Origin of the sequence: Amycolatopsis solani (assembly GCF_033441515.1) — a bacterium.
In the GTDB taxonomy this organism is placed as follows: domain Bacteria; phylum Actinomycetota; class Actinomycetes; order Mycobacteriales; family Pseudonocardiaceae; genus Amycolatopsis; species Amycolatopsis solani.
Window position 1 is genome coordinate 801,495 of the sequence record NZ_JAWQJT010000003.1, and the last position, 56,755, is coordinate 858,249.

A 56,755-nucleotide genomic window follows, 5' to 3' on the forward strand; every position below is an offset into this window, starting at 1 on the left:
TCGCGGATGGCCTCGGCGGTGGTGGTCAGCGTGGGCGGGTGGATCAGCGCGACCTTCGAGGCGCCGGCCAGCTGCGCGGTCAGGTCGCCGAGCAGGCCGCGGCCGACCACGACGTCGTAGGGGCGGGCGGTGGCGACGGGGATGCGCACCGGATCGGACACGGGCTGATTCACTCCTTGGCTTCGGCGGGGGCGAGGCGCGCGGCGAGCTCCGCGACGATCTCGGCCGGGGTCCGCTCGTCGGTGACGACCTCGACGGTGGCGACCTCGCGGTACACGGGGACGCGCTCGTCGAGCAGTTTCTTGAAGGTGGCGCGGGGGTTCACCCCGGCCAGCAGCGGCCGCGCGCTCGACAGGCCGGTGCGCTGCACGCCCGCGGCCAGCCCGACGTTGAGGAACACGACGGTGTGCTCGGCGAGTCGGGCCCGGGTGCCGGGCGTGAGCGGCGCGCCGCCGCCCAGGGAGAGCACGCCGTCGTGCTCCGCCAGCGCCGCGGCGACCGCTTCTTCTTCCAGCGCGCGGAAAGCGGGTTCGCCGTCGTCGGCGAAGATGTCGGAGATGCTGCGCCCGGCCCGCGCGACGATGTCGTCGTCACTGTCCCGGAACGCGACGCCGAGCGCGGCCGCCAGCAGCGGGCCGACCGTGCTCTTGCCCGAGCCGGGCGGGCCGACGACCACCGCGCGAGGGCTCACCACCGCTCCTCGAGGGCCTTCAGGTACCCCTCGGCGTTGCGCTTGCCCTCGGCGAGGGAGTCGCCGCCGAACTTCTCGAGCGCGGCGTCGGCGAGGATGAGCGCCACCACGGACTCCAGCACGACACCCGCGCGCGGCACGGCGCAGACGTCGGACCGCTGGTGGATCGCGACGGCGGGCTCACCTGTCTTGACGTCCACTGTGGACAGTGCTTTGGGGACGGTCGAGATCGGCTTCATCGCGACGCGCACCCGCAGCGGCTCGCCGTTGGTGATGCCGCCTTCGAGGCCGCCCGCGCGGTTGGACCGGCGGGTGACGCCGACCGGGCCGGTGCCGCGGTCGATCTCGTCGTGCGCCTGGCTGCCCCAGCGGCGTGCGGTGGTGAAGCCGTCGCCGACCTCGACGCCCTTCATCGCCTGGACGCCCATGAGCGCGCCGGCCAGCCGCGCGTCGAGCCGGCGGTCCCAGTGGACGTGGGAGCCGAGGCCCGGCGGGAGGCCGTAGGCGATGACCTCGATGACGCCGCCGACGGTGTCGCCCGCCTTCCGCACGGCGTCGACCTCGGCGACCATCGCGTCGGTGCCCTCCTGGCTGAAGGAGCGCACCGGGCTCTCGTCGATGGCGGCGAGGTCTTCCGGCTTGGGCAGCGGCCCCTCGGGGGCGTCCGCGCCGCCGATCGAGACGACGTGACTGAGGATCTCGACGCCCAGCAGCTGCTTGAGGTAGTTGCGCGCGACGGTGCCGAGCGCGGTCCGCGACGCCGTCTCGCGGGCGCTGGCGCGTTCGAGGACGGGGCGGGCCTCCTCGAAGCCGTACTTCTGCATGCCGGGCAGGTCGGCGTGGCCGGGGCGGGGCCGGGTGAGCGGTTCGTTGCGCGCGAGCCCTTCGAGCACCTGCGGGTCGACCGGGTCGGCCGCCATGACCTGCTCCCACTTGGGCCACTCGGCGTTGTCGATCTGCACGGCGACCGGGCCGCCCTGGGTGAGGCCGTGGCGCACGCCGCCGAGGAACTCGATGTGGTCGGTCTCGAACCCCATCCGCGGGCTGCGGCCGAAGCCGAGGCGCCGCCGGGCCAGCTGCTCGGTGACGTCGGCGGTGGTGACGGCCACCCCGGCGGGCATCCCTTCGAGCACGGCGGCCAGCGCGGGTCCGTGCGATTCACCTGCGGTGATCCAGCGCAACATGGGCTCAATCCTGTCACGGGCGCGAGGCAGCCCGGGACGTGCCTCCGCTCACGGCACGGCTTGCGCCCGGGTGGCGCGTGAGCAGGGCGGGCGGCGCAGGGGCGGCGGTGGGTCGCGGGGTCGCGAATGACTCATTCGGGACCTCCCACATCCCCAATGAGTCATTCGCGCCCCCCCGGCACCAGCGCGCCAGAACAAGGTGGCGGGCGTTTCTTCCGCACGGCTGCCGGGGGCGGCGGAAGCCTCGGGGCGCTGAAGAGCGGCTCGCGGGCCGGAGTGGGGCCCCGGCCGAGTCAGAACCCGAAGCCCGTGCCGCCGCCCGCCGGACCTCAGCGTCGCGAATGACTCATTCGGGACCTCCGACGTCCCCAATGAGTCATTCGCGACCCCCCGGCACCAGCGCGCGAGAGCAAGGTGGCTCATCCGGGACCCCCTGCGGCCCGGATGAGCCACCACCCCTCACAACGTCAGCCGCAGCAGCGCTCTTCCGCTTCCCCCGCGGACCTCCAGCGCCGCCAGGTCCGCGCGCTGCAGCGCCGTCCCGATCACGATGCGGGCCGTGTTGTCCGGGACCGCCTTCCACGTCGCCAGCTGCGTCTCCGCGCCCGTGCGGGAGATCGCCACCAGGACGTAGTCGCCGCCGCTGCGGCCGCCCGTGTAGCTGCACGACATGTCGACCTGGGTGCCCCAGTCGAACGCGTCGAGGCGGGCGTCCGCGCGGACCGGGAACTGGCCCAGTGCCGTCATCGCGATCGGCGGGGGCGGTGACGGCGCGGGCCACGACGCCACCACCGCCAGTGCCACGCACGCCGACACCGCCAGTGCCGCCGACACCGACGTCACCGCGACGCGGATGCGGCGGCCGCGGCGGACCCGGGTGAGCACCGTGGGCAGCAGGTCCGGCGGGGGTGGCCCGGAATCGGGCAGGGCCGCCGGGGTGTCGACGCGGGCCAGCAGGCCCGGCAGGCCGGCCAGTTCGCGGACCGACGCCGCGCAGTGGTCGCACGTGCGCAGGTGCTCCTCGAAGCGCTGGCGGTCCTCCGGGGACAGCGCCCCCAGCACGTAAGCGGCGTCGAACGTCGCGAACGGGTCTTCGCTCACTGGGTCACCCCCCTCTCCTCCAGCACCAGCCGCAACGCGCGCAGCGCGTAGTGCGTGCGGGACTTCACCGTTCCTTCGGCCACGCCCAGGCGCCGGGCCGCGTCCGCCACGGAATAGCCCTGGAAGTAGCACAGCACCAGGACCTCGCGGTGCCGCTCGGACAGCTCCGCGAGCGCCTCCGCGACCAGCCAGCCCTGGACCGCCCGGTCCGTCCCGTCGGCGACCGGGCGTTCCGGTGGCGCGTCCGTCACCACCTCCGACCGGGCCGACGCCGAGCGCCAGCCGTCGATCGCGATGCGCCGCGCCACCGTGAACAGCCACGCGCGGGCCGAGCCCTGCGACTGGTCCAGCACCGCCGACGAGCGCCAGGCACGCAGCAGCGTCTCCTGGACGACGTCTTCGGCGCGGATCCGGTCGCCGGAGGTCAGGTGGAGCGCGTACGACCACAACGCGGCCGCGTGCTCGTCGTGCAGGGCGCGCATCAGCGCCTCTTCGGCGACTTCGCCCACGGAATTCAGGCCGTGACCCGGCGCCGGTCCTTCAGGAACAGCAGCGCCAGGCCGCCCACGATGCAGACCGCCTCGGTGATGACGCCCCAGTACTCGGGCTGGCTGTTGAACTGGTCGTGGTTGCCGGCGAAGCCGACGGTCGCGGCCAGCACGTACGCGCCGAGCGTCAGCACGCCGAACCCGAGCGCGCCCAGCGCCGGCAGCCAGTGCCGCCAGGCCAGCACCGCGATCGCGATGACCAGGCCGCCGATCGCGTCCAGCAGGAACAGCGGGCCGACGATGCCCGGGTAGTCCTCGGTCCACAGGAAGTAGTGCACGCCCGCCGAGCCGAGCAGCGCGGCCGCCACGACGATGCGTAGAACCCAGTTCACCATGATCGTTCCTCCACTCCACACCCACTCGGCTACATACACGGAAGAGGACGCGATCCGGTTCACCGCGGATTGAACCGATGCGGTGTCGATCTCGTTCATAAGGGCATGACTGCCGAACTGCACTCCCGCCGCACCGTCCTGACCACGGGTGCCGCCGTCGCCGGTGCCGCCGTCGGCGCCGTCGCGCTCACCGCCTGCTCGTCGGACGACGCCAAGTCCGGCACCGCGCAGGCGCCGATCGCCGCCGGGACGCCGCTGGTCGCGCTCGCCGACGTCCCCGTCGGGGAGGCGAAGGCGGCCAAGGCCCCGGACGGCTCCGACGTCATCGTGGCCCGGCCGTCCGAGTCGGCCTGCGCCGCGTTCAGCGCGATCTGCACGCACCAGGGCTGCACCGTCACCCCCAAGGGCGCGGACCTGGTCTGCCCCTGCCACGGCTCGGTCTTCAACGCGCTGACCGGCGAGGTCAAGCAGGGACCGGCGAACAAGCCGCTGCCGAGTGTGGCGGTCAAGGTCGAGAACGGGAAGGTCGTGACCGGCTGACGGGCCGGGCGCACGCGAAGGGCCCTTGTGGACGGTCGTCCGCAAGGGCCCTTCGTGTGACAGGAAGAACTCAGGCGTCCCAGGCGAACAGCTTTTCGCCCGCCGCGACGTCGCGCTCGGCGTCCAAAGCGGACAGCACCTCCGCGGCGGCGTCCAGCGCGACGACCGGGACGATCGCCGAGTAGCCCGCGGCGGTCACCGCCTCCGGGTCCCAGCTGACCACCGGCTGGCCGGCCCGCACCTGCTCGCCCTTGACGACGTGCAGCGTGAAGCCCTCGCCCTTCTCCTTGACCGTGTCGATGCCGAGGTGGACCAGCACGGCCTTGCCGTCCTCGGTGGCGATGACGTAGGCGTGCGGGTGCAGCGTGGCGACCGTGCCGTCCACCGGCGCGACCGCGTCCGAGCGCCCGCCCGAGGGCCGCACGGCGATGCCCGGGCCCACCATGGCCTGCGCGAACACCGGGTCGGGGACCTCGGTGATCGGCACCACGCGCCCGGCGACCGGGCTGAGGACCTCGAGGCTCACAGCAGGTCCTCGATGTCGCTCGCGATCGTGTCCGCCTCCGGCCCGACGATCACCTGCAGGGCCGACGATCCCATCTTCACCACGCCCATCGCGCCGGCCTTCTTCAGCGCCGCTTCGTCGACGAGGCTCATGTCCTCGACCTCGCAGCGCAGCCGCGTGATGCACCCCTCGACCTCGGTGAGATTGCCCGCGCCGCCGAGTGCCGCGAGGATCTTTTCGGGCCTGTCATCCGCCATCGCGGTCTCCTTGATCACTGTTTGTTCCCAACCTGACGCGAACCGCGTGTCCACCACTACTACGCCGTTCGTCGGCATGCACCCCGTCGCGGGCCACGAACGGATAACGGTGGTTGACACCCGTCCGCACGGCGGAGCATCCTGCCCCATCAGATCATTGGTCTAGACCGGAACGTACCAATGTTCCGGGCCGGACGCGAGCACCGGTCCCCCGGTGACACGAGAACGAGGAGGGTGACGCCGATGAGCGCGGCCGCGCACGTCCCGCCACCCGACCGGGTCGTCAACGGGCCCACGCCCAAGCACGCCCAGCTGCGGGAAATCCTCCGCCGCACGGTGGAGCGGGAGCTCCCGCCGGGTGCGCCGATCCCGTCGGAACGCGAGCTGGCCCAACGCTACGGCGTGTCGCGGCTCACGGTCAGATCGGCGATCGGCAAGCTGGTCGAGGAGGGTCTGCTCGCCCGGGTCCGCGGCAAGGGCACCTTCACCGCGGCCCGGCGGATGGAACTGCAGCTCTACCTCATGTCGTTCACCGACGACATGCGGCGGCGGGGGCTGACCCCGACGACCGAGGTGGTGTCGGCGGCCACCGAGGTCCCGCCCACCGCCTCGGCGCACGCCCTCGGCCTGGCCGAGGGCACTCCCGCGCACCACCTGGTGCGGCTGCGCCACGCCGACGGCGTGCCCCTGGCCGTCGAGCGGGGCTGGTACCACGCGGGCCGGGCTCCCGGCCTGCTCGAGCTCGACCTGACCCAGTCGCTCTACGCGCAGCTGGCCGAGACGTACGACGTGCGTCCCGACCAGGCGTGGCAGACGGTCTGGGCCGAAGGAGCGGACCGCGAAACGGCCCGGCTGCTCGGCATGCGCGCCGGCAGCCCGCTGCTCGTGTTCCGCCGGGTTTCCAGCGCCAACGGCGACCCGATCGAAGACATCACTTCCTGGTACCGGGGAGATCACTACCAGGTGACCATGCAGTTGGACCGGAACACCCCGGAACCCGGTCAACCACCCCACTATGGAGGATCCAGATGAGCTCCACCACCGCGGAGGGGGCGAAGAAGAGCGGCAGCGGTCTCGCCGGTCTTCAGCGCTTCGGCCGTAGCCTCATGCTCCCCATCGCCGTGCTCCCGGCGGCGGGCATCCTGCTGCGGTTCGGGCAGGACGACATGCTCGGCAAGGACGGCCTCGGCTGGAACAAGGTCGCTTCGGTGCTGGGCGCCGCGGGCGGCACGCTGTTCAACTGGCTGCCGCTGCTGTTCGCGGTCGGCATCGCGGTCGGCTTCGCCAAGAAGGGCGACGGCTCGACGGCCGTCGCGGCGGTCGTCGGCTTCTTCGTCTTCAGCTCCGTCGTCCAGGTCTTCGCCCCGCTGAGCGACCTGCCCGGCTACAAGGCGGGCGCGACCGAACTGGCGCCGATCAAGTGGCCGTACTCGGTGCTCGCGGGTGTCGTGGTCGGCATCGTGGCGGCGTTGCTGTGGCAGAAGTACCACCGCATCAAGCTGCCCGCCTACCTGGCGTTCTTCGGTGGCCGCCGGTTCGTCCCGATCATCACCGCGGTCGTCATGGTCGTCCTCGGCGTGCTCTTCGGCCTGGTCTTCCACTGGGTCGACCAGGGCATCCAGGCCGCCGGTGACGCGGTCACCGCCTCCCCGGTGGTCGGTGGCGGCATCTACGGCGCGCTGAACCGCCTGCTCATCCCGGTCGGTCTGCACCAGCTGCTGAACGTCCCCGTCTGGTTCATCTTCGACGGCGGTGACATCAACAACTTCGTCGCGGGCAAGATGTCGGCCGGTGCCTTCACCACGGGCTTCTTCCCGATCTTCATGTTCGCCCTGCCCGCCGCCGCGCTGGCGATCTGGCAGACGGCCCGCCCGGCGCAGAAGAAGGTCGTCGGCGGTGTGATGATCGCCGGCGCGTTGACCTCGTTCCTCACCGGTGTCACCGAGCCGATCGAGTTCTCCTTCATGTTCGTCGCGTGGCCGCTGTACCTGTTCCACGCGATCATGACCGGCACCTCGCTGGCGATCTGCAACGCGCTGGGCATCCACCAGAGCTTCAACTTCTCGGCCGGCGCGATCGACTACCTGCTGAACTTCGGCGCCCCGGCGGCGCAGAAGCCGTGGCTGCTCATCCCGATCGGCCTCGTCTACGCGGTGATCTACTACTTCGTGTTCCGGTTCGCGATCGTCAAGTTCAACCTGCGCACCCCGGGCCGCGAAGACGACTCGATCGAGGCCGACCTCGACCGCACCGCCGCCGCGTAACATCCACAACGACGTAACACCCCTTAGGGAGAGGACGAACATGCCGGAGAAACGCGTCGCCGTGGCGAGCAAGGTGGGTCTGCACGCCAGGCCGGCCGCGCTGGTGGCGAAGGCGGCCGCGGCGCAACCCGTCGCGGTGCAGATCGCCAAGGCCGGCGGGAGCCCGGTGGCCGCCGGCAGCGTGCTCAACCTCATGACCCTCGCCGCCGGGTACGGCGACGAGGTCGTCATCAGCGCCGAGGGCGAGGGTGCCGAGGAGGCCGTGGAAGCGGTCGCCCAGCTTGTCGCCACCGACCTCGACGCCTGAGGCAGCGAAACCCGCGAAGGCCCCCGCACCGGTCCCCGACACCGGTGCGGGGGCCTTCGTTTCGTAGGGTGGGCGCATGGAGAGCGTGCGCCTGATCGACGAGTGGCCGGTGGACAACGCCGCGACGGCCGTGGTGTCCGCGAACGGCGACGTCGTGGGCCGCCACGGCGACACCGCGCGGGAGTTCCGGCTGGCCTCGGTCAGCAAGCCGCTGACCGCCTACGCCGCGCTCATCGCGATCGAGGAAGGCGTCGTCGAGCTCGACACGCCGGCCGGGCCCGAGGGCTCGACCGTGCGGCACCTGCTCGCCCACACCTCCGGGCTCGCGTTCGACGCGCACAAGGCGATGGCCGAGCCCGGCACGCGGCGGCTCTACTCCAACGCCGGGTTCGAGCAGCTGGCCGACGCGCTGGCCGAGCACTCCGGCATCCCCTTCGCGCAGTACCAGGCCGAAGCGCTGTTCGCCCCGCTCGGGATGACGTCGACCGCGTTGACGGGTTCGCCCGCCTCCGGCGCGGTGTCCACTGTGGACGACCTGGTGGCGTTCGCCGCCGAGCTGCAGGCCCCGAAGCTGCTCGACCCCGCGACGGTCGCCGAAGCCACGAACGTCGTCTTCCCCGGCCTGTCCGGGGTGCTGCCCGGGTTCGGGCACCAGAAACCCAACGACTGGGGCCTCGGCTTCGAGATCCGCGACCACAAGAGCCCGCACTGGACCGGCGCGAACAGCTCACCCCGGACGTTCGGGCACTTCGGCCAGTCGGGCACGTTCCTCTGGGTCGACCCGGCCGCGGGTGCGGCCTGCGTCGCGCTGACCGACCGCGCGTTCGGCCCGTGGGCCGCCGAGGTCTGGCCGCGCTACACCGACGCCGTGCTGGCGGAATTGAGCGCGTGAAGCGGCTCCTCCTCGCGGCCGTCCTGCTGGCCGCCGCCTGCAGTGCGCCAGCCGCCGTGTCCGCACCCGCTGCGCCGTTGTCGAAAGCCGCCGAGCCCCCGCCGGCGCTGGGCACGAACGGCGCCGCCGTGCCCGCGCTGCACTGGACGCCGTGCCACGGGCCGTTCCAGTGCTCGGGCGCGGCCGTGCCGCTGAGCTACCGCGAGCCGAAGGGCGCCTCGATCACGCTCTCGGTGATCCGGCTCCCGGCGAGCGACCCCGGACGGCGGCTCGGCTCGCTGTTCTTCAACTTCGGCGGCCCGGGCGCCGACGGCGTCGGCGAGCTGACGCGGTTCGCCGCCCGCTACCCCGAAGAACTGCGGGCCCGGTTCGACCTGGTGAGCTTCGACCCGCGCGGGATCGGCGGGTCCGCGCCGATCAGCTGCCCCGGCGCCGACCACCTGCCGGCCGCCGGATCGCCGCTGCGGCAGCCGGACGCGTTCTTCACCGCGAGCGCGGCGACCGGCCGGGCCTGCGCCGCGTCGGGCGCCCTGCTGAGCCACTTGTCGACGGCGAACGTGGCGCGGGACCTGGACCTGCTGCGTCAGGCCGTCGGCGACCCGTCGCTGAACTTCTACGGCTACTCCTACGGCACGTACCTGGGTGGCACGTACGCGAACCTGTTCCCGGGCAAGGTCCGCGCGATGACCCTCGACGGCACGCTCGACCTGGTCGCGAACGCCACCGGGAACCCGGGCCAGGAGCGGCAGCCGGTGGACGTCCGCGCCGACGTCGCCGGGGCGCAGCAACGGGAACTGGACCAGTTCTTCGCCGCGTGCGCCGCGGCCGGGCCGAAGTGCGCGTTCTCCGCGGGCGACCCGAAGCAGCGGTTCGCGGGGGTGTTCGCGCGGGCGTCGCGCACCACGGGCGTCGGCTCGCTGATGCGGACGGTGGACAGCGCGCTGTACCAGTCCGGCCGGTGGAAGCGGCTCGCGCAGACGCTGGCGGCGATGCCGTCGGACGCGGGCCCGGCCGCGCCCGTGCTGGACCCTTACGTGCCCACGCACTCCCCCGGGTTCCTGGCCGTGCAGTGCGTCGACAGCGACAACCCTTCTTCGGTCGCCGACTACACCGCGCTGGCCGCTCGCGAGAGTGCGCGTCAGCCGTACTTCGGGCTGGGCGCGGTGTTTTCGATGGCCCAGTGCGTCGGCTGGCCCGCGCACGATCCCGACCGGTACACGGGGCCGTGGAACCGGCCGCGGCGGAACCCGGTCCTGGTGCTGAACAACCGCTTCGACCCGGCGACGCCGCTGCACAACGCGGAAGCGACGGCCGCGGAGTTGGGTGACGGCCGGGTGCTGGTCGTCGAGGGCTACGGGCACACGTCGCTGGACGCACCCAGCGCGTGCGCTTCGGCGGCGGTGGTGCGGTATCTGGCAGAGCTGAGCGCGCCGGCCCCCGGGACGACCTGCGCGCCGGACGCAGTCCCGTTCTCGTGAGTGAGAAACAGTGTTCTAACCCTGTTTCTCACTCACGACCCGGCGGGGTGCGTCGTTCAGCCGAACGGCCGACAGGGGCAGGGTCTTTGGACCCTGCCGGGCGTGATCCGCGGGTGGTGTCATGGTTCTCGTGCGGGCCCGCCGCCGGGCCGGTGCGGGGACCTCGGGCCCCGGCGGGCCGCACGCCCAGCTACTCCATCAGCCGGATCGGTTCCCCCGCCTGGTATGCCGCGATGTCCTCGACCGCGTCGCCGTAGAAGATCTCGTAGGTCTCGCGCGCGACGAAGCCGAGGTGCGGGGTCAGGACCGCGTTGTCGAGTGTCCTCAATGGATGGTCGGCGGGGAACGGCTCGACGTCGTAGACGTCCAGCGCCGCGACCCGGATCTCGTGGCGCCGCAACGCGTCCACCAGCGCGGCTTCGTCGACGATCGGGCCGCGAGAGGTGTTCACCAGCATCGCGCTCGGCTTCATCGCCGCGAGCTCGGGCGCGCCGACCAGGCCGCGGGTGCGGTCGCTGAGCACCAGGTGGATCGACAGCACGTCCGCGCGGGCGAACAGTTCTTCCTTCGTCACGGCGGTGACACCGTGCGGCGCCGCCTTCTCCGGCGTCAGGTTCTGGCTCCAGGCGATGGTTTCCATCCCGAACGCCTGCCCGATCTTCGCCGCACCCGCGCCGAGCCTGCCGAGGCCGAGCAGGCCCAGCGTCTTGCCGTGCAGCATGGTGCCGACGGTCGTCTGCCAGCCGCCCTCCCGCATGGACCGGAACTCCTGCGGCAGGTTGCGCGCCGCGGCGAGGATCAGCGCCCAGGTGTGCTCGGCGGTCGGCTCGCCGAGATAGCCGGTCCGCGACACGACGACGCCGTTGCGCTTGGCCGCCGGGACGTCGATGGCCGCGTTGCGCGGGCCGGTGCTGACCAGGAGCTTCAGGTCGGGCAGCCGGTCGAGCACCTCGGCGGGGAACCGCGTGCGCTCGCGCATCGCGACGACCACCTCGAACCCCCGCAGCTGCGCCACGACGTCGGTGAGGGGCTCGGTGAAGACGGTGATGTCGGCCTTCAGCGAGTCCCAGTCACCGAAGGTGAGCGCGACGTTCTGGTAGTCGTCGAGGATCGCGATGCGCATGACCTCACCGTAGTGGCATCCGGCCGTGCCGCCGGAGGACCTCCGAGGTGACCCCGCTCTCTTGAACGCGTTCAAAAAGCGCGCTACCGTCGCCTTGAACACGTTCAAAACTTGGAGGAACCATGGATCGCATAGTCGTCGCATACGCCCTCTACCTGCTGATCAGCATCCCGCTGACCGTCCTCGTCGCCCGCACGCTGAGCAAGCACGGCCGCGCCTTCCTGGCCGAGGTCTTCGCCGACAGCCCCGGCCTCGCCGCCGCCGTCAACCAGCTGCTGGTCGTCGGCTTCTACCTGATCAGCCTCGGGTTCGTGACGCTGTTCCTGACCAGCCGGGCGTCGGTGCCCGGCGCGCGGGAGGTGTTCGAGCTGCTCTCGGTGAAGGTCGGCACGGTGGCGCTCATCCTCGGCGTCATGCACCTGACGAACGTGCTGGTCTTCAACGGCATCCGCCGCCGCCACCTGGCCCCGAAGCCGCCCGCGCCGGCGCCGGTCCCCTATCCGGGGATGCCGCCCTTCCCGCAGCACTGACGGAAGCGGCGCTAACGTGCAGTCCGTGGCCAAGAGCGAGGAAACGCGGTCCCTGATCGTCACGACCGCGATGCGGCTGTTCACCGAGAACGGCTACGACCGCACGACGATGCGCGCGATCGCCGCCGAAGCGGGCGTCTCCGTCGGGAACGCGTACTACTACTTTTCGTCGAAGGAACAGCTGATCCAGGGCTTCTACGACGAGATCGCGCGCCAGCACCTCGCCACGGCCCGCCCCCTGCTGGAAGACGAACCCGCCTTCGCGGCCCGCCTGCGCACGGTGCTGCTGCGCTGGCTCGACATCGCCGAGCCGTACCACCGCTTCGGCACGCAGTTCTTCGTCAACGCGGCCGACCCCGAGTCGCCGCTGAGCCCCTTCAGCGACGACTCGTCGGCCGCCCGCGAGGCCTCGATCGGGCTGATGCGCGAGGTCGTCGACGGCTCGGACGTCAAACTGGACCCGGAACTGCGGGCGCAGCTGCCGGAGCTGCTGTGGCTCTACCAGATGGGCGTGGTGCTGTTCTGGGTCCACGACCGGTCCACGGGAACCAAGCGGACGCGCATGCTGGTGGAGCGGAGCGTGCCCCTGCTGGCCCGGGTGGCGGCACTGTCCCGGCTGCGGATCTTCCGGCCGGTGAGCCGGGAGATCGTGGAGCTGATCCAGGACCTGGCTAAGCGGGACTGACTGCCCGGAAGTACAGGAACCGCGGTTTCGTGCGCAGGTTCGCCGCCCACTTCGGGTCGGCCGCCTCCGCCTCCGGGGCCGGCATCGGCTCCTCCAGCCGGTCCACCGCGAACCCCGCCTCGCGAACCGCGTTGAACGTCCAGCTCAGCGGGCGCCGGTAAAAGCGCACCACCTGGCCGGCCGGGAACTCGTCCTCCAGCAGCTCCAGCTCGAAGTAGTTCTCCCGGTCGAACCACCGCCAGTCCTCACCCGGGTGGTGCACCGAAAACACCAGCACCCCGCCGGGCTTCAAAACCCGGCGGAACTCCGCCAGCATCGGCGCCCAATCCTTCACGTAGTGGAGCACCAGCGAAGCCGTGATCACGTCGAAGGAACCCGACTCCAGCGAAAGCGGCTGAGTCACGTCCGCGACCTCGAAGCGGGCCACCGAACCGAACTTCCGCCGGGCCACGGAAACCATGCCCGGACTCGCGTCCACACCCACGACATCCGCGCCCCGCGCGGCCAGCAACCCGCTCAAGTGCCCTGCCGCGCAACCGACGTCCAGTACCCGACGGCCCGACACGGCACCGGCCAGGGAGACGATCGCCGGCCGGTCGTACCACGCGTTCGTCACCGACGTTTCCGCGTGGGACGCGTAAGCCTCGCTGAAGTCGTCGTACTGCGCCGCACGGGCGCGGCCGAGGATTTCCTCGACCACCGCCGTTTTCGCGTCGGCGTAGTTCTGGACGTACTTCCACTCCTTCGCCGCGAGCTCCCGCTTCGTCGCGGCGTACAGCTCCCGCTCCGCGGGGTGCGCCCGCAGGCGGTCGCGGAACAGCCGGTAACGCGGGGTCTGGCCGTTGCCGGGCGAGTACACGTGGAGGTTGATGTTCGTGTCCGGGCCCTTGAACATCCGGTGCTTCTCCCAGCCGGGCTCCCGGATGGTCAGCCGGTAGCCCGCCGCCTCCAGGGCGGGGACGTAGGCGTCCTCGTCATCGGAATCCGGGACCTCCAGCAGGACGTCGACGATCGGCTTCGCGCACAGGCCGGGCACCGACGTCGAGCCGACGTGCTCCAGCACGAGGACCCGCTCCCCCAGCACTCGCCGGATCCGCGTGGCTTCGCGCTCGAAGAGCGCCGGCCACTCCGGGTCGTACTCGGCCAGCGTGACCGTCGAATTGAGTTTCGGTGGCTCGCCGACCCACGCGGCGGCGATCTCGGCCTCGCTCTGCGCTTCCTGACTGCTCATCCCCGGCAGACCCCCTTCGTTTTGGGCAGTCCGCCAGAATAGCGTCAGCCGATCGGCAGGGACAGCAGGTTTCCGGTCGCTTCGCGCAGCGCGTCCCGCATCGCCGCGCGCGGGGCCGGCTGGCCGGTGAAGTGCTCCGCCTGGCCGAACGCCTGGTGCAGCAGCATGTCCAGGCCGGTCGCGAGGCGGCCGCCCCGGGCCGCCACCGCTTCGGCCAGCGGGGTCGGCCACGGGTGGTAGATGACGTCGAGGACGTGCTCGATCGCCGCCAGCTCCGCCACGTGCGGGACCACCGCGGGCGGCGGGACCGTGTTCACCAGGACCGCCGACGACGCCAGCGCGGCGAAATCCGTGTCGGACCAGCGAAGGACGTCCACCTCGAGCGAAGCGCGCTTCGCCGCGTCGAGGGTTTCCGCCGCGCGGGCCGGTTCGCGCACCACCAGGCGGACCTGGTGGACGCCGAGGGCCGCGAGGCCGACGACCGCCGCCGCCGCGGTGCCGCCCGCGCCGAGCACCACCGCCGTGTCGCCGGGGGACGGCTCGTAGCCGCCCGCCGCGCGCAGGGCGCCGGTGACGCCATCCACATCGGTGCAGTCCGCGAGCCAGCCGCGGGACGTGCGGACCAGCGTGTTGGCCGCGCCGACCGCCGCCGCGCGCGGGGTCACCTCGGCCGCGTGGTCCAGCGCCGCGCGCTTGCCCGGCATGGTCACCGACAGCCCGGCCCACTCGGGGCCGAGGCCGTCGACCAGCGCCGGGAGCTCCTCGGCGCTCGTCTCGATCCGATCGTAGGTCCAGCCGGTCAGGCCGAGCGCGGCGAACGCGGCGCCGTGCAGCACCGGGGACAGCGAGTGCGCCACCGGCTTGCCGAGCACGGCCGCCTTGCGAGGCTCAGATGACACCGCGTTGCCTGGCCAGATCGCGGTTCCTGTTGTGCTCTTCGTTGGTGACCGCGAAGCAGGACAGGCCGTTCTTCTCGCACTTGACGAAGTAGACCCACTCCCCGGCCGGCGGGTGCACCGCGGCCTGGATCGCGTCCGCGCTCGGCACCGAGATCGGCGTCGGCGGCAACCCGGTGTTCTTGTACGTGTTGTACGCGCCGGACTTCGCGCGTTCGCCCTCGTCGGTCAGCAGCGTCGGCCGGTCCAGCACGTAGTTGACCGTGGAGTCCATCTGCAGCCGCATGTTGATCGCCAGCCGGTTGTAGATCACCCGCGAGAGCTTGCCGAAGTCGGCCTTCACCGCCTCGCGCTCGATGATCGACGCGATGATCAGCGTCTGGTACGGCGTCACGCCCGGACCGGTCGACTGCGGGCTCAGCCCGGCGTTCTGGATCGCCTCGGTCGAGGTCTTCACCAGCTGGCCGAGGATCTCCTGCGCGGTCGCTCCCGGCCGGACGTCGTAGAGGCCCGGCGCGATCAGGCCTTCCAGCCTGCGGTCCTTGCGGTCGGCCTTGTTCGCCGGCTCGACCGCCCAGTCCGGCGCGCCGAGCGCCTTCAGGTCGGCCGCGTCGACGGCCTTGCGGAAGTCGTCGGCGGACACGCAGGTGCTCTTGCCGTCGATCTGCGCGCACGACGCCTTCGCCATCAGGCTGTACACGCCGGGCGTGACCTTGCCGTCGGGCTGGGTGATGTCGTCGAACTGCGTGTACGGCCGGACCTCCAGCTGACCGACGCGCGACGTCGGCGTGGTGATCCGGTCGACCGCGCTGGCCCCGGACATGTGCGACTTCATCACGTAGAAGCCGTGCTGGATCCGGGCCAGCTTCGGGTTGTCCTCGCCGGCCTTCACGAACGCCTTGCCGCTGGCGACGATGCCCGCGCTGGCGAGCTTCGCGCCGATCGCCGAAGTCGAGTCGCCGTCGTCGACCTGGAACAGCACGTCGCCGTCGCCGGCACCGTCGAAGTCCTCGTAGCCGAAGAACTTGGTGAAGCCGTAGTAGGCGCCGCCGGCGAGCAGGGCGATCACCGCGATCGCGGCGACCCAGCCCAGGAAGCGCTTGCCCTTCTTCTTCCGCGGCTTCGCCGGCTCGTCCTCGTAGTCGTCGTACTCCTCGTCGTACCCGGCCTCGTCGTAGCCGTCTTCGTACTCGTCGTACTCCGCGTACTCGTCGCCCTCGGCGAAGAACTCGTCGGGTTCCTCGTGGTCCGGCTCGGCCGGGGCCTGCGCCGGGATGATGTCGGTGGGCGGGTCGTCGCGCACCGGCGGGGGCGGCGGGCGCCGGCGCCGCGGGGGCGCTTCGGCACCGGGTTCGGGCACGCCGACAGAGCGGTCACCCGGCTGGCGGGACCGCCGCGGGGGCTCGGGGGCCGCGAGCCGGGGATCGAACTCGGCCTCGGGGTCGAGGGCGGCCTGCCGCCGGCGCGAATCGGCGTCGGGTTCGGCGGCCCGGCGGCGGCGCGGATCGGCGCCTTCGGCCGGGTCGGGTACCGGAGCCCGGCGGCCGGGCTCCCCGGCCTCGGGTTCGCCACGGCGGCGGCGCCGCGGCGGCTCGTCGTCGGGCACGCCACGCAAGCGGGTGACCGGGGCCTCGGCACCCTCGTCGACCGGTCCGCCGCGCAGGCGGGCGGCCTGCGCCTCGGCGGCCTCTTCCAGGTCGAGCATCGCCTGGTGGCGGCGCGCGGCTTCGGCCTCGGCCAGCTCTTCCGGGCTGGGCCGGCGACGGCGCCCGTCGTCCGGGTCCGGCTCGGGCGGCATCGCCTGACGGCGCGCGGCTTCGGCTTCGACCAGTTCTTCGGGGCTCGGCCGGCGACGGCGCGCGGCTTCGGCCTCGGCCACCTCTTCCGGGCCGAGACGGCGACGGCGCCCCTCGCCCGGGTCGGGCATCGCCTGGCGGCGGGCGGCTTCGGTCAGCTCGTCCGCAGTGGGACGGCGACGGCGGCCCTCGCCCGGATCCGGCTCGGGCATCGCCTGGCGGGAGGCCTCGGTCAGCTCCTCCGGGCCGGGACGGCGACGGCGGGCCTCGTCCGGGGCGGGACGGCGGCGCCGGGGTTCGGCGGGGTCCGGGGCCGCGCGACGGCGGCGTGGGGGCCCGTCGGCGCCCGCGTCGAGGCCGTGGCGGGCGCGGGCGGGGCCGGCGCGCTCGGCGTCACGGGGGTCGAAGTCGGCTTCGGCCGGGGGCAGGGCGGCCGGGGGCTCCAGGCGGCGACGGCGGCCGGCGGGCGGGGCGTCGGGGCCCGGCTCGGCGGGACGGCCGCGCCGGGACGGCTGGGGCAGGTCGTACTCGCCGCTGTGCCGCGACGCCTGCGGCAGCTCGTGGAACCCGCTCGCGCGGGGGTCGTCACGGCGTGGTGCGGGACGGGACGGCGGCGGGGTGGCCGGTCCCGGTTCGCGGAGTCGCCTGCGCCCGCGTGGGGACTCAGGTGGCTGCTCGTTCATCGGTCTCCCTCCCGGGCGCGGTGCGCAGCGGCGGCGTCGATCCAGGCCTGCAGGATCTCGACGGCGGCGGCCTGGTCGACCACCGCGCGCTGCTTGCGGCCTTTGACCCCGCGCTGGGAGAGGATGCGGGATGCGGTGACCGTGGTCAGCCGCTCGTCGCCCAGCCGGACCGGCACGGGCGTTATCCGCCCGGCCAGGCGTTCAGCGTACGCGATCGCCAGCTCGGCCGCCGGACCCTGCCGGTTGGCGAGCGTTTTCGGCAGTCCCACGATCACCTCGACCACCTCGTGTTCGGTGACGAGGGCGGCCAGCTGGTCCAGATCACTGTCGTCGGTCGCATCGCGGGAGAGGGTAACCAATGGCGAGGCGAGCACGGGGGCCGGATCGCTCAGCGCCACCCCGACCCGGACGGATCCGACATCCACCCCGAGCCGACGGCCGCGGCCCGGATCGCCTTCCCCAGGCCGATCCGGACCGCGGTTTCCGCGGTTAACCAATGCCGGCAATCGCCGAGCGCAGGGCCGTGACCGCGTCGGCCGCGCCGGCCGGGTTCGTGCCACCGCCCTGGGCCATGTCGGGCTTGCCGCCGCCGCGGCCGCCGATCTGCTCGGCGAACGACGGGACGAGCTTGCCCGCGGCGATGCCCTTCTCCTGGGCCGCCTTGGTCGTCGCGACGACGAAGCTCAGCTTCTCGCCGGCCGGCGAGAACAGCGCCACCACACCGGGCCGCGCGCCGAGGCGGCCGCGGATGTCCGAGGCGAGCGCGCGCAGGCCGTTGCCGTCGACGTCCGGGACGACCTCGGCCACCACGGTCACGCCGCCGATCTCCTGCGCCTTGTCGACCAGCGCGCCCGCCGAGCCCAGCACCTGCTGGGTCTTGAGCTGCGTGATCTCCTTCTCGGCGTTCTTCAGCCGGGTCAGGACGTCCTCGATGCGGCCGGGCAGCTGGTCCGACGGCACCTTGAAGGTGTTCGCCAGCTGCGAGACCAGCAGCTGCTCCTTGCGGACGTACTTCAGCGCGTCCGTGCCGACCAGCGCCTCGACGCGGTGCACGCCCGAGCCGATGGAGGCGTCCGAGACCAGCTTGACCAGGCCGAGCTGGCCGATCCGGTCGACGTGCGTGCCACCGCAGAGCTCGCGGGAGTACTCGCCCATGTCGACCACGCGGACGTCGTTGCCGTACTTCTCGCCGAACAGCGCGACCGCGCCCAGCTCGAGGGCCCGGTCCTTGGTCGTGGTGAAGCTCTGCACCTCGACGTCGGTCACCAGGTAGTCGTTGACCTCCTGCTCGACCTCGGTCAGCACGTCCGCGGACACCGAGCCCGGGGTGGTGAAGTCGAACCGCATGCGGCCGGGCGAGTTCAGCGAGCCCGCCTGCGCCGCGCGCTTGCCGTAGGCGCCGCGGACGGCCGCGTGCACCAGGTGCGTCGCGGAGTGCGAGCGCTCGATGGACAGCCGGCGGTGCGCGTCGACCGAGCCGGTGACCTTCGAGTCGAGGCCGACCTCGCCGTCGACCACCTCGACGCGGTGCACGAACAGCCCTGGGACGATCTTCTGGACGTCCAGGACCTTCAGCTCGAAGCCGTCGCCCAGCAGGACGCCGGTGTCGGCGACCTGGCCACCGCTCTCGGCGTAGAACGGCGTGCGGTCGAGGACCAGCTCCGCCTTCTTGCCCGCGCCGACGCTGCGGACCGGCTGGCCGTCTTCGAGCAGCGCGACGACCTTCGCCTCGGCCTGCAGGTCGGTGTAGCCGAGGAACTCGGTCTCGCCGCGCTGCTCCAGGACCTTCCGGTACTCCGAGAGGTCGCCGTGGCCGGTCTTGCGGGCCGCCGCGTCCGCCTTCGCGCGGGTCCGCTGCTCGTTCATGAGCGTGCGGAAGCCGTCCTCGTCGACGGACAGGCCCTGCTCGGCCGCCATTTCGAGGGTGAGGTCGATCGGGAAGCCGTAGGTGTCGTGCAGCTGGAACGCCTTGTCGCCGGCCAGCACGTCGCCGCCGCCGCGCTTGGTTTCCTCGGCCGCGAGGTCGAAGATGCGCGACCCGGAGGTCAGGGTCGAGAGGAAGGCCTCCTCCTCGATCCGGACGACCTCGTTGATGCGGTCGAAGCCGTCGACCAGCTCGGGGTAGGTCGGGCCCATCGTGTCGCGCACGACCGCCGCGAACGCCTGCAGCACCGGCTCGTGCACGCCCAGCAGGCGCGACGAGCGGACGATGCGGCGCAGGAGGCGGCGCAGCACGTAGCCGCGGCCGTCGTTGCCCGGGGTGACGCCGTCGCCGATCAGCATGACGCCGGTGCGGGCGTGGTCGGCGATGACGCGGAAGCGGACGTCGTCGGCGTGGTTCGCGCCGTAGCGGCGGCCCGAGAACTCCTCGGCGCGGCCGATGACCGGGCGCACGAGGTCGGTCTCGTAGACGTTCTCGACGCCCTGCAGGATCGTCGCGACGCGCTCGACGCCCATGCCGGTGTCGATGTTCTTCTTCGGCAGCTCGCCGATCGGCTTGTGGCCCAGCTTCGGGCTCAGGTCGCCGCGGACGTCCTGCATGAAGACGAGGTTCCAGATCTCGATGTAGCGATCCTCGTCCGCGATCGGGCCGCCCTCGCGGCCGTAGGCCGGGCCGCGGTCGTAGTAGATCTCGGAGCACGGGCCGCCGGGACCGGGCACGCCCATGTCCCAGTAGTTGTCCTTGCCGTCGCGCGCCTGGATCCGCTCGCCGGGCAGGCCGGTCAGCTTGCGCCACAGGCCCGCGGCTTCGGAGTCGTCCTCGTAGACCGTCGCCCAGATGCGGTCCGGGTCGAGGCCGTAGCCGCCTTCGCTCTGGGGCTTGGTGATCAGCTCCCACGCGTTCTCGATGGCGCCTTCCTTGAAGTAGTCGCCGAAGGAGAAGTTGCCCGCCATCTGGAAGAACGTGTTGTGCCGGGTGGTCTTGCCGACCTCGTCGATGTCCGGCGTGCGCACGCACTTCTGCACGGAGGTCGCGCGCGGGTACGGCGGCGGCGCCTCACCGAGGAAGTACGGCTTGAACTGCACCATGCCGGCGTTGACGAACAGCAGGTTCGGGTCGTCGAGGATCAGCGGCGCGCTGGGCACGCGCGTGTGGCCCTTGCTCTCGAAATGGCGCAGGAAACGATCGGTGATTTCGTGTGTGTCCACGGGTCAGTCCTAGTAGCTGGGTGAGGAGAAACAGGGTCGGCGTCGGCGGCGGAAGGTTTCCGGGCAGGCCCGGATCAGCCCTCCGCCCGGCGAGCTCGCCGGGCCGGGCGCCGCGCGGCGGCGGCGTGCCGTCCTTCGGCGCGGGGCGCCGAGACACCCGTGCGCTCCTCGACCATGTCGTGCAACTCCTGCTCCCGCTCGCTCATGCCCGCGCGCACCTCGGCGCCGAACGAACCCACGGCGCCGGCCAGCTCGCGCACGGCCTCTCCCAGGTTCGATGCTAACCCCGCCGGGGTGGCCTGACGAGCGGTTTCGGCGGCCTTGCGGGACAGGGCGACGCCGGCGACCACGCCGACGCCGAGCCAGAACAGCCGCCTCATTTGCCGGCCTTCTTCGCGGCCTTCAGCGCGTTCTTCTTCTTGCGCGCGCGGATGGCCTTGGACAGGCCGTAGGACAGCGCCGCGGTCTTGACGAGCGGGCCGCCCAGCGTCGCGGTGAACACCGACGTCAGCGCGGAGACGTTGCCGGTGACGGCCTGCGCGTTCGACGTGATCCCGTCCACCCGCTCGAGCTGGGTGTTGACGTGCGTGATCGTCTGGTTCGCGCCGATCAGCAGCGGGTCGGTGTTGCTGTTGGTGCGCTCGATCGCTTCGGTGGCCGCGTCCAGCGTCTTGCCGAGCTTGATCAGCGGGATCGCCAGCAGGACGACCAGCACCACGAATGCTCCTGCGGCGATCAACGCGGCGATCTGCCCTGCCGACACGGGCCCTCCTCGGATAAGCGGTCTTGGGTGCTGGTGAGGTTACCGCCTGGCCGGGTTCCCGACCGTGTCACCCCGCCGGGCCCGGAAAACGCCTCGCTCCTCGCCGTGGCGAGGCGGTAGACCGGGGCGATGGGAGACGACGAAGGACCCGGACGCCGGGTGCTCGCCGGACCGGGCGGCCCGGCGGCGGACGTGCTGGCCGCGTTGCCCGGTGCCGACCTGACCACGGTCCAGCTCGAGGTGGCCCGCCGCCGCGCGGCCCGCCTGACCGGGCCCGCCGTGCTGCGCCGCCACCGGGACGACCGGTTCGTGAAGCCGAGCCCGCTGCCGTCCGGGCTGCTGCGCCGCGTCGAGGACGCCCTGCTCGCGGCGGCCTCGCCGTTCGAGCTGGTGACGCTCTCGCCGCTGACGCCGCTCGGGACGCACTCGGCGGTGACCGGCCTGGCGCAGCACCGGGTCGTCCCGACCGGCCGCGGCACCGAGGTCGCCGCGGACCCCACGGCGGGCCTCGCCCTGGAGGCGGCGGTCCGGCGCACCGGCCCCGATCCGGTCCGGCTGGCGACGGTGCAGCGGGTGGTGCGCGCCCAGCGGGTCGCCGCCGGGCTGTTCGCGCACTTCTCGCTGTTCGGCGCGGTGACGGCGGGCCGCGACACCGGCGACCTGGGCTTCGAGCGGCAGCACGCCGCCGAGCACGCCCGGCTGATGGCCGCGGGCTGCCGGGCGCTGGGCGCGACGGAGGTGTCGCTCGGGGTCACCGTGCTGGACCCGCGGTTCGAGGGTCTGCTCGACGGAACCGGGGTACCGGTCCACCCGTTCCCGGACCGCGAAGGCGGCCGGGGCGGGTACTACGAGGGCCTCTGCTTCAAGGTGTACGCGTCCTTCGGCGGCGAACTCGCCGACGTCGGCGACGGCGGCTTCACCCCGTGGACGCGGCGGCTGCTGGGGAACGCGAAGGAGCGGCTGATGACGAGCGGCCTGGGCGTGGACCGCCTGGCGACGCTCCTCCCAGCCTGAAGCGCCCCAATGTGGCGTTGGTTGCGTCCAGCGCACCCAATGTGGCGTTCGGTGCGTCTGACGCACCGAACGCCACATTGGGGCGCTTGGGGTCAGCGGGACTTGAGCACCGCGCGGTAGAGCACCGCCATGTCCTCTTCGCCGTGGCCCGCTTCGACGGCCGCCTCCAGGTGGGACTGCGCCGCACGGGCGCCCGCCACGTCGACGTCGTCGCCCGCGGCTTCCACCACCAGGCGAGCGTCCTTCGCCGCCAGGCCGGCCGGGAACGACGGCGGGTACTCGCCCGACAGCATCGCCGCACCCTTGACGTGCGCGTAGCCGGCGTCGAGGCCGCCGCCCTTGATCGTCTCCAGGAACAGCGACGGCTCCACCCCCAGCGCCGCGGCCAGGCCCAGGCTCTCCGCGGTGCCGTTGGTCAGCGCGAGCACCCAGGCGTTCATGACCAGCTTCAGCCGGCTGCCCTGGCCCGCCGGGCCGAGCCACTGCGTCTTCACGGCGACCGCGTCGAACACCGGCGTCGCCTTCGGGCGGGCTTCCTCCGGGCCGGACGCCAGCACCTGCAGCTGTGCCTGCTCCGCCGGCTGGCGGGTGCCGAGCACGGGCGCGTCGACGAACACCACGCCGGCCTTCTCCGCGGCCGCGGCGAGGCGGTCGGTCCAGTCGAGGCCGACCGTGCTCATCTGCAGCCACAACGTGCCCGGCGCGGGCGAAGCGGCTTCGAACGCTTCGGCCACGGCGGGACCGTCGGCGAGCATCGTCACGAGGGTGTCCGCGCCCTCGGCGGCCGAAGCCGCCGAATGTGCGACGGTGGCGACGTCGGCGAGGGGTTCGGCCTTGGCGCGGGTCCGGTTCCAGACCCGGACGCCGAGGCCCGCCTTCGCGATGTTGGCCGCCATCGGCGCGCCCATGATTCCGGTTCCGAGAAACGCGACGCTCATGCCCTCATCGTGCCCGGAAAGCGCGCTCAGTAATCACCGAGGAGGCAGAACGGGTGACCCGCCGGGTCGGCGTAGACGCGCCAGCCGCGGCCGCCGAGGTCCGGGTCGAGGAGGCGCCCGCCGTGCTGCAGGACCTGGCGGTGGGACTCGCGGAAGTCGTCGACCTCGAAGTCGAGGTGGAACTGCTGCGGGAAGCCCGGGTCCGGCCAGCGCGGCGGCCGGTAGTCGAGCGACCGCTGGAAACCCAGGACGAATCCGCCGACGTGCAGGGTGGACCAGTCTTCGTCGACCCGCCACCGCGGATCGGGCCGGTCCACCTCGCCGCCGAGCAGAGCCTGGTAGAAGTGGGCCAGCACGACCGGTTCCGGGCAATCCAGGACGATGCACTGCAGCGTCGCGGGCACGGGTTCGCCTCCTGCCGTAACCGGGACCCGGTTCGGGCCACGTCAAGGGGCGAAGCTTACGAAACCCGATGATCTTGAACGCCGCGGCCCGCCCCGGTGATCAAGCACCCGCACTTTGTTCCGCCGTGGTCACTTTTCCCCGCGGATCGTCCGGCGCAGCTTCGGGACGCGCTCGGCGAGCGTCCGTTCGGCCCCGCGCTGGGTCGGCTCGTAGTAGTCCCGGCCGACCAGCTCGTCCGGCGGGTACTGCTGCGCCAGCACGCCCTCCGGAACACCGTGGGGGTAGCGGTACCCCTGCGCGTTGCCGAGCTTCTTCGCGCCCGCGTAGTGACCGTCGCGCAGGTGCGGCGGGACGGTACCGGCGAGCCCGGCGCGGACGTCGGCCAGCGCCGCGTCGATGCCGGCGATGACCGCGTTCGACTTCGGCGCGGTGGCCAGGTGGATGGTCGCCTGCGCCAGCGCGAGCCTGCCCTCCGGCATGCCGATGAACTGGACGGCGTGCGACGCCGCGACCGCCGCCTGCAGGGCCGTCGGGTCGGCCATCCCGATGTCCTCGCTGGCGTGCACGACCAGCCGCCGGGCGAGGAACCGCGGGTCCTCCCCCGCCTCGATCATCCGGGCCAGGTAGTGCAGCGCGGCGTCGACGTCGGAGCCGCGGATGGACTTGATGAACGCGCTGATCACGTCGTAGTGCTGGTCGCCGTCGCGGTCGTAGCGCACCGCCGCCTTGTCCACAGTGGACTCGACGATGGCGAGGTCGATCGCCTTCGCCTCGGTGGCCGAGGCCGCGTCCGCCGCCGCTTCGAGTGCGGTCAGCGCGCGGCGCGCGTCCCCGCCCGCGAGCCGGACGAGGTGGGCGCGCGCGTCTTCGCTCAGCGTCAACTCACCGCCGAGACCGCGCTCGTCGGTCAGCGCGCGCTCCAGCAGCCGCGTGATGTCGTCGTCGGTCAGCGGGCGCAGCTGCAGCACCAGCGACCGCGACAGCAGCGGCGAAACGACCGAGAACGACGGGTTTTCGGTGGTCGCCGCGACCAGCAGCACGGTGCGGTCCTCGACCGCGCCGAGCAGCGCGTCCTGCTGGGTCTTGGAGAAGCGATGCACCTCGTCGATGAACAGCACGGTGTTTTCGGCGTTGTACTGCCGCCGCCGCCGGGCCTCCTCGATGACCCCGCGGACCTCCTTGACGCCCGCCGACAGCGCCGACATGGCGACGAACCGGCGTCCCGTGGCGATCGACACGAGGTTGGCCAGGGTGGTCTTGCCGGTGCCGGGCGGGCCGTAGAGCAGCACGGACGCCGGCGCGGCCCCTTCGACCAGGCGCCGCAGCGGGGCGCCTTCGCGCAGCAGGTGCTGCTGGCCGACGACCTCGTCGAGCGAGCGCGGCCGCATCCGGACCGCGAGGGGCGAGCTCGCCGGGTCCGCCTGCGGTTCCCCCGCGTTCGACCCCGTCGGTTCCGGCGGGGGCGCCAACTCGGCGTTCACGGTGAAGAGCTCGTCCTGTGCCACACCGATGACGTTAACCGACGGCACCGACAAGACCGCTTGCCGAGGCACCGGTGACCGCGCTACCGTCGTGATGACCGGTTGACCGAAAGTGCGATTCTGGTCAACAGGTCAAATGTTCAACGAAACCGCAGGTGGAACCGCATGAGTCATCCGAACCGCGAGCGTGCCGACCGCATCCTGGACGCGGCAGGCGAACTGCTGCTGCGCATGGGCTACCGCAAGGTGGCGATCGACGACATCGCGCGCGCGGTCGGCATCGGCAAGGGCACGGTCTACCTGCACTGGCGGAACAAGGAACTGCTGTTCCAGGCGCTGATGATGCGCGAATCGGCCGACCTGACCGACGAGATATTGAGCGTGATCAAGGCCGACCCGGCGATGATCCTGCCGCACCGGATGATCTCGTCGTCGTTCCTCGTCACGCAGCGCCGTCCGCTGGTGATGGCGATGCTGCGCGGCAACGCCGGGATGTTCGGCTCACTCGGCGACCTCGCCCTGCGCAAGCAGCAGGACGAGCTGCGCGGGCAGTTCGAGGACGCCATGCTCCGGCGCGGGCTGATCCGCGCGGACGTCCCGAACGTGACCTACGCGCTGCACGCCGCGACGCTCGGCTTCTACCTCGGCGACACGCTTTCCGACGAGTTCGACGGGATCGCCCTCGAGGAGAAGGCGGCCGTCCTCGCGCACATCATCCGCACGTCGTTCGAGCCGGCGGGGGAACCGGACCCCCTGGCGGTCGCGGACGTGGCGGCGGAGCTGGGTTCGGCGCTCGAAGCGCTCGTTTCGGGCTTACGGCAAGGGATCTACGCACACGATCCCGCCAAGGCACCCGGCTGACACCGGGGCCGCACAGGGGAAAGAAGGGGCGGACATGACCACCACACTCGCCGACACCTGGGGACTCCACGAATCCCAGTTCTGGCTGCGGGGGAAGCAACCGGAGGCACGGGTGCGGCACGCGCCCGAACTCGGCGTCTGGAACGTCTACGGGCACCCGGAGGCCGAAGAGGTCCTCTGCGACCCGGCGACGTACTCCTCGGACACCACCCGGCTGGTGCCGCAGGAGATGATGAAGGACGCCGACCTGAAGGAGATGTCGGCGGGCAACCTGCTGCAGCTGGACCCGCCGCTGCACAACAAGATGCGCAAGCTCGTCAGCCGCGCGTTCACGCCGAAGGTCGTCGCGGACCTGGAGCCGCGCATCGCCGCGGTGACGAACGAACTGCTCGACGCGGCGGGCGGCGGCGGACGGCTCGAGCTGGTCGAGGACCTGGCCTACCCGTTGCCGGTGATCGTGATCGCGGAGCTGCTGGGGGTCCCCGCGAGCGACCGGTACCTGTTCAAGGGCTGGGCGGACAAGTTGTTCGACTCCTCGGAACAGTTCTCGCTGAAGGAGCAGACGAAGACCCAGGAAGAGTCGGTCAAGAAATCCCTGGAAGGCCAGAAAGCGCTTGCCGAATACCTCGCCACGCACGTCGACGAACGGCGCAAGCAGCCGCGCGAGGACCTGCTGACGAAGCTCGTCGAGGCCGAGGTCGACGGGGAACGGCTGACGCGCAACGAAGTCGTCAACTTCGCGAACGTCCTGCTGCTGGCCGGGCACATCACCACCACGATGCTGCTCGGCAACGCCGTCCTGTGCCTGGACACGCACCCGGAGTGGGACCGGCGGGTGCGCGCCGACCGGTCACTGCTGCCGCCGGCGATCGAGGAGTCGCTGCGGTACCTCTCGCCGTTCGCGGCGGTGGCCCGCACGGCGAACCGCGAAGTGGAGCTGGGCGGCGTGACCGTGCCGCCCGACCAGATGCTGCTGGTGTGGGTGGCGGCCGCCAACCGGGACGAGCGGGTGTTCACCGACCCGGACACGTTCAACCCGCTGCGCGATCCGAACCCGCACCTGGCGTTCGGCCGCGGGATCCACTTCTGCATCGGGGCGCCGCTGGCCCGCCTGGAGGGGCGGGTGGCGCTGGACATCCTGTTCGACCGCTACCCGGCGCTGCGCACGATCCCGGGTGAGCCGCCGAAGTTCCAGATCAACCCGAGCATGACCGGGGTGCGCGAGCTGCCGCTCGCCATCGGCTGAACCGGTTGCGCCCTGGGCGAAAACCCTCGCCCGGGGCGCTTCCGTGCCCGAGGGTGGACCGATGACGGTGGCGGTGCTGTCCGACGTCCACGGGGTGCTCCCCGCGCTCGAGGCTGTCCTGGCGGAGCCGGACGTCGAGGCGGCGGACCGGATCGTGCTGCTCGGCGACGTCCTCGCCGGGCCGATGCCGGTGGAGACGCTCGAGCGGTTGTCGTCGCTCGGTTCGCGGGCGGTGTGGGTGCGCGGCAACGCCGACCGCGAGCTGGCGGCGTCCGCGCGCGGGGCCGGCGACTTCGTCCCGGACCCGATCTTCCCGTGGGCGGCCCGGCAGCTGCGTCCCGCTCAGCTGCCGTTCCTGGACGCGCTGCCCTTGACGGTGTCCCTGGACGGCGTCCTGTACTGCCACGCGACCCCGCGCGACGACGCGGAAATCGTGCTCGTCGACAGCCCGCTCGACCGGTGGGCCGAGGTCCTGGCGGGGGTCACCGAGGACGTCGTCGTCTGCGGGCACACGCACATGCCGTTCGTGCGGCTGGCCGACCGGCGGCTGATCGTCAACCCCGGCAGCGTCGGCATGCCTTACGGCGCAAGGGGTGCGCACTGGGCCCTGCTCGGCGACGGCGTCGAGCTGCGGCGCACGGAGTACGACGCGGAGGCGGCGTGCCGGTTCCTCGCGGAGCACTGCGCGTACCCGGACATCGAGGAGTGGGCGGACTTCTTCGTCCGCAACCCGGCTTCGGACGCGGAAGCGCTGCGGGTGTTCAGCGGGCGCGGAACGAGTTCCACATGATGACCGCGGCGTAGGGCAGGAACTCGCGGCCGCGGCGCCAGAGCCACGGGATCCCCTTGAGCACCAGCCACCCCGCGTGCCCCGCGGCGCTGGGCTCGACGCCGCCGCTGCAGGTGAGGCTCACCGGTTCCGGCACGGCGAACCCGGCACCGGCGAGCAGCCCGGTGAAGCCCGCCGCGAGCATGCGGTGGCCGAGTTCGGAGGGGTGCAGGCGATCGACGCTCCACGAGGCCAGCTCGTAGGCGCCGGGCAGCCGGTCGAGGTCGAGGCACGGCACGCCTTCGCGAGCGACGACGTCGTCGATGGCCGCGTTCAGCTCGGCGACCCGGGCGCTCAGCGCGCGCTTCAGCGACGGCGGGAGGCGGAACACCTTGCTGTGGTCGTGGAACCGGACGGGCACCACGGTCGTCCCCGTGGCGCGGAGGCGGTGGATCACCTCGGTGAGGTCGGCCGCGATGCGCGCGGCGTCGAAGTCCGGGCGCAGGGTGTCGTTCATCCCGGCGACGAGCAGCGCGACATCCGCCCGGTGCGCGACGGCGGCGGGAACCTGCTCGGTGAGCACGCACCGCATCCGCGCCCCGGTGAAGGAGGGGTTGAGGTACCCGTCATCGGCCACCCCGAGCGCGGCGGCGACGAGCGGGCCGACCCCGCGCCACCCACCCCGCCGGGGCAGCGGATCCCCCAGCCCGACGGCGGTGGAATCCCCGAGCACGACGAGCCGCCGCGCGGGCTTGAGCTCCGGAACGGCCGCGAGCACGGGCCGGGAGGGTTCGGGAGTGACTTCGACACCGATCACGGTCACGCCCCCGACCATCGGCCACGGAGGCTCACGGCCGGTGAGGACGAGGTAACGCGACTTCGACACCGCGCCTAATTCTTGACGCTCACCTCACAGGGTGCCGGAAATGTCCTGTCCGCCGGACCCTCGAGCGCCCCAAGGCGGCCTTGGTTGCGTCTGACGCACCGAAGGCCGCCTTGGGTGCTTCAGACGCACCGAAGGCCACATTGGGGCGCTCGGGGTCAGCGGAAAGCCGGGTAGAACGCCAGGTCCGCGTGCGGCCCCAACCGGGCCGCCAGTGCCGCCGCCACCCTCGCCGCGAACTCCGATACCGCCGTCATGCGCACGTACCCCGCGTGCCTCGCCAGGTCGCGCCACCACGTCACGAACGCCGCCTCGCGGCTCACCGGGGCCGCGTGGCGCGAGAGGTCCAGTGAGGCCAGCTCCTCGCCCGTGATGAGCCACACCCGCAGCAGCTCACTGGCCGTCAGGTGCGCGGCCAGTGCCTCGTCGTCGGCGAACGCCGGCCAGACGCCCACCACCTCCGCGCGCCAGGCCGCGATCATCGCCTCGCTCATGCCCGCCGGGAGGGCGAGCGCGTCCGGCCAGCTCGCGAACGGGAGCCTCAGGTGCGCCGCGTCGACCAGGGCCGAGCGGACGCAGCCGTATTCGAAGTCCAGGAAGCGGACGCCCTCGCCGGTCACCAGGTTGTTGTCCGGGCTGAGCTCGACCGGGCTGAACGCGCGGAAGCCCGCCGACCGGGACTGCTCCAGGGACATCGTCACCGCGGCGCGGACCGCGTCCGGGACCGGGATGCCCAGGCGCTCCTGGATCACCGGCGGCACGGCCGCGCACAGCGCGTCGACGTCGCTCTCGTCGCCCTTCGCCGGGCCGCCGAGGCGCCGCAGCAGGGCGTTGAAGTCCGCTTCGCGGCCCGCGGTGTTCGCGTGCAGCCGGCCCAGCGAACGAGCCCAGGACAGCAGCGCGCGCTCGGCCGCGCGGGAGTCACGCGCGTAGAGCTTGTCCTCCAGCGTCGGCGTGCGGCCGAGGTCCTCCAGCACCAGCGCGCGGTCGCGGCCGTCGTGGGCGAGCAGTTCCGGGCACATCCGCTCGTCCGGAGCCAGCGCCGTGAACAGCTGGTAGCTGACCGCCTCCTGGGCGAACGGGTCGGCGCCCGGGCCCGGCGGGTCCGGGTAGTGCTTGACGACCACGGTGCGCGGCAGCGCGAACGACGACGACACCACCCGGGCGCGGACCACCGTCGCCGGCCCGCTCCCCGCGAGGTCCTCGGGGGCGACGAGGGTGATGGCGCTGCCGAACCGGCGTGAGAGAACGGACTCGCCCGCCGCGACCGCGGCGGCGACGGCGAGTTGCCCGGCTCCTGCCCCGACCCCAGCATCGCCGGTGGAGGAGGTGTCGACTGTCATTGTCACCGACCCTACTCGTGACTGAGCAACCATGACTACTGAGATCCGGACAAGAAGACGCATCCCGCCCGGATGCGGTCACCCGCGTGAAAGCGGACGCGTCCCCACCGGTAAACGTTGCCCATTCCGGCGCACGATCAACACAATGGCCGAAGCTGCAACGATTCCGAGAAGGTTCACGAGCAGCTGTCCCACCGATTGGAGGCATCGGCTCCACTCCCCCGCCACCGCCGCCACCATCGCGTAACCCGCGGCGGGAACCGTGGTGACCGAAATGAACACGCCCACCAGCGCGGCCGATTTCGCCGACGTCATGGCGAGCATGCCCGCGGCGCCGGCGAGCATCGCCACCACCAGGGACGGCACCCCGACCGAGAAGACGAAGTCGACGTCGTTGTGCTGTTTCAGCTCGAACGCCGCCGTCCCGAAGACGTCGGTCACCCGGACCAGCAGCGCGCCGCCGAGCGTGACCACCATCGCCAGCGGGAAACCGACGCCGAGCGCGGCGCCCGCCAGCCGGACGAGGTCCCAGCGCCGCAGCACCAGCCCCACCGCGAGCGCGGCCAGCGGGCCGAACTCCGGCCCGACGACCATCGCGCCGACGATCGTCACCGCGGAGTCCGTCAGCACGCCGACCGCGGCCAGCAGGCAGGCGATGGTGAGGAACGCCAGGAACGTCACGTTGAGCCGCGACTCCTCGCCGGACCGCGCGACCAGCTCGTCCCACACCACGGCGTCCGCGCCTTCGCCGGGCGCGGCCGCTTCCGCCGTGTCGGCGGCGTCCGAGAGCGCCGTGTCGAGCGCTTCGAGCGTGATGCCGCCGGTGTGGTCGAGCTCGAGCACGCAGAGCGCTTCGAGGATCTCGTCCGCCGCCTCGCGCGCGATGTCGGCCTCGACCAGGTCGCCTTCGGGCGAGACGGCGGCACCGCGGTGCACGATCAGGTGCGCCGTCCCGGCGTGCGCCCGCAGGATGTCGAGCGCCTCGGCGGTCTTCTCCGGCGGGCACACGGCCCTCAGGTGCAGCACTAGTTCTGCGGGGCGGGTGCCGGCTTCGCGTCGATGCCGGCTTCCTTGCGCTGCTGCGCCGTGATCGGCGCGGGCGCCGCGGTCAGCGGGTCGTAGCCGCCGCCGGTCTTCGGGAACGCGATCACGTCACGCAGCGAGTCGGCCTTGGCCAGCAGCATGACGATGCGGTCCCAGCCGAACGCGATGCCGCCGTGCGGCGGGGGGCCGAAGGCGAAGGCGTCGAGCAGGAAGCCGAACTTCTCCTGCGCCTCCTCCTCGCCGAGGCCCATCAGGCTGAAGACGCGCTTCTGGACGTCGCCGCGGTGGATACGGATCGAGCCGCCGCCGATCTCGTTGCCGTTGCAGACGATGTCGTAGGCGTAGGCCAGCGCGTTGCCCGGGTCCTGCTCGAACTTGTCGATCCACTCCGGGGTCGGCGAGGTGAAGGCGTGGTGCACGGCGGTCCACTTGCCGGAGCCGACGGCGACGTCGTCGCCGATGTCCTCGACCGGCGCGAACAGCGGCGCGTCGACGACCCAGACGAACGACCAGGCGTTTTCGTCGATCAGGCCGAGGCGCTTGCCGATCTCGTCGCGCGCGGCGCCGAGCAGCGGCTGCGTCGACGCGGCCTTCCCTGCCGAGAAGAAGATGCAGTCACCCGGCTTGGCCCCGGCAGCCTGGGCGACGTTCTCGCGCTCGGTCTCGGACAGGTTCTTCGCGACCGGGCCGCCGAGCGTGCCGTCCTCGTTGACGAGGATGTACGCGAGGCCCTTCGCGCCGCGCTGCTTCGCCCACTCCTGCCACGCGTCGAGCTGGCGGCGCGGCTGGTCGGCGCCGCCCGCCATCACGACCGCGCCGACGTAGGGCGCCTGGAACACGCGGAACGGCGTGTCGGCGAAGAACTCCGTCATGTCGGTGATTTCGAGGTCGAAGCGCAGGTCCGGCTTGTCCGAGCCGTACTTGGCCATGGCCTCGTGGTAGGTGATGCGCGGGATCGGCCGCGGGATCTCGTGCCCGATCAGCTTCCACAGCGCGGAGACGATCTGCTCGCCGATGTCGATGACGTCGTCCTGCTCGACGAAGCTCATCTCGATGTCGAGCTGGGTGAACTCCGGCTGGCGGTCGGCGCGGAAGTCTTCGTCGCGGTAGCAGCGGGCGATCTGGTAGTACCGCTCCATGCCGCCGACCATGAGCAGCTGCTTGAACAGCTGCGGCGACTGCGGCAGCGCGTACCAGGAGCCGGGCTTGAGCCGCGCCGGCACCAGGAAGTCGCGCGCGCCTTCCGGCGTCGAGCGGGTCAGCGTCGGGGTCTCGATCTCGACGAAGTCCTGGGCGTGCAGCACCTCGCGCGCGGCGCGGCTGACCTCGCTGCGCAGGCGCATGGCCGCGGCCGGGGCGCTGCGGCGCAGGTCGAGGTAGCGGTGCTTGAGGCGGACCTCTTCGCCGACGTCGACGCGGTCGTCGATCGGGAACGGCAGCGGCGCGGACTCCGACAGCACGTCGAGCTCGGTCGCCAGGACCTCGATCTCGCCGGTGGGGATCTCGGCGTTCGCGTTGCCCTCGGGGCGCTTCGCGACCTCGCCGACGATCTTGACGCAGAACTCGGAGCGCAGCGCGTGCGCGCGCTCGGCCATCTCGCCCTCGCGGAAGACGACCTGGGCGACGCCGCTGGCATCCCTCAGGTCGATGAAGATGACGCCGCCGTGATCGCGCCGCCGGGCCACCCATCCGGTGAGGGTGACGGTCTGTCCGGCCTGTCCGGCACGCAAGGTGCCGGCTTGGTGGGTGCGGAGCACTGCGACTGCTCTCCTTCGAGATGGGCTTCCAGCGGCGGTTGTCGCCGATCCAAGGCTAACGAACCGCCCACCCTACGACGTCGGCGGGCGCTCGCTTCAGAGGACGTACTTCGGGCGGGCTTCCAGCGCCGCCACCAGCCGGTGCGCCTGGGCCAGGTACGCCGCCACCTGGTAGATCCGGCCGCCCGGGTGCGCGACCAGCCAGCTCGCCGCGGCCGACGCCGAGGCGAAGAACGGCTGGCCCGCGCAGGCCACGCCGTCGACGTCCGCCAGGCCGAAGCCGAGGTCGATCGCGGCCACCACCGCGGTCGGCGGGTCGGCCTGCAGGATCGCGTGGGAGACCAGGTCGATCCGGATGTGGGTGCCGGTGACCGGGCACACCGCGGCCGCGTGCACGCGCTCGCCGGTGGCGATGGCCAGCAGGAACATGTCGACGGACCCGTCAGGGCCCGCGCCGAGGGTGCCTTCGGCCGGCTCCAGCCGGTGGTGGGCGCCGCGCGGGGCCGGGCCGGTCGAAACCAGATCGCGGTGCAAGGTGAAGCCGATCAGCTCGACCAGCCGCCGGGCTTCGGCGGGGGTGACCCCGACGATCGCGGCCAGCCGGTCGACGCCGACGGGGTGCCGGCCGGCCCGGGTCAGCTTCAGCGCGGCCCAGGCGAGCCGGGCCGCCGCGACGCGGTCGGTCTGCGAGGTCGTCACCGTCCGCTCCTTCCGGATTCGATCCCTTCGACGTTAGGCGCCGGTGACATGGGGTGACAACGACACGATCGGACATTTTCCCGCAAGCGCAGGACAGCGCGGCGCACCGGGCGCCGGATTACGTCGAACGGCGCAGTGCGTCACCCGGATGGTCCACAGTGGACCGTCAAAGCAGGCGCAGCTGCTCCGCCGGCGTGGCCGGTTCCGGGGCCGCCGCCGGCTCGGGGTCGCGCGGGTCGTAGCCGGTCTTCGGGGCCAGCCCGTGGCGCCGCAGCAACGGCGCGACGCGCTCGGCGAGCCGCTCCCGGTACGCCTTCTGGACGTAGCTGCCCCGCGCGTACAGCTCCCGGTACCGCGGGACGAGCGCCGGGTACGAGCCGGCCAGCCAGCGGCCGAACCACTCGCGGGCGCCGGGCCGCAGGTGCAGCGGGAAGACCGTCACGCTCGACGCGCCGACGTCGGCGAGCTGCGCGAACAGCGCGTCGAGGGCCTCCGCGGAGTCGGTCAGCCACGGCAGCACCGGCGCCACCAGCACCGAGCACGGCAGCCCGGCGTCCCGGGCCTTGCGGACCAGCTCGAGCCGAGCCCGCGGGCTCGGCGTCCCGGGTTCGAGGCGGTGCTGGAGCTCGCCGTCGAGCAGCGCGATCGAGACCGCGAGCCCGACCGGCACGTCGGCGGCGACGTCCTGCAGCAGCGGCAGGTCCCGCGCCAGCACCGTGCCCTTCGTGAGCACCGACAGCGGCGTGCCGGAGCGCGCCAGCGCCGTGATGATGCCCGGCATCAGCCGGTAGCGGCCTTCCGCGCGCTGGTACGGGTCGGTGTTGGTGCCCATGGCGACGTGCTCGCGCCGCCACGACGGCTTCTTCAGCTGCGCGGTCAGCACCTGCGGGGCGTTGACCTTGACGACCACCTGGGTGTCGAAGTCGCGGCCGGCGTCGAAGTCGAGGTAGGTGTGGGTGTTCCGGGCGAAGCAGTTGTGGGACACCATGCCGTCGGCGATGAAGTCGCCGGTGCCGGTGGTGATGTCGAACAGCGGCAGCTGCAGGCCCAGCGGCTCGATCGCCTCGACGCGGCGGCGGCTCGCGCCGATCACCGTGCCGTCGAGCGACCGCTTCCACGTCACCGCCGGGTTGCTCAGGTGCAGGAACCGCAGGACTTCACCGGCGCCGCCGAGCAGCCGGACCTCCTGCCGCGACGGGAACTTCGGGACTTCGTCGAGCTGGCGCGCGAAGCCGAACCGGGCGAGCGCGGCGGCGACGGCGTCGGTGATCTCGGGTTCGTCGTGCGCGATCGTGAGGATGCCGCGGCCGAAGCCGCCCGCGAGGTCGAAGACGCCGGCGAGGAACCCGCGCTGCCAGTGCGCGTCCGGGTCCGGCGGCACCTTGAGGAACCCGACGGAGGCACCGAAATCGGGCAGGTACTCGAGCGCGCGGGCGGCGGCGTCCGGTTCCGCGGCGAACCCGCCGGAGCGCAGCATCCCGCAGAGGTAGCCGGCGCGGTACCCGAGTGTTTCGTCCGGGGTCGGCTCGAACCGCCCGACCCCGATGAGCTCGGTACCGGGCTCGAGGTGCGGCCGCTGGGCGGCGCCGAACTTGCTGCCGGTGACGTGCTTCCAGCCCTTGCTCGTGAGGAACCGGTGATCCCCGCCGGCGACGAGCCGCGTGCCGTCCTCGAGGGTCACCCGGTAGGCGGCGCGCAGGGTCGTCCAGTGCGCCTCGACCCGGGTGGGCACCAGCCGCCGGGCCGCGCCGTGGCCGCGGGTGCCGTAGATGGCGTCGCCGATCTTCAGCTCGGACAGCGCCTTGGTGCGGCCGTCCGCCATGAGGATCCGGGTGCCGCCTTCGAGGCAGTAGGTGCAGGCGTGGGAGCAGCCGCGGTAGGGGTTGACGGTCCAGCCGAAGGGCACGCCGGAGCCGGCGGGCACCTTGTTCAGCACCGAGCGCGCATGCACCTCGTGGAAGGTGACGCCGTCGAATTCCGGTGACCGCACGGACCGCACCAGGCCCTCCAGCCCGGGCAGTGCCGGCTCACCCTCCCCTGCCCGCTGCCGATCCCATCGCACGCGGCCAGTCGAACATACGTTCTAGTCGAGTGTCAAACCGGTTCCTCGCGGCCCCGCCGCCGCATGTGCCACTCAGGACGAGAAGCGGTCCAGAGCGCGGATCTTGTTCGTCGCGTCCAGTGCCGCCACCTTGTACGCCTCCGACAGCGTCGGGTAGTTGAACACCGCGTCCACCAGGTAGTCGACCGTGCCGCCGCAGCCCATCACCGCCTGTCCGATGTGGACCAGGTCGGTCGCGCCGGTGCCGAAGACGTGCACGCCGAGCAGCTTGCGGTCCGTCGTGGACACCAGCAGCTTGAGCATCCCGTAGCTGTCGCCGGTGATCTGCCCGCGCGCCAGCTCGCGGTACCGCGCGATGCCGACCTCGTACGGCACCGACGACGACGTCAGCTGCGCCTCCGTCGCACCGACGTACGAAATCTCCGGGATCGTGTAGATCCCGATCGGCTGCAGCGCGCCCAGGCCGTTCGCCGGTTCGCCGAACGCGTGGTACGCCGCGAGCCTGCCCTGGTCCATCGACGTCGCCGCCAGGGCCGGGAAGCCGATCACGTCGCCGACAGCGTAGATGTGCGGGACCTCGGTGCGGTAGTTCTCGTCGACCACCAGCCGGCCGCGGTTGTCGGCGGTCAGGCCCGCCGCTTCCAGGTTCAGCTCGCCGGTCAGGCCCTGGCGGCCCGCGGAGTACATGACGCCGTCGGCCGGGATGCGCTTGCCGCTGACCAGGGTCGTGATCGTGGCGTCGTCGGACACCGCGACGTCCGCGACCTTCTCGCCGAAGCGGAACGTGACGCCGAGGTCGCGCAGCTGGAACTTGAGCGACTCGACGATCTCCGGGTCGCAGAAGTCGAGCATCTGGTCGCGCTGCTCGACGACGGTGACGCGCGAGCCGAGCGCGGCGAACATCGACGCGTACTCGATCCCGATCACGCCGGCGCCGACCACCACGAGCGACGACGGGATCTGCTCGAGCCGCAGGATCTCGTCCGAGTCGAGGACGCGGGCGGCGTCGAAGTCGACGTGCGCGGGCCGCGCCGGGCGGGTGCCGGTGGCGATCACGACGTGGTCGCCGCTCAGCGTCCGGCGGTCGCCGGGGTGCTTGCTCTCGACGACCACGGTGTGCGGGTCGGCGAACGAGCCGGTGCCGGGGATGAGGTCGACGTGGTTGCGCATCAGCTGCGCGCGCACGACCTGGACCTCGCGCCCGACGACGTGCTGGGTGCGCGCCAGCAGGTCGGCGATCGTGATGTCCTGCTTGACGCGGTAGCTCGCGCCGTACAGCTCGCGCTGGTTCATCCCGGTCAGGTAGAGCACCGCTTCGCGCAGCGTCTTGGACGGGATCGTGCCGGTGTTGACGCACACCCCGCCGACCATGTCGTGCCGGTCCACGACCGCCACCCGTTTGCCGAGCTTCGCCGCGGCGATCGCGGCCTTCTGGCCCCCGGGGCCCGAACCGATGACGATGAGGTCGTACTCGTGCTCGCTCACGACGTCGAGCCTGCGCACCCGGGCGCCGCCGCGCAACCCCTCGCCGGTGAAGATCCGCGCACGACGCCGCCGCGGGGCTAGCGTGGCCGGGTGCTGCGGGTTTCGCTGCTGGGCGAGCAGGTGATCGCCGACGACGAGTCCGGTGCCGTGCTGACGCGGTCGCCGCGGTCGGTCGCGCTCGTGGCCTACCTCGTCGTGCACGCCGGGCTGGCGCAGCCGCGGCGGCGGATCGCCGGGCTGTTCTGGCCGGACTCCACCGACGCGCAGGCGCTCACCAACCTGCGCCGCGAGCTGCACCAGCTGCGCCGCGTGCTGGGCGACCCGCCGTCGCTGGCCGTCACCGGGCGCGACCTGTGCTGGCGTGACACGCCGTCGAGCCGCGTCGACGTGCGGGAGTTCGCCGCCGCCCACCGGGCCGCGCTGGCCGCCGGGGACGACGGCGGGCTCGCCCACGCGCACGCCGCGCTGGCCGCCTACCGCGGCGAGCTGCTGCCGGGGCTGGCCGACGACTGGGTACTGGCCGCCCGCGCCGAGCTGGACCGCCAGTGCGTCGAGCTGTGCGACCTGATCTGCCGGACGCCGTCGGGCGACCCGGCCGCCGCGCTCGCCGCCGCCCGCCGCCGGATCCGGCTCCGGCCACTGGAGGAGACCGGTTACCGGACGCTGATGGGGCTGCAGGCCGAGGCGGGCGACCGGGCGGGCGCGGTGAGCACCTACCACCGGTGCGCGTCGGTCCTCGAACGCGAGCTCGGCGTCGGCCCGGCCGAGCCGACCCGCGCGGCGCTGCGGCGGCTGCTCGCGCGGCCCGAGCCGGAGGTCCGGCGCGCGGCGGCGCCCGGGCTCGTCGGCCGGGCCGCCGAACTGGCCCGGCTGGGCGAAGCGTGGCGCACGGCTTCGGCGGGCCGGGCCGGGGTCGTCCTCGTCCGGGGCGACGCCGGGGTCGGCAAGACGCGGCTGGTCACCGAGCTCGCCGGGCTGGCGCGCGCGGACGGCGCCGTCGTGGCCGCCGGCCGCTGCTTCGGCTCGGCCGGACGGCTCCCGCTGGCCCCGGTCGCCGACTGGCTGCGCACGCCCGCGGTGCAGCGCGCGGCGGTGGCGCTCGACCCGGTGTGGCGCGCCGAAGTCGACCGGCTGCTGCCCGCCGCGCGCCCGGCCGCGGGCGGGCACCCGGCGGTCGACGCGTGGCAGCGCCTGCGGTTCTTCGAAGGGCTGGCCCGCGCGCTGACCGCCGGCGGGCAGCCGGTCCTGCTGGTGCTGGACAACGTCCAGTGGTGCGACGAAGAGACGGGTGCGTTCCTCGCGTTCTGCCTCGGTCTCCTGCCGGACGCGCCGCTGCTGGTCGCGGCCACATTGCGCGACGGCGATGTCGACGCCCGCGTCGAGTCCTGGACCACGCACCTGCGCGACGAAGGCAAGCTGACCGAGCTCGCACTGCGCCCGTTCGACGCCGATGGCACGGCCCGCCTCGGCGAAGCGGTCGCCGGCCGCCCACTGTCCCCCTCGGACCGGACGCTGCTCCACGCGGCCACCGGCGGGTTCCCGCTCTACGTCGTGGAAGCGTTGCGCGCCAATGCTTCCCCACCGTCCGGGCGGCTGAGCGGCGTCCTGCGGGCCCGGCTCGAACAGCCCGGTCCGGCCGCCCGCGAGGTGGCCGGGCTCGCCGCCGCGGCCGGGCGCGACTTCACCCTCGAACTGCTCACCGAGGCGAGCGACCTCGACGCCGACACCGTCGTCGACGCGGTCGACGAGCTGTGGCGGCGCCGGCTCGTGCGCGAGGTCGGCGGCGGCTACGACTTCACCCACGACCTGCTGCGCGACGCCGCCTACCAGCAGGTCAGCCCGCCGCGCCGGTGGCTGCTGCACCGGCGGCTGGCCCAGGGCCTGGAACTGCTGCACGCCGGGGACACCGACGCCGTGGCCGCGCAGCTGGCCGAGCAGTACGCGCGCGGCGGCCGCCCGGACCGCGCCGTCGAGCACTACCGGCGCGCCGCCGCCGTGGCCGCGCGGACGTTCGCCCACGCCGAGGCGATCCGGCTGCTGGGCGAGGCGCTGACGCTCGTCCGCGCGCGCCCGGCGAGCGGCAACCGCGACCGCGCGGAGCTCGCCGTCCTCGAAGCACTCGCCGGGCCGCTCAATGCCCGGCACGGCTACTCCTCCCCCGAGCTGCAGCACGTGCTGGAACGGTCGCTCGCGCTCGCGGAAGCGGTGGGCAGCAAGGATTCCGCGCTGACGGCGCTGCTGGAACTGTGGTCGTCCCGGTTCGTGCAGGGCCGGACCGCGCTGGCGCACGAGTCGGCCGAACGCGCGCTGACGCTCGTGCCCGGGACGAACCCCGCGCTGAGCGGCTCGGCGCATTTCATCGTGGCGGGCTCGTCGGTCAGCCTCGGGCGCCCGGCCGAGGGGCTGCGGCACTTCGAGCTGGGCGCCGAGCGCACGCGCGACGCGTCGACGTGGCCGATCGGCACCCGCCCGGACATCCACGGGCCGGCCTGGGCGGCGCACGCCCACTGGCTGCTCGGCCACGACGACGCCGCCGTGGCGAGCAGCGCCGAAGCCGTCGGCCGCGCCCGCGCGGCCGGCCACCCGTACAGCCTGACCATCGCGCTGGCCTACGCGGGCATCACCCACCAGCTGCGCCGCGACCGGCGGGCGCTGTGGGCGGCCGTCGCCGAGCTGCACGACCTGTGCGACCGGTACGGCTTCGCCTACTACCGCGAATGGGCGCTGGTGCTGGGCGGCTGGTCCCGCGGCGGCGCGGCCGGGCTGGCCGCGGCACAGGAAGGCGTCGCGAACCTCAAGGCCGAGGGCGCGTTCGCCCGGATGCCGTACTGGCTGACGCTGGTCGCCGACCTCTCGGCGCCCGAAGCGGCCCGCGCGACGCTGGACGCGGCGCTCGCCGCCGGGGAGGCCCGCGACGACCGCTGGTGGCTGCCGGAAGTGCTGCGGCTGCGAGCCGCGCACGACACTGATCCGGTCCCTCGCCTGCGGGCCGCCGCGGAGCTGGCCCGCGCCCACGGCAGCGTCGCCCTGCTGCGGCGGTGTGAGGCGGACCTGGGCGTTCGGGCCGCGTCCGGCCGGTCCTGAACGGGCCGAACGCTTCGCGAACGCCGCGTGCCTACCTTCGCCTCGGAACCGGGAAATCCGAGAGGGGCACCATGACCACCACCGCGTTACCGCACGAAGCCCTGGCCGCCACCCTGCGCGGCGACCTCGTCACGCCGGCGGACCCGGGCTACGACGAAGCCCGCGCCGTCTACAACGCCATGATCGACAAGCGCCCGGCGGCGATCGCTTACTGCCGCGACACCGCCGACGTCGTCGCCTGCGTCCGCTACGGCCGCGAGCGGGGGCTCGACCTCGCCGCGCGCGGCGGCGGCCACAACGCGGGCGGCCTCGGCGTCGCCGACGGCGCGCTGGTCATCGACCTGTCCGGGCTGCGCAGCACCACGGTCGACCCGGTCGGCCACACCGTGCGCGCCGACGCCGGCTGCACCTGGGGCGACGTCGACCACGCGACGGTCGCGTTCGGCATGGCGACGCCGTCGGGCATCGTCGGGTCCACCGGCGTCGCGGGCCTGACGCTGGGCGGCGGCATCGGCTACCTGGCCCGGCGCTTCGGCCTGACGGTCGACAACCTGCTCGGCGCGGACGTCGTCCTCGCGGACGGCTCCTTCGTGCACGCGTCGGAGTCTTCGCACCCCGACCTGTTCTGGGCCCTGCGCGGCGGCGGCGGCAACTTCGGCGTCGTCACGTCGTTCACGTTCCGCTGCCACGACATCGGCGAGCGCGGCTCGGTGCTCGGCGGGCCGGTGCTCTACGACCTGGACGACACGCCCCAGGTGCTGCGCTGGTACCGCGAACTGCTGCCGTCGCTGCCGGAGGAGGTCAACGGCTGGTTCGGGCTGCTGACCATCCCGCCGGCACCGCCGTTCCCCGAGCAGCTGTGGGGCCGCAAGGCGTGCGGCATCGTCTGGTGTTACACCGGCCCGCACGACAAGGCCGACGAAGTGCTGGCGCCCATCCGCTCGTTCGGCTCGCCACTGCTGGTGGGGCTGCACGAGATGCCCTACACCGCGCTGCAGGGCGCGTTCGACGCGCTGTACCCGCCGGGCCTGCAGTGGTACTGGCGCGCGGACGTGTTCCACGAGATCTCCGACGCGGCGATCGACGTCCACCTCAAGCACGGCGCGGCCCTGCCGACGATGCACTCGTCGATGCACCTGTACCCGATCGACGGCGCGGCGAGCCGGGTGGCACCGGGCGCGACGGCGTTCCCGCACCGCTCCGGCGGCTGGTCGGGCGTGATCGTCGGGGTCGACCCGTCCCCGGACCGCGCGGCGGAGATTTCCCAGTGGACGCGCGAGTACTGGGAGGAACTGCACCCGACGTCGGCGGGCGGGGCGTACGTCAACTTCATGATGGAGGAGGGCCAGGACCGCGTCCGCGCCTCGTACGGCACCAACTACGACCGCCTGGCGGCGGTGAAGCGCCGCTACGACCCGGCGAACGTGTTCCACGTCAACCAGAACATCCGCCCGGCGTAACGGCCGGTCAGGAGCGGAGGGTGCCGCGGCGGCGCTGCCAGTCGGTGACCGTGTCCAGACCGGACTCGATCTCCTCGGTGAGCAGCGCCGTCAGCTGGGCCTCGACGTCCGTGCCCAGCAGTTCCCCCACCCGGCCCAGCAGGGACAGCGCCTCCCACGGCGAAGCCGCCAACGTCCCGGCGGGCGCCCCGGGCTCCGGCGGGGCCAGGCCTTCCTCCAGCCCGAACCGCCCGGCCGCGAGCAGGGCCGCGACCACCAGGTGCGGTTGCGCGTCCGCGCCGGCGAAGCGGAACTCCAGGCGCGGGTCCGACGGCGGCCCGGCGACGCGCACCGCGGCCGTGCGGTCGTCGTGGCCCCAGCGGATCTCGCGCGGGGAGAACGGCGCCGTCCGCAGGCGCACGTAGCTGTTCCACGTCGGGGCCCACACCGCCGTCAGTGCCCGCGCGTCGCGCAGCACGCCCGCCAGGAAGCCGCCCAGCAGGTCCGGCGGTGAGCCGTCCACAGTGGACAGCGACAGGTGCACGTGGCCCGAATTGCCCTGCCCAGGCGCGGGTGCGGCCAGGTACGACGCGGACACCCCGTGGCGCGCGGCGGCCCGGCGCACGATCAGCTGCTGCAGCAGCACGTCGTCGCACGCCGACAGGGCGTCGCGGTGACGCAGCACGACCTCGTACTGCCCGGGATGGCATTCGGCGCGGGCGGATTCGACGCCCAGACCGGCTTCGTCCAAAGCGGACCGGACGTCGGACAGCAGCGGTGCCAGGCGTTCGGTGCCGCCGAGCGCGTAGTCGGTGCCGTGCGCGGTGAGCGGTTCCCCGTCCGCGCCCGTGAACACGACCTCGTGCTCGATGCCCACCGAGGGCACCAGCCCGAGCCCTTCCAGCGCCGCGAGCTGGCCGCGCAGCACCTCGCGCGGGGCGAGCTCGGCGAGCTGGCCGGTGGGCCACTCGGCGTCGCACACCACCGCCCACGTCCGGTCGCCGAGCGGGATCGCCGTCGCCGCGTCCGGCCGCATGCGCAGGTCGCCGAAGCCTTCGAGGTAGCCGCCCAGCACGCCGGACGCCGGCAGCGGCTCGCGGTCCGGCGTCCACGCGAAGACGTAACTGCAGACGCCGTAGCCGTCGTCGAGGACCGTGGCGGCGAACGGCGCGGCCAGCTCGACCGCGGCGAACCGGGCGTGCGGGTCGGGCACCAGCAGGAGCAGCCGCGCGCCGTCCTCCGCGAGCACTCCGCGCAGCACGGCCGTCCCCGCGTCCGCCGCGGCCTGGCGCGCGGCCAGCGACCGTGGGCCGGCCGGCCGCGCGAACGGCGTCACCACGCGCCGCCGGGGTCCGGGGCGTGCAGCGGGTTCGGCACCCGGCCCCACCGGACGTCGAACTCGTCGTCCCGCTCCACCTTGTCGAAACCCTGGCCCGCCAGGTGTTCCCGGTTGAGCGTCACGCGCTCGACGTCCGGGGCGAACAAGCGACAGGCGTCGAACCGCGCGGCCACGTCCGGGTTTTCGGCGCGGTAGCGCCCCACGACCTCGCGCACGAGCGCCCAGAACCGGGCCCGGGGCAGGCCGGTCTCGTCGAGCAGGACCTCGGCCCAGAACCGGAACTGGCCGGAGAACACCGAGCTGAACAGCGACTGCGCGAGCAGGTGCGCCGGCCAGCGCAACATGTCCGCGGCCGCCTCCGGCGGCAGCGACTCGTAGCTCTCCAGCCGCTCGTCGAGCAGGTCGACGCCCTGGGCGAAGTCCTTGATCAGCACCCGCCGCGGGAACCCGGCGCCGTCGACGACGAGGACCAGGTTCTGGCCGTGCGGGCAGAACCCGACGCCGTGGCGCAGCAGCCACTGCAGCAACGGCGTCAGCGTGAGGTCGAACAGCCGGGCCAGCCACGTCTCCGGGTCGTGGCGCCCGATCAGGTGCGTGAGCACGGAGCCGCCGCGAAGCCCGCGATAAGGCAAGGCGGCGAACGAAATCGCGCGTTCCCCGTCGGCGAGCGGGATCGGCTCGCGCCACAGCGCGCCCAGCGTCTCGTGGAAGCGGTACGGCAGTTCGTCCAGGTGGCCGAACAGCGGGTGCGTCACCGACACGCTCGCGACTTCGCCGAGCAGCCCGAACCGGTACTGCTCGCTCAGCAGCGGGTCCGCCGCGCTGATCCGGCGCAGCCACGTCGTCACCGACGGCCCGGCGAGCGTCGCGGCCGAATTGAGCCCGCGGTAGACGAGCGTGTTGCGCACCGAGACCGCGGTCTTGACGTCGTGGCGGCCCGGCGTGGTGACGTTGCCCAGGGTCCGGACCGTTTGGTGCGCGCGGTAGGCGTCGGCGCTCTCCCCGAGGTCGACCACGACGCCGGTGGCGAGCTCGGCGGCGTAGAGCGTGCCGAGGATCTCGTCGGCCTGCCAAGGGTGCACCGGCACCCAGACGTAGTCTTCCGGTGCCTTCCCGGCGAATTCCGCCCGCAGCGTCCCGAGTTCGCCGTCCAACAGGGCGTCCCGGGTCAGCCCCTCGACGCAGCGGAACTCGGCGTGGTCCGGGTGGACGGCGAACCAGCGCAACCGGACGTCCGCGCCCGCCTCGGGCGCGTAGCGGGCGCGATCGTGCGTGGAAAACCCGACGCGGCCCTTGTTCAGCACCAGCCGCGGGTGGCCGGTGAGGTGCCCGTCGGCGACGTTGTAGTCCATCGTGGACAGTGCCGCCGCGGTCGGGGCGCGGCGCAGCCGGGCGGCCTCGTTGGCGACCGTCGACGTCAGCTCGGCCAGCACGTCGGCCAGCCGCAACCCGCTGAGCCCCAGCACTTCCCTGGCGTCCACGACGAGGGTGCGCGGGTCGGTGACCGGCTCGCCGGACCGGCGCGCGCTGCCCGGTTCGACCGTCCAGGCGTCGAACGCGCCGCGTCGGGCCCGGAACGTGTAGCCGACCCCGCCCGGCAGCTCGAGCCGGTAGGAGTCGCCGTCGCCGTCCGGCTCCAGCAGGTGCTCGTAGGACAGCTCACCGAGCATCTTGTGCGCGATCAGGGCACCGGCCGCGCGCCAGGCGGCCGCCTCGTCGAGGGTCACTTGTCCTCCAGGCCGAACGTGGTGAAGGCGGTGCGGTCGGGCAGCTCGTGCACGGCCTTGCCACACACGGCGTTGAGGATCACGGCCGCCCGCCAGGCGCCGAGCCCGAGGTCGGGGGCGCCGGGGCCGTGGGTGTGCCGTTCCGCGTTCTGGACGTACAGCGCGCCCGGCACGTCGAGGGCGACGCGGTAGCCGGCGTCGACGACCAGGCGGCCTCGCCCGTCGCGGCGGACGGCGTCACCGAGCCCGGCCAGCAGCGGCCCGGTCGGTGCCTCGGCGTACCCGGTGGCCGCGACGACGGCGTCGGTGCGCAGGGCGCTTTCCCGCCCCTGCTGGGACTGCACCACACGCAGCTCGATCTGACCATCCACTGTGGACGAGTCGACGACCTCGACCCCCGGGGTCAGCACCGCACCCGGCGGGCCGGTGATGCTGCGGCGGTAGAGCTCGTCGTGGATCGCGGCGATCGTCTCGGCGTCGATCCCCTTGTACAGCTGCCATTGCGCGGGCAGCAGCCGGTCGCGGACGGCTTCGGGGAGGCCGTGGAAGTACGCGGTGTAGTCCGGGGTGAACTGTTCGAGGCCGAGCTTCGAGTACTCCATCGGCGCGAACGCGGGCGTCCGCGCGAGCCAGCGCAGGCCGTCCACAGTGGACCGCGAGCGCAGCAGGTCCAGGAACACCTCGGCGCCCGACTGCCCGGACCCGACGACCGTGACGCTCCCGGCGGCGAGCAGCTTTTCCCGGTGGGGCAGGTAATCCGCCGAGTGCAGCGCCAGGACACCGGGATCGGCGACGAGGTCGCGCAGCGGCTCCGGCACCGAAGGCACCGAGCCGACGCCGAGCACGACGTTGTCGGCGAGCACCGGTCCGGCTCCGGCGACCGTCAGCTCGAAGGCGTCGCCGGCCCAGCGGATGCCGGTGACCTCGTGCCCGAACCGGCACGACGGCATCCGGTCGGCGGCCCACCGGCCGTAGTCGTCGTATTCGGCGCGCGGCGGGTGGAACCGCTCGGCGAAGTAGAACGGGAGCAGCCGGCCGCGGTCGCGCAGGTAGTTGAGGAAGGAGAACGGGTTCGTCGGGTCGACCAGCGTCACCAGGTCGGCCAGGAACGGCACCTGCAGCGTCGCGCCCTCGACCAGCAGGCCGGGGTGCCAGCGGAACTCCGGGCGGGCGTCGAAGAACACCGCGTCCAGGCCGTCGACGCCGGTGGCCAGCGCCGCGAGCGACAGGTTGAACGGTCCGATCCCGACGCCCGCGAGGTGGTGGCGCCTCACGAAGCGACCGGGCTTTCCCGGCCGGCGACGAATTCGGCGCCCGCGGTGGCGGCGATGTGGTCGAGCAGCGGCCGGTACTCGGCGGCGGTGGTGTGCGGGTGCAGCAGCGTCAGCTTGAGCCACAGCTCGTCGGCGCCCCCGGGCCCGGTCGGGAGCGCGGCCCGGCCGATGACGGCGGTGCCGGCTTCGAGGAGCGCCCGGCGGACGCGCGCGACGAGCTCGTCCCCGCCACCGGCGTCGGCGACGACCGGCCGCAGGACCACAGTGGACAGTTCCGGCGCGCCCCACAGCCGGAGTCCGGGGTGCCGCTCGACGTACGCGGCGACGCCGGCCGCGGTGGCGCAGCAGCGTTCGACGAGCGCGCCGAGCCCCTCGGTCCCCAGCGCGCGCACGGTGACGGCCATCCGGAAGGCGTCCGGCCGCCGCGACGTCCGGATCGACCGGCCGAGCAGGTCCGGCAGCCCGGCTTCGGTGTCGTCGTCGGCGTTGAGGTACTCGGCCCGCACGGTCAGCGCGGCGAGATCGGCGGCTTCCCGCGCGGCGAACAGCCCGGCGGCGACCGGCTGCCAGCCGAACTTGTGCAGGTCGAGCGCGACGGAGTCGGCCAGCTCGAGCCCGGCGAGCTTGCCCTTGAGCGCGTCACTGCACAGGGCGGTGCCCCCGTAGGCGGCGTCGACGTGCAGGCGAGCGCCTTTACCGCGGCAGATCTCGGCGATTTCGAGGAGCGGGTCGAGGGTGCCGGTGTTGGTGGTCCCGGCGGTCGCGACGACGACGGTCCCCGGCGTGACGACCTCGGCGAGCGTCCCGGGCAGCATGCGATCGCCCGCGCACGGCACGACGATCGGGGCGGGCAGGCCGAGCAGCCAGGCGGCGCGGGCGACGCTGTGGTGGGCGTTGGCCCCGCAGACGGCTTGGACGACGCCGCTTTCGCGCGCGAGCAGCAGGCCGAGCAGGTTCGATTCGGTACCACCGGTCGTGACGACGGCGTCGGGGTCGCGGGCATCGGGGTAACACAACCGGGCGATCCCGGTGGTGAACTCGCGCTCGAGCTCACTGGCGACCGGCGCCTGGTCCCAGGAGTCCATGGAGGGGTTGAGCGCACTCGCGACGACATCGGCGGCCACGGAAACGGCGAGCGGCGGGCAGTGGAGGTGAGCGGCGCAGGCGGGATCAGCGGGATCGGCCGACCCGGCGGCGAGCAGGCGGCTGAGCTCTTCGAGAGCGGCTTCGGCTCCGACGCCGTGGCGCGGGAGGGCGCCGGGCGCGGGGGTTGGCGTGGGTTCGAGGGTGCCGAGGCCGGCTCGCGGCGCGTCGGCGAGCTCGAGGGCATCGCCGGCAGCAGGCTCTTGGACCCTCGCCGGGCCGGGTGCGTGGGCCGCGATCCGCTCCAGCCCATCGCCACCATCGGCGCCGTAGCCGGAGGTCGGCTCAAGGGCGCCGAGCTCGGCCGGCCACGCCTCGGCGGGCGCGAGCGCACCGGCCGGGGTGCCGAGGTCGGCCTGGGGTGCACCGGCGGGCTCGAAGGCGGCAGCGTGACCAGCGGCAGGTTCGAAGGCACCGGCCGGGGTTCCGAGGCCGGCCTGGGGTGCACCGGCGGGCTCGAAGGCGGCAGCGTGACCGGCGGCAGGTTCGACGGCATCGGCCGGCTCGCCAACCCCCGCCGAACCACCCGATCGGGCCGACTCCGCCGCCTCACCTTCGCCGTGCTCGGCCATCAGCGCCGCGGCCACCGCGGCTGGGCCGCCGGCCGGGATGGGGCCGCCGCGTTCGGCGGTGCCCGCGGCCATGCCGCGTAGTGCTGCCGGGATCAGCTCGGCCAGGCGGTCCGCGCCGTCGTGGCCACCGGCCAGCCCGTCTGCTCGCATGTACGCGCCTTCCTTAGGGTTGCCTTGCCTACGCTGTGCAACAGTACGGCGACCGACGGCTGCCTGTCACCCGGCCCCGTCCAGCATGCTCGACCGGGTGGCGGGGACGCGTCGGCCATCGGGAGTAGGTTCGGCGCCGGAGGTGATCAGCGTGCCCGCGACCCGATGGGACGTCCTGCTCGCGATCGGCGCCGGCGGTGCGCTGGGCAGTCTCGCCCGCTACGGGCTGTCCGTCGCGATCCCGCACGCGCGCGGCGAGTTCGCCCTCGCGACGCTGCTCACCAACGCGCTCGGCTGCCTGCTCATCGGCGTCCTGATGGCGTTCCTCACGACCACCGCGCGCCCCCACCCCCTGCTCCGGCCGTTCCTCGGCGTCGGCATCCTCGGCGGCTTCACGACGTACTCGACCTTCGTGACCGACACCCTCGACGCGGCCACGACCGGGCGCCTGCTCGGTTCGCTGCTGTACGTGGCGGCCTCGCTGGCGCTGTGCCTGGCCGCGGTGACGGCCGGGCTGACGGCGACGCGCGCACTCCGGAAGGGACGCTGATGGAAGGACCGGCCACCCGCCTCACGATCTACCTCGGCGAAGACGACCACTGGCACCACAAGCCGCTATACCACGAGATCGTCCGCCGGGCGCGCGACGCCGGCCTCGCGGGCGCTTCGGTGCTTCGCGGCGTCGAGGGCTACGGCGCTTCGTCGCTGATCCACACCACGCGGATCCTCTCGCTGTCGGAGGACCTGCCGGTGGTCATCGTGATCATCGACGCCGAGGCGAAGCTCCGCGCGTTCCTGCCGCAGCTGGACGAGCTCATCGGCGAGGGTCTGGTGACGCTCGACCAGGTCGAGGTGGTCCGCTACGTGGGGCGCACCGAGTGACCCTCGTCCTGGTGGCCCTCGGCGGCGCCGCGGGTTCGATCCTGCGCTACCTGACCGACCGGCGGGTGCAGGCGTGGCGGGATTCGCCGTTCCCGTTCGGCACGCTCACCGTCAACGTCGCCGGCTCGTTCATCCTGGGCTTCCTCAGCGGCTGGCTCCTGCACGGCGCCGAACCGTCCTCCGTCCGGGCGCTGGTGGCGGTCGGCTTCTGCGGCGGCCTGACGACGTTCTCGACGTTCGGCTACGAGACGGTCCGGCTGTTCCTGGAGAAGACGCGGCTTTACGCGGTGCTCAACGTGCTGGTGACGGTGGCCGCGGGCCTGACCGCCGGGGCCGCCGGGCTGCTGCTGGCCACCGTCACCTTCTCGTAGAAATCAGCGCGGAGCCAGGCCGCGCACCTGGTCGAACGGGTCCCCGCCGGTGGGCAGCAGCGCGATGATCGGCGTCGTCAGCCCGTTGTCCACATAGGACTGGACCTGCTCCCGGCACGACTCCACGCTGCCGTGGATCACCAGTTCGTCCACGACCGAGTCGGGGATCACCTGGTTGGCCTTCTGCCGGTCGCCGGCCGCCCACGCTTCGTGCATCGGCGCCAGTGCCTCGCCGCGGCCGAGCCAGTCGTGGAAGGCCGCGTAGACCGGGACCGTCAGGTAGCTCGAGATCAGCATCCGCCCCAGGCCGCGCGCCGCCTCGGCGTCCTCCGTCGGGCAGACGAAGATGCGGGCCGCCAGCTCGGCGTCCGGGCCGATCACCGAACGCACCTTGGGCACGTCCGAAGCCGCCAGCCAGTTGGTGATCGCGCCGTCCGCCTCGCGGGCCGCCAGCCGCAGCATGCCGGGGCGCAGGGCCGCCAGCATGATCGACGGCGGCGGGTCGGCCGGGCGCTCCAGGCGGAACTTCGAGACGGCGAACGTGTCGTACTTTTCGGTGACCTTCTCCCCCGCCAGCGCCGAACGCAGGAAGCGCAGCGTGTCCCGCGAGCGCGCGAACGGCTCCTCGAAGGGAGCCGCGTTCCAGTTCGAGACGATCACCGGCGACGACGCGCCGATGCCGAGGACGAACCGGCCGGGGGCCAGCTCCGCGACCGTCGCCGCCTGCATCGCCAGCAGGCCGGGGCCGCGGGTGTACACCGGCACGATCGCCGTGCCCAGCCGCAGCTGGGGCGCCCACTGCGAGGCCAGCACGAGCGGGGTGAAGGCGTCCGTGCCGGCCGTCTCCGCGGTCCACGCGTCGGTGTAGCCGAGGTCGGGCAGCTGCTCGACCAGTTCGCGGTGCGCGGCCAGCGGCACCCCGGTCAGCGGAATCGTCAGGCCCCAGCGGGTCATGCGTTCTCCTTCTCGACGGCGACGGCGGAAAGCTCGCGCAGCAGCCAGTCCACCTGCGTGCGCATCAGGTTCTCCGCGACCTCTTCGGCCTGCGGCGTCATGTGGGTCGCGCCCGCCAGCGGCAGGAAGACGTGCGGGCGTCCCTTCGCCAGCAGCGCCGACGACAGCCGCAGCGCGTGCGCGACGAACACGTTGTCGTCCGCCAGCCCGTGCACGATCAGCAGCGCGCGGCTCAGCTCCGCGGCGCTCTCGATCAGCGAGTTGTGCGCATAGCTTTCCGGGTCGTCCTGCGGCGTCCCCAGGTAACGCTCGGTGTAGTGCGTGTCGTACAGCGACCAGTCGGTGACCGGCGCGCCCGCGACCGCCGCGTGGAACACGTCCGGGCGGCGCAGCACGGCCAGCGCCGACAGGTACCCGCCGTAGGACCAGCCGCGGATCGCGACGCGTTCGAGGTCCAGCTCGGGGTGCGCGGCCGCGGCCGCCTGCACCGCGTCCACCTGGTCCTGCAGCGTGACGTCGGCGAGGCGGCCGTGGATCTCGCGCTCCCACACCGCGCCGCGCCCGGGCGTGCCGCGGCCGTCCGCGACGAGCACCGCGAAGCCCTGGTCGGCCAGCCACTGCGAGGTCAGGAACGCGTTGCGGCTCTGCAGCACGCGCTGGGCGTGCGGCCCGCCGTACGGGTCGAGCAGCACCGGCAGCCTGCCCTCGCTGGGCTCGTAGCCGCGGGGCAGCAGCAGCGCCGCACGAAGGCCGCGCTCGCCCAGCGTCAGCCAGGTCAGGTTGGGCACGATCTCGGGGTCCACAGTGGACGACGCGATCGACGCGACCGGCGAGCCGTCCCGCAGGACGGACACGCGCGGGCCGCTGTAATCCAGGCTCCACGACGAAAGCACGGTGATCGCCGCGGACCCGGACCCGACGTGCACGCCATCCACAGTGGACAACCGGCGGACCGACGAGCCCTCGGTCCGGAAGACGTGGATCTGCGTCGGGTCGGCCTCGGACGCGCTGAAGAGGATCTCGTCGCCGACGTCGAGCACCGCGCGCAGCTGCAGCCCGGCCGGGGTGACGGCCTCGCCGCCGACGAACAGCCGGTGGTCGCCGTCGACCATGCCCTCGGTGACCAGGCGCCCGTCCGGCGTCCACGCCGGCACGCCGCCGACGATGTCGATCCAGTGCCGGTCGGCCGCGGTGTGCACGACCGACGTCGAGCCGTCGGCGACGTCGAGCGCGAGGACGTCCATCCGCTTCTGGTCGCGCGGCTGGACGGCCAGCAGCGGCGCGCCGCCCGCCGACCAGTGCACCGATGCCAGGTACTCCCACTCCCCCGGCTCGACGTCGACGCGGGAGCCGTCCAGGCCGAGCACCGCCAGCGAAACGAGCGCGTTCGTGGTGCCCGCGGCCGGGTAGGCGACGACGTTCGCCGGCCGCTGCGGGTTGGCCGGGTCGGCGATGGTCCAGCGCGGCACCGGGCCGCGGTCCGAGCGCTCGGCCAGGACGCTGCGGCCGTCCGGCGCCCACCAGTAGCCGCGGGTGCGGTCCATCTCCTCGGCCGCGATGAACTCGGCGAGCCCCCAGGCGATGTCCTCGCCGTCCTCCTCGACCAGCACGCGGTCCTCGCCCGTGGCCAGCTCCAGCACGTGCAGCCGCCGGTCCTGGACGTAGGCGACGTGCGTGCCGGCCGGGCTGGGCCGCGGGTCGATGACCGAACCCTCGACGCGCAGCGTCACCTCGCCGGACGCGAGGTCCAGCGTGTAGAGCTTGCCCGAGAGGGAGAACACCGCGACCGTGAAAGCCGCGTCGACGCCGTAGTGCACGACGCCGCCGCCGGTCTCGCGGGCGCGCTCGCGGCGCGCCCGCTCCTCGGCGGGCAGCTCCTCCTCGCCGGGCAGCAGCTCGGCGGCGTCGACCAGCTTGGTCTCGGCGCCGGTCGCCAGGTCCGCCGACCAGAGGCTGTGCCGGGGGTCGGTGCCCGACTCCGCGCGCAGGAACAGCACGCGGGAGCCGTCCGGGGCGACCCGGAACTCCTTCGGCGCACCGAGGGTGAAGCGCTGGGTACGGGCCTGCTTGCGGAGGAACGGGAGGTCGTCGACATCGGTCACGCCCGCACTCTTTCAGACGATCACTCCGGTACGCCAACACCCTTCAGCTTCGCCAGTTCCGCGGCGACGTCGTAGTCCGGCTCCGGGAACCGCGGCTTGAGCTCGGTGAGCGTCTCGATGAGCAGCTCCGCGACGGCCCAGTTCCGGTACCACTTGTGGTCGGCCGGCACCGCGTACCAGGGCGACGTCTTCTTGAAGATGTCGGCGTAGGCCTGCTGGTAGGCGGGCCAGTGCGAGCGCGCCTCGAGATCGCCCGGGTTGTACTTCCAGCGCTTCTCCGGCGTCTCCAGCCGCGCTTTGAGCCGCTTGAGCTGCTCCTCCGGCGAGATGTGCAGGAAGACCTTGACGACGGTGGTGCCCGCGCCGGCCAGCTCCTCCTCGAAGGCGTTGATCTCGGCGTAGCGGCGGCGCCGCTCGGCCGCGGTCAGCAGCCCGGTCACGCGCGGGACCAGGATGTCCTCGTAGTGCGAGCGGTCGAAGACGCCGATCTGGCCGGGCGAGGGCAGCTGCTTGCGAATCCGCCAGAGGTAGTGGTGCCGCCGCTCGGCGGGTGTCGGCGCCTTGAACCCGGCGTAGCGGACGCCCATCGGGTTGACCAGGCCGAGCACGTGCGAGACGGTGCCGCCCTTGCCGGAGGTGTCCATGCCCTGCAGCACGAGCAGGACGCTGCGGGTGCCGCCGCCGACGCCCTCGGCGTAGAGCGCCTCCTGCAGCGACGACAGCCGTTCGCCCGCGCTGCCGAGCTTCTCCAGTGCCTTGGGCTTCTTGCCGGGTCCGACCGGGGTCGAGCCCGGGTCCGGGAGCTCCCCGTCGATGCGCAGCGCGTCCCGTACCCGGCGTCCGCCGTCCTTTTTGGCCATCCCGGCACGATAACGACTCGAGCGGCGGCTTTCTCGGCGAACACAGCGGCCCTCGCACGCAGCGTTTCGAGGGTGCCCACACCGAACTGCGCAACGAACAACGGGTGAAAGCAACGATTCCCGGCTGAATTCTGCGTGTCGTGCCCTTAACCTGAACGCATGACGACGTTCGCCGGCCGGGAGACCGCCGCCCCCTCCGCCGCGAGCTTCATCGAGCTCGACGAGCGGTGGAGCACGCACAACTACCACCCGCTGCCCGTCGTGATCGCCGAAGCCGCGGGCGCCTCGGTGACCGACGTCGAGGGCCGGTCCTACCTCGACTTCCTCTCCGGGTATTCGGCCATGAACTTCGGCCACCGCCACCCGGACCTGGTCGCCGCCGCCGTCGAGCAGCTCGGCCGCGTCACGCTGACTTCGCGCGCGTTCCACCACGACCAGCTGGGCCTGTTCTGCCAGGAGCTGGCCGAGCTGACCGGCACCGAGCTGGTGCTGCCGATGAACTCCGGCGCCGAGGCCGTCGAGTCCGCGGTGAAGGTCGCCCGGAAGTGGGCGCACCAGGTCAAGGGCGTGCCGGACGGCACCGCCGAGATCGTTGTCGCCGGTTCGAACTTCCACGGCCGGACCACCACGATCGTGTCGTTCTCGACCGACGAGACCGCGCGCGCCGACTTCGGCCCGTTCACGCCCGGCTTCGTCACGGTGAAGTACGGCGACGCGGCCGCGCTGCGCGACGCGATCACCCCCCGCACCGCCGCCGTGCTGCTGGAACCCGTGCAGGGCGAGGCCGGCGTCATCGTGCCGCCGGAGGGCTACTTCGCGGAGGTCCGCGCCGCGTGCGACGAGCACGGCGTGCTGCTGATCGCCGACGAGATCCAGTCCGGCCTGGCCCGCACCGGCACCGTGCTCGCGCTGGACCACGAAGGCGTCCGCGCCGACGTGTACACCCTCGGCAAGGCCCTCGGCGGCGGCATCCTGCCGGTGTCGGCGGTGGTCGGCCGCCGCGACGTGCTGGGCGTGCTGAAGCCGGGCGAGCACGGCTCGACGTTCGGCGGCAACCCGCTGGCCTGCGCGGTCGGCCGCGCGGTGGTCCGCCTGCTGAAGACGGGCGAGTTCCAGCAGCGCTCCACCGAGCTGGGCGCCCACCTGCACACCCGGCTGACCGGGCTGATCGGGCACGGCCTGTCCGAGGTCCGCGGCCGCGGCCTGTGGGCGGGCATCGACATCGCCCCCGGCGGCCCCTCCGGCCGCGACGCCTCCCAGGCACTGGCGGCGCGGGGCGTGCTGTGCAAGGAGACGCACGAGCGCACGCTGCGCGTGGCGCCGCCGCTGGTGATCACCCGCGAGGAGCTGGACCGCGGCATCGACGCGATCGCCGAGGTCATCCGCCCCTGAACCCCCCGGATGCCGCCGGGTGAGCCTCCCGCCCCGGCGGCATCCGGGAGCACAACGTCCCGGCTGGGCGGTGCCGCGAAGGTGGCCTTCGCGGCTTTCGGGAGCGAACCGCGCGGAACGGACGTTGTGCCCGGTATGGGATCAGGGGAATGGGTGGAACGGCCGCTCGCCGGCGCGGACAACGTCACGCCGGCCGAGCTGTACGAGCGGGGGAAGCGGCTCCGGGAGAAGACTCCCGCCGCCGCGCACGAGCACGACGTCGCCGGTGCGGATCGGCCGACGCCGGAGCAGTACTTCGAGGCCAGCAACGCCGGGCGGCTGCCCGAACTGGCCGACCTGAGGCGCGAACGCATGCGCGCGTCGCCGTTCACCTTCTTCCGGGGTGCCGCCGGGCTGATGGGCGCCGACCTCGCCGGCACGCCGTCGGCCGGGCTCACCGCGCAGCTCTGCGGGGACGCGCACGCGGCGAACTTCGGGCTCTACGGCACGCCCGAGGGCAAGATCGTGATGGACATCAACGACTTCGACGAGACCGTGCCGGGCCCGTGGGAGTGGGACCTCAAGCGGCTCGCCGCCAGCCTGGTGCTCGCCGGCCGTGAGGGCGGCATCGGCGAGTCCGGCTGCCGCGAAGCCGCCGAAGACGCCGTGAAGTCCTACCGACGGACCATCCGCGCGCTGGCCGACCTGCCGTTCCTGCGGTCGTGGAACGCCCTGCCGGACTCCTCGGTGCTGTCCAAGGCCCGCGCGGACGAACTGATCGACGACTTCGCCGACGCCGCCGAGAAGGCCCGCAAAAACACCAGCGCCAAGGTCGCGGCGAAGTGGACCGAGCGCGTCGACGACCACGAGACCGGCCTGGCGCGCCACCGGTTCGTCGAGGACCCGCCGGTGCTGACGCACGTCGGCGAGCGGACCGCCGAAGCCGTCGCCGCCGGTCTGGTGTCCTATGTGGACACGCTTCGCGAGTCGCGGCGGACGCTGATCTCGCGCTACCGGATCGCCGACGTCGCCTTCCGCGTGGTCGGCACGGGCAGCGTCGGGCTGCGCAGCTACGTCGCCCTGCTGCACGGCAACGACGAGGAAGACCTGGTGCTGCAGGTGAAGCAGGCGCAGCGCCCGGCGCTGGCCCCGTACCTCGACCTGCCCGCCGCCGACCACGAAGGCCGGCGCATCGTCGACGGCGCCCGGCTCGTCCAGGCCGAAACGGACATCCTGCTCGGCTGGACCACCATCGACGGCCTGCCGTTCATCGTCCGGCAGTTCCGCAACCTCAAGGGTGACATCGACCCGGCGGAACTGGAGAAGGACCACCTCGACGACTACGGCCGCCTGGCCGGGGCGCTGCTCGCCCGCGCCCACACGCGCTCACTGCACCCGAAGCTCCTGGCGGGTTACTTCGCCGACGACTCCGAGCTGGACGAGGCCTTGGGCGCGTACGCCGTCCGCTACGCCGACCGGACAGAAGCCGACCACGCCGCCTTCGCCGCAGCCTGAGCACGTGGCCGGTCGTGAGTGTTGAGTCGGGTTAGAACCCGACTCAACACCCACGACTACGCTCGCACGGTGAGGAAGATGTGGGTGGCGGCGGCGGTCTGCGGGCTGCTCGCGCTGCTGCTGGGGCTGCCGTTCGCCGGCGGGACGGCGCCCGGCGCCGTGGACGAGACGGCCGCCGGCTGGATCGCGCACCTGAGTCCCGGCGTGGTGCGGGTCCTGGTGCTGCCGACCGAGCCCTACGTCGTCGTCGCGCTCGGGGTGCTCGCCGTCGTCCTCTGCCTCCGCGCCGGACAGCGACGAGAAGCCGCGCTCGCGCTCGGCGTTCCCGTGCTGGCCATCCTGCTCACGAGCTGGCTGCTCAAACCGCTGTACGACCGCTGGAAGAACGACACCCTCGTCTACCCGAGCGGGCACACCGTGAGCCTGGTGGCCGTGCTGACCGTGCTCGTCCTCGTCACCCGCAAGGTGCTCGTCGCCGTGCTGTCCGCGCTGGCGCTGCTGGCGGCCACCGCCGGGCTGGTCGGGATGGGGTACCACTACCTGACCGACGTCGTGGGCGGGACGCTGTTCGCCGTCTCCGTCGTGCTGTTCAGCTGGCCGGCGCCGCGTCGCGTGCCAGCGCCGTCAGCCGGCTGACGGCGCGCAGGTACTTCTTGCGGTAGCCGCCGTTCACCATCTCCTCGGTGAACAGCGACGGCAGCGGCTCGCCCGACACCACCACCGGGATCGCGCGGTCGTAGAGCCGGTCGGCGAACGCCACGAGCCGCAGGCCCACGTTCTGGTCCGGCGCCGGGTGGACGCCGCGCAGGTGCACGCGGGTGACGCCGTCCAGCAGCCGCCCGTAACGCGACGGGTGCAGGGAAGCCAGGTGCTCGCACAGCGCGTCGAAGTCGTCCACAGTAGACCCTTCGTGCGCGGCCACCGACGCCTCGAGCTCGGCCGGGGTCACCGGCGGCGGCGCGTCCGGCAGGCCGCGGTGGCGGTAGTCCGGGCCGTCGACGCGCACCACGTCGAACCGGGCCGAAA

Annotated in this window: 54 protein-coding genes (2 of these 54 only partly in view); 20 read left to right on the plus strand and 34 right to left on the minus strand. The window is 72.9% G+C overall.

All coding sequences use genetic code 11. The features are described 5' to 3' along the window. The 6 genes from aroB to SD460_RS36340 form a co-directional block, all read right to left on the minus strand. Positions 1-161 carry the 5' portion of a 3-dehydroquinate synthase gene (aroB, locus tag SD460_RS36315; protein WP_290059461.1) on the minus strand. 949 nt of this gene lie to the left of the window's left edge, so only the first 161 of its 1,110 coding nucleotides appear in the window; it begins with the start codon at positions 159-161; its stop codon lies beyond the left edge, outside the window. A gap of 8 nt (positions 162-169) precedes the next feature. Further along, positions 170-691 carry a shikimate kinase gene (locus tag SD460_RS36320; protein WP_290059459.1) on the minus strand — a complete coding sequence of 174 codons (522 nt, stop codon included), beginning with the start codon at positions 689-691 and terminating at the stop codon, positions 170-172. Next, positions 688-1,875: a chorismate synthase gene (gene aroC / locus SD460_RS36325; protein WP_290059457.1), complete on the minus strand. Its 1,188-nt coding sequence runs from the start codon at positions 1,873-1,875 to the stop codon at positions 688-690. Before aroC ends, SD460_RS36320 begins: the two co-directional genes overlap by 4 nt. A 459-nt stretch (positions 1,876-2,334) precedes the next feature. After that, positions 2,335-2,976, minus strand: a complete 642-nt coding sequence (locus SD460_RS36330) for an anti-sigma factor family protein (RefSeq protein WP_290059455.1) — start codon at positions 2,974-2,976, stop codon at positions 2,335-2,337. Beyond that, positions 2,973-3,485 (minus strand): sigma-70 family RNA polymerase sigma factor, encoded by a 513-nt coding sequence (locus SD460_RS36335; protein ID WP_290059452.1) that lies wholly within the window; start codon positions 3,483-3,485, stop codon positions 2,973-2,975. The genes SD460_RS36330 and SD460_RS36335 overlap by 4 nt, the downstream gene beginning before the upstream one ends. A gap of 5 nt (positions 3,486-3,490) precedes the next feature. Continuing rightward, complete coding sequence (locus SD460_RS36340) at positions 3,491-3,859, minus strand: hypothetical protein (RefSeq protein ID WP_290059450.1); 369 nt, start codon at positions 3,857-3,859, stop codon at positions 3,491-3,493. A 105-nt stretch (positions 3,860-3,964) separates the two neighbouring features. Between SD460_RS36340 and SD460_RS36345 the strand changes: the two genes are divergently transcribed. Next, on the plus strand, positions 3,965-4,399 hold the full coding sequence (locus SD460_RS36345; protein ID WP_290059449.1) for a QcrA and Rieske domain-containing protein: 435 nt from the start codon (positions 3,965-3,967) through the stop codon (positions 4,397-4,399). 70 nt (positions 4,400-4,469) lie between these two features. On the opposite strand, the gene SD460_RS36350 is transcribed toward SD460_RS36345, so the two are convergent. Next, positions 4,470-4,925, minus strand: coding sequence for a PTS sugar transporter subunit IIA (locus SD460_RS36350; RefSeq protein WP_290059447.1), 456 nt, complete (start codon positions 4,923-4,925; stop codon positions 4,470-4,472). Next, positions 4,922-5,161, minus strand: coding sequence for a PTS sugar transporter subunit IIB (locus SD460_RS36355; protein ID WP_247011672.1), 240 nt, complete (start codon positions 5,159-5,161; stop codon positions 4,922-4,924). Before SD460_RS36355 ends, SD460_RS36350 begins: the two co-directional genes overlap by 4 nt. 243 nt (positions 5,162-5,404) lie before the next feature. Here SD460_RS36355 and SD460_RS36360 point away from each other — a divergent pair, with 243 nt between their 5' ends. From SD460_RS36360 to SD460_RS36380, 5 genes are all read left to right on the plus strand, one after another. After that, entirely contained in the window at positions 5,405-6,193 is a 789-nt protein-coding gene (locus SD460_RS36360; RefSeq protein WP_247011673.1) for a GntR family transcriptional regulator, read from the plus strand. Next, positions 6,190-7,425, plus strand: a complete 1,236-nt coding sequence (locus tag SD460_RS36365) for a PTS transporter subunit EIIC (RefSeq protein WP_318307370.1) — start codon at positions 6,190-6,192, stop codon at positions 7,423-7,425. Before SD460_RS36360 ends, SD460_RS36365 begins: the two co-directional genes overlap by 4 nt. A gap of 40 nt (positions 7,426-7,465) precedes the next feature. After that, positions 7,466-7,732 (plus strand): HPr family phosphocarrier protein, encoded by a 267-nt coding sequence (locus SD460_RS36370; protein ID WP_013224593.1) that lies wholly within the window; start codon positions 7,466-7,468, stop codon positions 7,730-7,732. Between the two features lie 76 nt (positions 7,733-7,808). Next, positions 7,809-8,624, plus strand: a complete 816-nt coding sequence (locus tag SD460_RS36375; protein ID WP_290059442.1) for a serine hydrolase domain-containing protein — start codon at positions 7,809-7,811, stop codon at positions 8,622-8,624. Continuing rightward, positions 8,621-10,102 carry an alpha/beta hydrolase gene (locus tag SD460_RS36380; protein WP_290059440.1) on the plus strand — a complete coding sequence of 494 codons (1,482 nt, stop codon included), beginning with the start codon at positions 8,621-8,623 and terminating at the stop codon, positions 10,100-10,102. The genes SD460_RS36375 and SD460_RS36380 overlap by 4 nt, the downstream gene beginning before the upstream one ends. A gap of 190 nt (positions 10,103-10,292) precedes the next feature. On the opposite strand, the gene SD460_RS36385 is transcribed toward SD460_RS36380, so the two are convergent. Beyond that, positions 10,293-11,225, minus strand: a complete 933-nt coding sequence (locus SD460_RS36385) for a D-2-hydroxyacid dehydrogenase family protein (protein ID WP_290059438.1) — start codon at positions 11,223-11,225, stop codon at positions 10,293-10,295. A 122-nt stretch (positions 11,226-11,347) separates the two neighbouring features. Between SD460_RS36385 and SD460_RS36390 the strand changes: the two genes are divergently transcribed. Together SD460_RS36390 and SD460_RS36395 are read left to right on the plus strand one after the other, a co-directional pair. Continuing rightward, entirely contained in the window at positions 11,348-11,755 is a 408-nt protein-coding gene (locus SD460_RS36390) for a hypothetical protein (RefSeq protein ID WP_290059437.1), read from the plus strand. Between the two features lie 25 nt (positions 11,756-11,780). Beyond that, positions 11,781-12,440, plus strand: a complete 660-nt coding sequence (locus SD460_RS36395; RefSeq protein WP_290059435.1) for a TetR/AcrR family transcriptional regulator — start codon at positions 11,781-11,783, stop codon at positions 12,438-12,440. On the opposite strand, the gene SD460_RS36400 is transcribed toward SD460_RS36395, so the two are convergent. The 7 genes from SD460_RS36400 to SD460_RS36430 all read right to left on the minus strand — a co-directional run bounded on the left by SD460_RS36400 (position 12,427) and on the right by SD460_RS36430 (position 20,959). Beyond that, positions 12,427-13,671: a GrpB family protein gene (locus SD460_RS36400; RefSeq protein ID WP_290059434.1), complete on the minus strand. Its 1,245-nt coding sequence runs from the start codon at positions 13,669-13,671 to the stop codon at positions 12,427-12,429. The two genes, SD460_RS36395 and SD460_RS36400, sit on opposite strands and share 14 nt — an antisense overlap. Positions 13,672-13,715: 44 nt before the next feature. Beyond that, complete coding sequence (locus tag SD460_RS36405; RefSeq protein WP_290059468.1) at positions 13,716-14,543, minus strand: shikimate dehydrogenase; 828 nt, start codon at positions 14,541-14,543, stop codon at positions 13,716-13,718. 16 nt (positions 14,544-14,559) lie between these two features. Next, on the minus strand, positions 14,560-17,046 hold the full coding sequence (gene mltG, locus SD460_RS36410; RefSeq protein ID WP_318307371.1) for an endolytic transglycosylase MltG: 2,487 nt from the start codon (positions 17,044-17,046) through the stop codon (positions 14,560-14,562). Next, a complete protein-coding gene (gene ruvX, locus SD460_RS36415; protein WP_290062651.1) occupies positions 17,043-17,471 on the minus strand; it encodes a Holliday junction resolvase RuvX in 429 nt (142 codons plus the stop codon). The genes mltG and ruvX overlap by 4 nt, the downstream gene beginning before the upstream one ends. Before the next feature lie 64 nt (positions 17,472-17,535). Further along, on the minus strand, positions 17,536-20,196 hold the full coding sequence (alaS, locus tag SD460_RS36420) for an alanine--tRNA ligase (protein WP_290062653.1): 2,661 nt from the start codon (positions 20,194-20,196) through the stop codon (positions 17,536-17,538). A gap of 74 nt (positions 20,197-20,270) precedes the next feature. Then, positions 20,271-20,576, minus strand: coding sequence for a hypothetical protein (locus SD460_RS36425; RefSeq protein WP_318307372.1), 306 nt, complete (start codon positions 20,574-20,576; stop codon positions 20,271-20,273). Further along, complete coding sequence (locus SD460_RS36430; protein WP_247011689.1) at positions 20,573-20,959, minus strand: DUF948 domain-containing protein; 387 nt, start codon at positions 20,957-20,959, stop codon at positions 20,573-20,575. Before SD460_RS36430 ends, SD460_RS36425 begins: the two co-directional genes overlap by 4 nt. Positions 20,960-21,088: 129 nt before the next feature. On the opposite strand from SD460_RS36430, the gene SD460_RS36435 reads away from it, so the two are divergent. Further along, positions 21,089-21,973, plus strand: coding sequence for a hypothetical protein (locus tag SD460_RS36435; RefSeq protein WP_290062656.1), 885 nt, complete (start codon positions 21,089-21,091; stop codon positions 21,971-21,973). 92 nt (positions 21,974-22,065) lie between these two features. Here the strand turns inward: SD460_RS36435 and SD460_RS36440 are convergent, their stop codons facing one another. The 3 genes from SD460_RS36440 to SD460_RS36450 form a co-directional block, all read right to left on the minus strand. Beyond that, positions 22,066-22,911 carry an NAD(P)-dependent oxidoreductase gene (locus tag SD460_RS36440; RefSeq protein WP_318307373.1) on the minus strand — a complete coding sequence of 282 codons (846 nt, stop codon included), beginning with the start codon at positions 22,909-22,911 and terminating at the stop codon, positions 22,066-22,068. Between the two features lie 26 nt (positions 22,912-22,937). Next, positions 22,938-23,315, minus strand: a complete 378-nt coding sequence (locus SD460_RS36445) for a VOC family protein (protein WP_290060265.1) — start codon at positions 23,313-23,315, stop codon at positions 22,938-22,940. 129 nt (positions 23,316-23,444) lie between these two features. Then, positions 23,445-24,821, minus strand: coding sequence for a replication-associated recombination protein A (locus tag SD460_RS36450; RefSeq protein WP_290060264.1), 1,377 nt, complete (start codon positions 24,819-24,821; stop codon positions 23,445-23,447). Between the two features lie 141 nt (positions 24,822-24,962). Here SD460_RS36450 and SD460_RS36455 point away from each other — a divergent pair, with 141 nt between their 5' ends. The 3 genes from SD460_RS36455 (at position 24,963) to SD460_RS36465 (ending at position 27,694) form a co-directional block, all read left to right on the plus strand. Further along, positions 24,963-25,658, plus strand: a complete 696-nt coding sequence (locus SD460_RS36455; protein ID WP_290060263.1) for a TetR/AcrR family transcriptional regulator — start codon at positions 24,963-24,965, stop codon at positions 25,656-25,658. A gap of 34 nt (positions 25,659-25,692) precedes the next feature. Beyond that, a complete protein-coding gene (locus tag SD460_RS36460; RefSeq protein ID WP_290060262.1) occupies positions 25,693-26,904 on the plus strand; it encodes a cytochrome P450 in 1,212 nt (403 codons plus the stop codon). A 61-nt stretch (positions 26,905-26,965) separates the two neighbouring features. Further along, a complete protein-coding gene (locus SD460_RS36465; RefSeq protein WP_290060261.1) occupies positions 26,966-27,694 on the plus strand; it encodes a metallophosphoesterase family protein in 729 nt (242 codons plus the stop codon). Here the strand turns inward: SD460_RS36465 and SD460_RS36470 are convergent. The 7 genes from SD460_RS36470 to sthA form a co-directional block, all read right to left on the minus strand. After that, the gene (locus tag SD460_RS36470) at positions 27,666-28,508 is read right to left on the minus strand and encodes an SGNH/GDSL hydrolase family protein (protein WP_290060267.1); all 843 of its coding nucleotides are present in this window, start codon (positions 28,506-28,508) and stop codon (positions 27,666-27,668) included. The two genes, SD460_RS36465 and SD460_RS36470, sit on opposite strands and share 29 nt — an antisense overlap. A 206-nt stretch (positions 28,509-28,714) precedes the next feature. After that, positions 28,715-29,899: a phosphotransferase gene (locus SD460_RS36475; protein WP_318307374.1), complete on the minus strand. Its 1,185-nt coding sequence runs from the start codon at positions 29,897-29,899 to the stop codon at positions 28,715-28,717. A 78-nt stretch (positions 29,900-29,977) separates the two neighbouring features. After that, the gene (locus SD460_RS36480; RefSeq protein ID WP_290060259.1) at positions 29,978-30,925 is read right to left on the minus strand and encodes a DUF389 domain-containing protein; all 948 of its coding nucleotides are present in this window, start codon (positions 30,923-30,925) and stop codon (positions 29,978-29,980) included. Then, positions 30,925-32,700, minus strand: a complete 1,776-nt coding sequence (gene aspS, locus SD460_RS36485; RefSeq protein ID WP_290060258.1) for an aspartate--tRNA ligase — start codon at positions 32,698-32,700, stop codon at positions 30,925-30,927. Before aspS ends, SD460_RS36480 begins: the two co-directional genes overlap by 1 nt. Before the next feature lie 96 nt (positions 32,701-32,796). Beyond that, a complete protein-coding gene (gene merB / locus SD460_RS36490; RefSeq protein WP_290060256.1) occupies positions 32,797-33,399 on the minus strand; it encodes an organomercurial lyase in 603 nt (200 codons plus the stop codon). Positions 33,400-33,565: 166 nt separating this feature from the next. Continuing rightward, entirely contained in the window at positions 33,566-35,461 is a 1,896-nt protein-coding gene (locus SD460_RS36495; RefSeq protein ID WP_318307375.1) for an intein-containing Rv2578c family radical SAM protein, read from the minus strand. A gap of 72 nt (positions 35,462-35,533) precedes the next feature. After that, the gene (gene sthA / locus SD460_RS36500) at positions 35,534-36,946 is read right to left on the minus strand and encodes a Si-specific NAD(P)(+) transhydrogenase (RefSeq protein WP_290060254.1); all 1,413 of its coding nucleotides are present in this window, start codon (positions 36,944-36,946) and stop codon (positions 35,534-35,536) included. A 90-nt stretch (positions 36,947-37,036) separates the two neighbouring features. Between sthA and SD460_RS36505 the strand changes: the two genes are divergently transcribed. Then, the gene (locus SD460_RS36505; protein WP_318307376.1) at positions 37,037-40,030 is read left to right on the plus strand and encodes an ATP-binding protein; all 2,994 of its coding nucleotides are present in this window, start codon (positions 37,037-37,039) and stop codon (positions 40,028-40,030) included. 71 nt (positions 40,031-40,101) lie between these two features. Next, positions 40,102-41,490 (plus strand): FAD-binding oxidoreductase, encoded by a 1,389-nt coding sequence (locus tag SD460_RS36510; protein WP_290057398.1) that lies wholly within the window; start codon positions 40,102-40,104, stop codon positions 41,488-41,490. A gap of 7 nt (positions 41,491-41,497) precedes the next feature. On the opposite strand, the gene SD460_RS36515 is transcribed toward SD460_RS36510, so the two are convergent. From SD460_RS36515 to SD460_RS36530, 4 genes are read right to left on the minus strand one after another with little or no spacing between them, the layout of a single operon-like run. Continuing rightward, positions 41,498-42,805: a type I glutamate--ammonia ligase gene (locus SD460_RS36515; protein ID WP_290057425.1), complete on the minus strand. Its 1,308-nt coding sequence runs from the start codon at positions 42,803-42,805 to the stop codon at positions 41,498-41,500. Next, entirely contained in the window at positions 42,802-44,535 is a 1,734-nt protein-coding gene (locus SD460_RS36520; RefSeq protein ID WP_318307377.1) for an IucA/IucC family protein, read from the minus strand. Before SD460_RS36520 ends, SD460_RS36515 begins: the two co-directional genes overlap by 4 nt. Next, positions 44,532-45,809: a lysine N(6)-hydroxylase/L-ornithine N(5)-oxygenase family protein gene (locus tag SD460_RS36525; protein ID WP_318307378.1), complete on the minus strand. Its 1,278-nt coding sequence runs from the start codon at positions 45,807-45,809 to the stop codon at positions 44,532-44,534. Before SD460_RS36525 ends, SD460_RS36520 begins: the two co-directional genes overlap by 4 nt. Then, positions 45,806-47,191, minus strand: coding sequence for a pyridoxal phosphate-dependent decarboxylase family protein (locus SD460_RS36530; RefSeq protein ID WP_438860637.1), 1,386 nt, complete (start codon positions 47,189-47,191; stop codon positions 45,806-45,808). Before SD460_RS36530 ends, SD460_RS36525 begins: the two co-directional genes overlap by 4 nt. A gap of 625 nt (positions 47,192-47,816) precedes the next feature. On the opposite strand from SD460_RS36530, the gene SD460_RS36535 reads away from it, so the two are divergent. The 3 genes from SD460_RS36535 to crcB are packed head-to-tail and all read left to right on the plus strand — an operon-like array spanning position 47,817 to position 48,927. Next, a complete protein-coding gene (locus tag SD460_RS36535; protein ID WP_290057402.1) occupies positions 47,817-48,224 on the plus strand; it encodes a fluoride efflux transporter FluC in 408 nt (135 codons plus the stop codon). Further along, positions 48,224-48,556: a DUF190 domain-containing protein gene (locus tag SD460_RS36540; RefSeq protein WP_290057403.1), complete on the plus strand. Its 333-nt coding sequence runs from the start codon at positions 48,224-48,226 to the stop codon at positions 48,554-48,556. Before SD460_RS36535 ends, SD460_RS36540 begins: the two co-directional genes overlap by 1 nt. Beyond that, on the plus strand, positions 48,553-48,927 hold the full coding sequence (gene crcB, locus SD460_RS36545; RefSeq protein ID WP_318307379.1) for a fluoride efflux transporter CrcB: 375 nt from the start codon (positions 48,553-48,555) through the stop codon (positions 48,925-48,927). Before SD460_RS36540 ends, crcB begins: the two co-directional genes overlap by 4 nt. Positions 48,928-48,930: 3 nt before the next feature. On the opposite strand, the gene SD460_RS36550 is transcribed toward crcB, so the two are convergent. Genes SD460_RS36550 through SD460_RS36560 form a run of 3 tightly spaced genes read right to left on the minus strand, consistent with a single transcriptional unit; the run spans position 48,931 to position 52,843 of the window. Beyond that, on the minus strand, positions 48,931-49,881 hold the full coding sequence (locus tag SD460_RS36550; protein ID WP_318307380.1) for an LLM class F420-dependent oxidoreductase: 951 nt from the start codon (positions 49,879-49,881) through the stop codon (positions 48,931-48,933). Next, on the minus strand, positions 49,878-51,983 hold the full coding sequence (locus tag SD460_RS36555) for a S9 family peptidase (protein WP_318307381.1): 2,106 nt from the start codon (positions 51,981-51,983) through the stop codon (positions 49,878-49,880). Before SD460_RS36555 ends, SD460_RS36550 begins: the two co-directional genes overlap by 4 nt. A 20-nt stretch (positions 51,984-52,003) precedes the next feature. Further along, a complete protein-coding gene (locus SD460_RS36560; RefSeq protein ID WP_290057408.1) occupies positions 52,004-52,843 on the minus strand; it encodes a PPK2 family polyphosphate kinase in 840 nt (279 codons plus the stop codon). A 159-nt stretch (positions 52,844-53,002) separates the two neighbouring features. Here SD460_RS36560 and rocD point away from each other — a divergent pair, with 159 nt between their 5' ends. The 3 genes from rocD to SD460_RS36575 all read left to right on the plus strand — a co-directional run bounded on the left by rocD (position 53,003) and on the right by SD460_RS36575 (position 56,365). Continuing rightward, positions 53,003-54,235, plus strand: a complete 1,233-nt coding sequence (gene rocD / locus SD460_RS36565; protein WP_318307382.1) for an ornithine--oxo-acid transaminase — start codon at positions 53,003-53,005, stop codon at positions 54,233-54,235. A 135-nt stretch (positions 54,236-54,370) separates the two neighbouring features. Continuing rightward, positions 54,371-55,729: a DUF2252 domain-containing protein gene (locus tag SD460_RS36570; RefSeq protein WP_290057410.1), complete on the plus strand. Its 1,359-nt coding sequence runs from the start codon at positions 54,371-54,373 to the stop codon at positions 55,727-55,729. Between the two features lie 78 nt (positions 55,730-55,807). Next, positions 55,808-56,365 (plus strand): phosphatase PAP2 family protein, encoded by a 558-nt coding sequence (locus SD460_RS36575; RefSeq protein ID WP_290057426.1) that lies wholly within the window; start codon positions 55,808-55,810, stop codon positions 56,363-56,365. On the opposite strand, the gene zapE is transcribed toward SD460_RS36575, so the two are convergent. Then, positions 56,319-56,755, minus strand: the 3' portion of a protein-coding gene (gene zapE / locus SD460_RS36580) for a cell division protein ZapE (protein ID WP_290057411.1). It continues 580 nt past the right edge of the window; 437 of the gene's 1,017 nt are visible here — the last part of the coding sequence; the start codon falls outside the window, past its right edge; it ends in the stop codon at positions 56,319-56,321. The two genes, SD460_RS36575 and zapE, sit on opposite strands and share 47 nt — an antisense overlap.

Bases quoted from the DNA above. Each gene is read 5' to 3' on its own strand.
- aroC (WP_290059457.1), bottom strand. From the start codon at position 1,875: ATGTTGCGCTGGATCACCGCAGGTGAATCGCACGGACCCGCGCTGGCC.
- SD460_RS36340 (WP_290059450.1), bottom strand. From the start codon at position 3,859: ATGGTGAACTGGGTTCTACGCATCGTCGTGGCGGCCGCGCTGCTCGGC.
- SD460_RS36345 (WP_290059449.1), top strand. From the start codon at position 3,965: ATGACTGCCGAACTGCACTCCCGCCGCACCGTCCTGACCACGGGTGCC.
- SD460_RS36355 (WP_247011672.1), bottom strand. From the start codon at position 5,161: ATGGCGGATGACAGGCCCGAAAAGATCCTCGCGGCACTCGGCGGCGCG.
- SD460_RS36360 (WP_247011673.1), top strand. From the start codon at position 5,405: ATGAGCGCGGCCGCGCACGTCCCGCCACCCGACCGGGTCGTCAACGGG.
- SD460_RS36365 (WP_318307370.1), top strand. From the start codon at position 6,190: ATGAGCTCCACCACCGCGGAGGGGGCGAAGAAGAGCGGCAGCGGTCTC.
- SD460_RS36370 (WP_013224593.1), top strand. From the start codon at position 7,466: ATGCCGGAGAAACGCGTCGCCGTGGCGAGCAAGGTGGGTCTGCACGCC.
- SD460_RS36375 (WP_290059442.1), top strand. From the start codon at position 7,809: ATGGAGAGCGTGCGCCTGATCGACGAGTGGCCGGTGGACAACGCCGCG.
- SD460_RS36385 (WP_290059438.1), bottom strand. From the start codon at position 11,225: ATGCGCATCGCGATCCTCGACGACTACCAGAACGTCGCGCTCACCTTC.
- SD460_RS36390 (WP_290059437.1), top strand. From the start codon at position 11,348: ATGGATCGCATAGTCGTCGCATACGCCCTCTACCTGCTGATCAGCATC.
- SD460_RS36400 (WP_290059434.1), bottom strand. From the start codon at position 13,671: ATGAGCAGTCAGGAAGCGCAGAGCGAGGCCGAGATCGCCGCCGCGTGG.
- mltG (WP_318307371.1), bottom strand. From the start codon at position 17,046: ATGAACGAGCAGCCACCTGAGTCCCCACGCGGGCGCAGGCGACTCCGC.
- SD460_RS36425 (WP_318307372.1), bottom strand. From the start codon at position 20,576: ATGAGGCGGCTGTTCTGGCTCGGCGTCGGCGTGGTCGCCGGCGTCGCC.
- SD460_RS36435 (WP_290062656.1), top strand. From the start codon at position 21,089: ATGGGAGACGACGAAGGACCCGGACGCCGGGTGCTCGCCGGACCGGGC.
- SD460_RS36440 (WP_318307373.1), bottom strand. From the start codon at position 22,911: ATGAGCGTCGCGTTTCTCGGAACCGGAATCATGGGCGCGCCGATGGCG.
- SD460_RS36455 (WP_290060263.1), top strand. From the start codon at position 24,963: ATGAGTCATCCGAACCGCGAGCGTGCCGACCGCATCCTGGACGCGGCA.
- SD460_RS36460 (WP_290060262.1), top strand. From the start codon at position 25,693: ATGACCACCACACTCGCCGACACCTGGGGACTCCACGAATCCCAGTTC.
- SD460_RS36465 (WP_290060261.1), top strand. From the start codon at position 26,966: ATGACGGTGGCGGTGCTGTCCGACGTCCACGGGGTGCTCCCCGCGCTC.
- SD460_RS36470 (WP_290060267.1), bottom strand. From the start codon at position 28,508: ATGGTCGGGGGCGTGACCGTGATCGGTGTCGAAGTCACTCCCGAACCC.
- SD460_RS36475 (WP_318307374.1), bottom strand. From the start codon at position 29,899: ATGACAGTCGACACCTCCTCCACCGGCGATGCTGGGGTCGGGGCAGGA.
- SD460_RS36510 (WP_290057398.1), top strand. From the start codon at position 40,102: ATGACCACCACCGCGTTACCGCACGAAGCCCTGGCCGCCACCCTGCGC.
- SD460_RS36540 (WP_290057403.1), top strand. From the start codon at position 48,224: ATGGAAGGACCGGCCACCCGCCTCACGATCTACCTCGGCGAAGACGAC.
- SD460_RS36550 (WP_318307380.1), bottom strand. From the start codon at position 49,881: ATGACCCGCTGGGGCCTGACGATTCCGCTGACCGGGGTGCCGCTGGCC.
- SD460_RS36560 (WP_290057408.1), bottom strand. From the start codon at position 52,843: ATGGCCAAAAAGGACGGCGGACGCCGGGTACGGGACGCGCTGCGCATC.
- rocD (WP_318307382.1), top strand. From the start codon at position 53,003: ATGACGACGTTCGCCGGCCGGGAGACCGCCGCCCCCTCCGCCGCGAGC.
- SD460_RS36570 (WP_290057410.1), top strand. From the start codon at position 54,371: ATGGGATCAGGGGAATGGGTGGAACGGCCGCTCGCCGGCGCGGACAAC.
- SD460_RS36575 (WP_290057426.1), top strand. From the start codon at position 55,808: ATGTGGGTGGCGGCGGCGGTCTGCGGGCTGCTCGCGCTGCTGCTGGGG.